The 56,805-nt window shown below is 54.0% G+C and carries 64 protein-coding genes, 1 pseudogene, 1 riboswitch and 1 other annotated feature (2 of these 67 running past the window's edge); of the genes and pseudogenes, 60 read left to right on the top strand and 5 right to left on the bottom strand.

The window, feature by feature from the left end; translation table 11 throughout:
- Positions 1 to 465: the 5' portion of a chromate transporter gene (locus V3851_RS01105; protein ID WP_331844646.1), read on the bottom strand. The gene continues 141 nt to the left of window position 1, outside the view; only the first 465 of its 606 coding nucleotides appear in the window; it begins with the start codon at positions 463 to 465; its stop codon lies beyond the left edge, outside the window.
- A gap of 157 nt (positions 466 to 622) precedes the next feature.
- Here V3851_RS01105 and deoD point away from each other — a divergent pair, with 157 nt between their 5' ends.
- The 6 genes from deoD (at position 623) to V3851_RS01075 (ending at position 6,319) form a co-directional block, all read left to right on the top strand.
- Positions 623 to 1,330 (top strand): purine-nucleoside phosphorylase, encoded by a 708-nt coding sequence (gene deoD / locus V3851_RS01100; protein ID WP_331844645.1) that lies wholly within the window; start codon positions 623 to 625, stop codon positions 1,328 to 1,330.
- Between the two features lie 190 nt (positions 1,331 to 1,520).
- Entirely contained in the window at positions 1,521 to 2,168 is a 648-nt protein-coding gene (locus tag V3851_RS01095) for a stage V sporulation protein AA (RefSeq protein ID WP_331844644.1), read from the top strand.
- Positions 2,165 to 2,590 (top strand): stage V sporulation protein AB, encoded by a 426-nt coding sequence (locus V3851_RS01090; protein WP_331844643.1) that lies wholly within the window; start codon positions 2,165 to 2,167, stop codon positions 2,588 to 2,590. The genes V3851_RS01095 and V3851_RS01090 overlap by 4 nt, the downstream gene beginning before the upstream one ends.
- Before the next feature lie 27 nt (positions 2,591 to 2,617).
- Positions 2,618 to 4,267, top strand: a complete 1,650-nt coding sequence (locus tag V3851_RS01085) for a spore germination protein (RefSeq protein WP_414859240.1) — start codon at positions 2,618 to 2,620, stop codon at positions 4,265 to 4,267.
- Positions 4,268 to 4,370: 103 nt separating this feature from the next.
- Positions 4,371 to 5,702 carry a diaminopimelate decarboxylase gene (lysA, locus tag V3851_RS01080; protein WP_331844642.1) on the top strand — a complete coding sequence of 444 codons (1,332 nt, stop codon included), beginning with the start codon at positions 4,371 to 4,373 and terminating at the stop codon, positions 5,700 to 5,702.
- 182 nt (positions 5,703 to 5,884) lie between these two features.
- Positions 5,885 to 6,319 carry a peptidylprolyl isomerase gene (locus V3851_RS01075; RefSeq protein ID WP_331844641.1) on the top strand — a complete coding sequence of 145 codons (435 nt, stop codon included), beginning with the start codon at positions 5,885 to 5,887 and terminating at the stop codon, positions 6,317 to 6,319.
- A gap of 310 nt (positions 6,320 to 6,629) precedes the next feature.
- On the opposite strand, the gene tlp is transcribed toward V3851_RS01075, so the two are convergent.
- Positions 6,630 to 6,854 carry a small acid-soluble spore protein Tlp gene (tlp, locus tag V3851_RS01070; protein ID WP_331844640.1) on the bottom strand — a complete coding sequence of 75 codons (225 nt, stop codon included), beginning with the start codon at positions 6,852 to 6,854 and terminating at the stop codon, positions 6,630 to 6,632.
- 180 nt (positions 6,855 to 7,034) lie between these two features.
- Positions 7,035 to 7,212: riboswitch (FMN riboswitch) on the top strand.
- A gap of 277 nt (positions 7,213 to 7,489) precedes the next feature.
- Here tlp and ribD point away from each other — a divergent pair.
- From ribD to V3851_RS00985, 17 genes and pseudogenes are all read left to right on the top strand, one after another.
- Positions 7,490 to 8,623 carry a bifunctional diaminohydroxyphosphoribosylaminopyrimidine deaminase/5-amino-6-(5-phosphoribosylamino)uracil reductase RibD gene (gene ribD / locus V3851_RS01065; protein ID WP_331844639.1) on the top strand — a complete coding sequence of 378 codons (1,134 nt, stop codon included), beginning with the start codon at positions 7,490 to 7,492 and terminating at the stop codon, positions 8,621 to 8,623.
- Positions 8,624 to 8,639: 16 nt separating this feature from the next.
- Positions 8,640 to 9,326: a riboflavin synthase gene (ribE, locus tag V3851_RS01060; protein ID WP_331844638.1), complete on the top strand. Its 687-nt coding sequence runs from the start codon at positions 8,640 to 8,642 to the stop codon at positions 9,324 to 9,326.
- Between the two features lie 45 nt (positions 9,327 to 9,371).
- On the top strand, positions 9,372 to 10,610 hold the full coding sequence (locus tag V3851_RS01055) for a bifunctional 3,4-dihydroxy-2-butanone-4-phosphate synthase/GTP cyclohydrolase II (RefSeq protein WP_331844637.1): 1,239 nt from the start codon (positions 9,372 to 9,374) through the stop codon (positions 10,608 to 10,610).
- Positions 10,611 to 10,646: 36 nt separating this feature from the next.
- Complete coding sequence (gene ribH / locus V3851_RS01050; protein ID WP_331844636.1) at positions 10,647 to 11,114, top strand: 6,7-dimethyl-8-ribityllumazine synthase; 468 nt, start codon at positions 10,647 to 10,649, stop codon at positions 11,112 to 11,114.
- 55 nt (positions 11,115 to 11,169) lie between these two features.
- Entirely contained in the window at positions 11,170 to 11,994 is an 825-nt protein-coding gene (locus V3851_RS01045) for a segregation and condensation protein A (protein WP_331845234.1), read from the top strand.
- On the top strand, positions 11,963 to 12,580 hold the full coding sequence (gene scpB, locus V3851_RS01040) for an SMC-Scp complex subunit ScpB (RefSeq protein ID WP_331844635.1): 618 nt from the start codon (positions 11,963 to 11,965) through the stop codon (positions 12,578 to 12,580). Before V3851_RS01045 ends, scpB begins: the two co-directional genes overlap by 32 nt.
- A gap of 198 nt (positions 12,581 to 12,778) precedes the next feature.
- Positions 12,779 to 13,471, top strand: coding sequence for a DUF2953 domain-containing protein (locus V3851_RS01035; RefSeq protein WP_331844634.1), 693 nt, complete (start codon positions 12,779 to 12,781; stop codon positions 13,469 to 13,471).
- 141 nt (positions 13,472 to 13,612) lie between these two features.
- Positions 13,613 to 14,110, top strand: a complete 498-nt coding sequence (gene ytfJ, locus V3851_RS01030; RefSeq protein WP_331844633.1) for a GerW family sporulation protein — start codon at positions 13,613 to 13,615, stop codon at positions 14,108 to 14,110.
- A gap of 149 nt (positions 14,111 to 14,259) precedes the next feature.
- Entirely contained in the window at positions 14,260 to 15,447 is a 1,188-nt protein-coding gene (locus tag V3851_RS01025) for a D-alanyl-D-alanine carboxypeptidase family protein (protein ID WP_331844632.1), read from the top strand.
- A gap of 32 nt (positions 15,448 to 15,479) precedes the next feature.
- On the top strand, positions 15,480 to 16,112 hold the full coding sequence (locus V3851_RS01020; protein ID WP_331844631.1) for a nucleoside recognition domain-containing protein: 633 nt from the start codon (positions 15,480 to 15,482) through the stop codon (positions 16,110 to 16,112).
- Positions 16,113 to 16,137: 25 nt separating this feature from the next.
- The gene (locus tag V3851_RS01015; protein ID WP_414859253.1) at positions 16,138 to 16,653 is read left to right on the top strand and encodes a spore maturation protein; all 516 of its coding nucleotides are present in this window, start codon (positions 16,138 to 16,140) and stop codon (positions 16,651 to 16,653) included.
- Positions 16,654 to 16,772: 119 nt separating this feature from the next.
- Positions 16,773 to 17,492: pseudogene (locus V3851_RS01010) on the top strand (pseudouridine synthase); the annotation flags it as partial.
- A 394-nt stretch (positions 17,493 to 17,886) separates the two neighbouring features.
- Positions 17,887 to 18,414, top strand: a complete 528-nt coding sequence (locus V3851_RS01005) for a peroxiredoxin family protein (RefSeq protein ID WP_331844629.1) — start codon at positions 17,887 to 17,889, stop codon at positions 18,412 to 18,414.
- Positions 18,415 to 18,436: 22 nt separating this feature from the next.
- Positions 18,437 to 20,107: a cytochrome c biogenesis protein ResB gene (gene resB / locus V3851_RS01000; RefSeq protein WP_331844628.1), complete on the top strand. Its 1,671-nt coding sequence runs from the start codon at positions 18,437 to 18,439 to the stop codon at positions 20,105 to 20,107.
- The gene (gene ccsA, locus V3851_RS00995) at positions 20,104 to 21,366 is read left to right on the top strand and encodes a cytochrome c biogenesis protein CcsA (protein ID WP_331844627.1); all 1,263 of its coding nucleotides are present in this window, start codon (positions 20,104 to 20,106) and stop codon (positions 21,364 to 21,366) included. The genes resB and ccsA overlap by 4 nt, the downstream gene beginning before the upstream one ends.
- Positions 21,367 to 21,433: 67 nt before the next feature.
- Entirely contained in the window at positions 21,434 to 22,150 is a 717-nt protein-coding gene (locus tag V3851_RS00990) for a response regulator transcription factor (RefSeq protein WP_331844626.1), read from the top strand.
- A gap of 1 nt (position 22,151) precedes the next feature.
- Positions 22,152 to 23,630 carry an ATP-binding protein gene (locus V3851_RS00985; protein WP_331844625.1) on the top strand — a complete coding sequence of 493 codons (1,479 nt, stop codon included), beginning with the start codon at positions 22,152 to 22,154 and terminating at the stop codon, positions 23,628 to 23,630.
- Between the two features lie 79 nt (positions 23,631 to 23,709).
- On the opposite strand, the gene serA is transcribed toward V3851_RS00985, so the two are convergent.
- Entirely contained in the window at positions 23,710 to 25,296 is a 1,587-nt protein-coding gene (gene serA, locus V3851_RS00980; RefSeq protein WP_331844624.1) for a phosphoglycerate dehydrogenase, read from the bottom strand.
- A gap of 230 nt (positions 25,297 to 25,526) precedes the next feature.
- Positions 25,527 to 25,763, bottom strand: a binding site (T-box leader).
- Between the two features lie 162 nt (positions 25,764 to 25,925).
- Complete coding sequence (locus V3851_RS00975) at positions 25,926 to 26,849, bottom strand: hypothetical protein (RefSeq protein ID WP_331844623.1); 924 nt, start codon at positions 26,847 to 26,849, stop codon at positions 25,926 to 25,928.
- Positions 26,850 to 26,963: 114 nt separating this feature from the next.
- On the opposite strand from V3851_RS00975, the gene V3851_RS00970 reads away from it, so the two are divergent.
- The 3 genes from V3851_RS00970 to serS all read left to right on the top strand — a co-directional run bounded on the left by V3851_RS00970 (position 26,964) and on the right by serS (position 29,513).
- On the top strand, positions 26,964 to 27,557 hold the full coding sequence (locus tag V3851_RS00970; protein WP_331844622.1) for a CPBP family intramembrane glutamic endopeptidase: 594 nt from the start codon (positions 26,964 to 26,966) through the stop codon (positions 27,555 to 27,557).
- Positions 27,554 to 27,952 (top strand): hypothetical protein, encoded by a 399-nt coding sequence (locus V3851_RS00965; RefSeq protein ID WP_331844621.1) that lies wholly within the window; start codon positions 27,554 to 27,556, stop codon positions 27,950 to 27,952. The genes V3851_RS00970 and V3851_RS00965 overlap by 4 nt, the downstream gene beginning before the upstream one ends.
- Positions 27,953 to 28,223: 271 nt before the next feature.
- Complete coding sequence (gene serS / locus V3851_RS00960) at positions 28,224 to 29,513, top strand: serine--tRNA ligase (protein WP_331844620.1); 1,290 nt, start codon at positions 28,224 to 28,226, stop codon at positions 29,511 to 29,513.
- Positions 29,514 to 29,566: 53 nt separating this feature from the next.
- Here the strand turns inward: serS and V3851_RS00955 are convergent, their stop codons facing one another.
- Entirely contained in the window at positions 29,567 to 30,484 is a 918-nt protein-coding gene (locus V3851_RS00955) for a polysaccharide deacetylase family protein (RefSeq protein ID WP_331844619.1), read from the bottom strand.
- Positions 30,485 to 30,581: 97 nt separating this feature from the next.
- Between V3851_RS00955 and V3851_RS00950 the strand changes: the two genes are divergently transcribed.
- The 34 genes from V3851_RS00950 to aroH form a co-directional block, all read left to right on the top strand.
- On the top strand, positions 30,582 to 30,950 hold the full coding sequence (locus tag V3851_RS00950; protein ID WP_331844618.1) for a hypothetical protein: 369 nt from the start codon (positions 30,582 to 30,584) through the stop codon (positions 30,948 to 30,950).
- 187 nt (positions 30,951 to 31,137) lie between these two features.
- Positions 31,138 to 31,758, top strand: a complete 621-nt coding sequence (locus V3851_RS00945; RefSeq protein WP_331844617.1) for a genetic competence negative regulator — start codon at positions 31,138 to 31,140, stop codon at positions 31,756 to 31,758.
- 73 nt (positions 31,759 to 31,831) lie between these two features.
- Positions 31,832 to 32,524: a glutamic-type intramembrane protease PrsW gene (prsW, locus tag V3851_RS00940; RefSeq protein ID WP_331844616.1), complete on the top strand. Its 693-nt coding sequence runs from the start codon at positions 31,832 to 31,834 to the stop codon at positions 32,522 to 32,524.
- A gap of 70 nt (positions 32,525 to 32,594) precedes the next feature.
- Entirely contained in the window at positions 32,595 to 32,753 is a 159-nt protein-coding gene (locus tag V3851_RS00935; protein ID WP_331844615.1) for a hypothetical protein, read from the top strand.
- Between the two features lie 90 nt (positions 32,754 to 32,843).
- A complete protein-coding gene (ypeB, locus tag V3851_RS00930; RefSeq protein ID WP_331844614.1) occupies positions 32,844 to 34,208 on the top strand; it encodes a germination protein YpeB in 1,365 nt (454 codons plus the stop codon).
- A 149-nt stretch (positions 34,209 to 34,357) separates the two neighbouring features.
- Positions 34,358 to 35,011, top strand: a complete 654-nt coding sequence (locus V3851_RS00925; RefSeq protein ID WP_331844613.1) for a flagellar brake protein — start codon at positions 34,358 to 34,360, stop codon at positions 35,009 to 35,011.
- Positions 35,012 to 35,120: 109 nt separating this feature from the next.
- Positions 35,121 to 35,330, top strand: a complete 210-nt coding sequence (locus tag V3851_RS00920; protein WP_331844612.1) for a hypothetical protein — start codon at positions 35,121 to 35,123, stop codon at positions 35,328 to 35,330.
- Positions 35,331 to 35,447: 117 nt separating this feature from the next.
- A complete protein-coding gene (gene cmk / locus V3851_RS00915) occupies positions 35,448 to 36,155 on the top strand; it encodes a (d)CMP kinase (protein ID WP_331844611.1) in 708 nt (235 codons plus the stop codon).
- Entirely contained in the window at positions 36,152 to 36,733 is a 582-nt protein-coding gene (locus tag V3851_RS00910) for a lysophospholipid acyltransferase family protein (protein ID WP_331844610.1), read from the top strand. Before cmk ends, V3851_RS00910 begins: the two co-directional genes overlap by 4 nt.
- 120 nt (positions 36,734 to 36,853) lie before the next feature.
- Positions 36,854 to 38,089: a 30S ribosomal protein S1 gene (gene rpsA, locus V3851_RS00905; protein ID WP_331844609.1), complete on the top strand. Its 1,236-nt coding sequence runs from the start codon at positions 36,854 to 36,856 to the stop codon at positions 38,087 to 38,089.
- 211 nt (positions 38,090 to 38,300) lie between these two features.
- Positions 38,301 to 39,623, top strand: coding sequence for a ribosome biogenesis GTPase Der (gene der, locus V3851_RS00900; protein WP_331844608.1), 1,323 nt, complete (start codon positions 38,301 to 38,303; stop codon positions 39,621 to 39,623).
- A 15-nt stretch (positions 39,624 to 39,638) separates the two neighbouring features.
- Complete coding sequence (plsY, locus tag V3851_RS00895) at positions 39,639 to 40,250, top strand: glycerol-3-phosphate 1-O-acyltransferase PlsY (protein WP_331844607.1); 612 nt, start codon at positions 39,639 to 39,641, stop codon at positions 40,248 to 40,250.
- Positions 40,243 to 41,283 (top strand): NAD(P)H-dependent glycerol-3-phosphate dehydrogenase, encoded by a 1,041-nt coding sequence (locus tag V3851_RS00890; protein ID WP_331844606.1) that lies wholly within the window; start codon positions 40,243 to 40,245, stop codon positions 41,281 to 41,283. Before plsY ends, V3851_RS00890 begins: the two co-directional genes overlap by 8 nt.
- 105 nt (positions 41,284 to 41,388) lie before the next feature.
- The gene (locus V3851_RS00885; RefSeq protein WP_331844605.1) at positions 41,389 to 41,661 is read left to right on the top strand and encodes a stage VI sporulation protein F; all 273 of its coding nucleotides are present in this window, start codon (positions 41,389 to 41,391) and stop codon (positions 41,659 to 41,661) included.
- Between the two features lie 176 nt (positions 41,662 to 41,837).
- Positions 41,838 to 42,017: a DUF2768 family protein gene (locus V3851_RS00880; protein WP_331844604.1), complete on the top strand. Its 180-nt coding sequence runs from the start codon at positions 41,838 to 41,840 to the stop codon at positions 42,015 to 42,017.
- A 33-nt stretch (positions 42,018 to 42,050) separates the two neighbouring features.
- A complete protein-coding gene (locus tag V3851_RS00875; protein ID WP_331844603.1) occupies positions 42,051 to 42,692 on the top strand; it encodes a nucleotidyltransferase family protein in 642 nt (213 codons plus the stop codon).
- An 18-nt stretch (positions 42,693 to 42,710) separates the two neighbouring features.
- Positions 42,711 to 43,061, top strand: coding sequence for a 2Fe-2S iron-sulfur cluster-binding protein (locus V3851_RS00870; RefSeq protein ID WP_331844602.1), 351 nt, complete (start codon positions 42,711 to 42,713; stop codon positions 43,059 to 43,061).
- Positions 43,062 to 43,095: 34 nt separating this feature from the next.
- On the top strand, positions 43,096 to 43,863 hold the full coding sequence (locus V3851_RS00865) for a hypothetical protein (RefSeq protein ID WP_331844601.1): 768 nt from the start codon (positions 43,096 to 43,098) through the stop codon (positions 43,861 to 43,863).
- A 511-nt stretch (positions 43,864 to 44,374) separates the two neighbouring features.
- Positions 44,375 to 45,853, top strand: a complete 1,479-nt coding sequence (spoIVA, locus tag V3851_RS00860; RefSeq protein WP_331845233.1) for a stage IV sporulation protein A — start codon at positions 44,375 to 44,377, stop codon at positions 45,851 to 45,853.
- A gap of 247 nt (positions 45,854 to 46,100) precedes the next feature.
- Positions 46,101 to 46,373 (top strand): HU family DNA-binding protein, encoded by a 273-nt coding sequence (locus tag V3851_RS00855; protein ID WP_331844600.1) that lies wholly within the window; start codon positions 46,101 to 46,103, stop codon positions 46,371 to 46,373.
- Positions 46,374 to 46,490: 117 nt separating this feature from the next.
- Positions 46,491 to 46,751, top strand: a complete 261-nt coding sequence (gene mtrB / locus V3851_RS00850) for a trp RNA-binding attenuation protein MtrB (RefSeq protein WP_331844599.1) — start codon at positions 46,491 to 46,493, stop codon at positions 46,749 to 46,751.
- Positions 46,752 to 46,866: 115 nt separating this feature from the next.
- Complete coding sequence (locus tag V3851_RS00845; RefSeq protein WP_331844598.1) at positions 46,867 to 47,412, top strand: hypothetical protein; 546 nt, start codon at positions 46,867 to 46,869, stop codon at positions 47,410 to 47,412.
- Between the two features lie 108 nt (positions 47,413 to 47,520).
- On the top strand, positions 47,521 to 48,390 hold the full coding sequence (locus V3851_RS00840) for a heptaprenyl diphosphate synthase component 1 (RefSeq protein ID WP_331844597.1): 870 nt from the start codon (positions 47,521 to 47,523) through the stop codon (positions 48,388 to 48,390).
- A 15-nt stretch (positions 48,391 to 48,405) separates the two neighbouring features.
- Positions 48,406 to 49,131 carry a demethylmenaquinone methyltransferase gene (locus V3851_RS00835; RefSeq protein WP_331844596.1) on the top strand — a complete coding sequence of 242 codons (726 nt, stop codon included), beginning with the start codon at positions 48,406 to 48,408 and terminating at the stop codon, positions 49,129 to 49,131.
- Positions 49,124 to 49,996, top strand: coding sequence for a UbiA-like polyprenyltransferase (locus tag V3851_RS00830; RefSeq protein ID WP_331844595.1), 873 nt, complete (start codon positions 49,124 to 49,126; stop codon positions 49,994 to 49,996). Before V3851_RS00835 ends, V3851_RS00830 begins: the two co-directional genes overlap by 8 nt.
- Positions 49,996 to 50,619, top strand: a complete 624-nt coding sequence (locus V3851_RS00825; RefSeq protein ID WP_331844594.1) for a UbiX family flavin prenyltransferase — start codon at positions 49,996 to 49,998, stop codon at positions 50,617 to 50,619. Before V3851_RS00830 ends, V3851_RS00825 begins: the two co-directional genes overlap by 1 nt.
- Positions 50,600 to 51,466 carry a menaquinone biosynthetic enzyme MqnA/MqnD family protein gene (locus V3851_RS00820; RefSeq protein ID WP_331844593.1) on the top strand — a complete coding sequence of 289 codons (867 nt, stop codon included), beginning with the start codon at positions 50,600 to 50,602 and terminating at the stop codon, positions 51,464 to 51,466. Before V3851_RS00825 ends, V3851_RS00820 begins: the two co-directional genes overlap by 20 nt.
- Positions 51,463 to 52,437, top strand: a complete 975-nt coding sequence (locus tag V3851_RS00815; protein ID WP_331844592.1) for a polyprenyl synthetase family protein — start codon at positions 51,463 to 51,465, stop codon at positions 52,435 to 52,437. Before V3851_RS00820 ends, V3851_RS00815 begins: the two co-directional genes overlap by 4 nt.
- Positions 52,438 to 52,555: 118 nt before the next feature.
- Positions 52,556 to 52,999, top strand: coding sequence for a nucleoside-diphosphate kinase (ndk, locus tag V3851_RS00810; protein WP_331844591.1), 444 nt, complete (start codon positions 52,556 to 52,558; stop codon positions 52,997 to 52,999).
- Positions 52,990 to 53,826 carry a CheR family methyltransferase gene (locus V3851_RS00805; protein WP_331844590.1) on the top strand — a complete coding sequence of 279 codons (837 nt, stop codon included), beginning with the start codon at positions 52,990 to 52,992 and terminating at the stop codon, positions 53,824 to 53,826. Before ndk ends, V3851_RS00805 begins: the two co-directional genes overlap by 10 nt.
- A 68-nt stretch (positions 53,827 to 53,894) precedes the next feature.
- Complete coding sequence (locus tag V3851_RS00800; RefSeq protein WP_331844589.1) at positions 53,895 to 54,068, top strand: hypothetical protein; 174 nt, start codon at positions 53,895 to 53,897, stop codon at positions 54,066 to 54,068.
- Between the two features lie 232 nt (positions 54,069 to 54,300).
- A complete protein-coding gene (aroC, locus tag V3851_RS00795; RefSeq protein WP_331844588.1) occupies positions 54,301 to 55,470 on the top strand; it encodes a chorismate synthase in 1,170 nt (389 codons plus the stop codon).
- On the top strand, positions 55,470 to 56,573 hold the full coding sequence (aroB, locus tag V3851_RS00790; protein WP_331844587.1) for a 3-dehydroquinate synthase: 1,104 nt from the start codon (positions 55,470 to 55,472) through the stop codon (positions 56,571 to 56,573). The genes aroC and aroB overlap by 1 nt, the downstream gene beginning before the upstream one ends.
- Positions 56,566 to 56,805, top strand: partial view of a chorismate mutase gene (gene aroH, locus V3851_RS00785; RefSeq protein ID WP_331844586.1) — the 5' portion only. The gene runs 138 nt beyond the window's last position; the window shows 240 of its 378 coding nt (coding positions 1-240); it begins with the start codon at positions 56,566 to 56,568; its stop codon lies beyond the right edge, outside the window. The genes aroB and aroH overlap by 8 nt, the downstream gene beginning before the upstream one ends.

Genomic DNA, 56,805 nt, shown 5'->3' with positions numbered 1-56,805 from the left:
GAAGGCCAGCAGCATGAACAGGATGCTTGCGACGATGCCAAGCCCTTTGACTCCTTTTTTCGCGAATTCATAGGCCATGACGCCGAGCATGACGGCGATGACGGGCGATACGCCGGCGATCATGCCCATGACGAAGCGCGATCCGGCCAAAACAGACACGGCGGACAGCAGCAGGATCATGGCCAGGGTGCTCGGCAAAATATGCATGAGTACAGCGAACATCGCACCCCATGCCCCTTTGCGCCGATATCCGAGGTAAGCGGCCATTTTGGTGGCGATGGGCCCGGGCAAGGCGTTGGCCAGTGCGAGAATTTCCGCGAATTCTTCATCGCTCAGCCATTTATAGCGGATAACGGCGTCATGACGGATCAGCGGAATCACCGACGGACCGCCGCCGTAGCCGAGTACGCCCGTTCTTGCCATCGATGCGCCCAATTCTATGTAGTCCTTTTGCAGCGGTTTCATGCGGCCCCTCCTTTTTCAATACTGTCATTATTCAACAAGAGAGATAAGCTTATGTCAACGGCCGGTTATCCCCGGTTCTATACGATTGATGAGTAAATCCTATATAATAAAGGGGCATGCTATTCTAAAAAAATTGAATGTAAGGAGATTTTTGATCATGAGTGTACATATCGCCGCCAAACCCGGCGACATCGCCGAAAGCATCCTTTTGCCGGGCGATCCGCTGCGGGCCAAATTTATCGCCGAAACTTATTTGGAAGACGTCGTTTGTTATAACGAGGTCCGGGGCATGCTCGGATTTACGGGAACTTACCGGGGGAAAAGAATTTCCGTGCAGGGCAGCGGGATGGGAATCCCGTCCATTTCGATTTACGTGAATGAGCTGATCTCGGAATACGGCGTCAAAAATCTGGTCCGCGTCGGCACCTGCGGCGGTATGCAGGAGCACGTCCATGTGCGCGACGTCATTTTGGCCCAGGCGGCTTGCACCGATTCGTCCATGAACCGCCATGTGTTCAGCGGATTCGATTATGCCCCGATCGCCAGCTTCCCGCTGCTCAAGGCAGCTTACGACCGCGCCGTCGAAAAGGGCCTGAAGCCGCATGTCGGCAATATTTTCAGTTCGGACATGTTCTATCGTGACGACACGTCCGTTACCCAATTGCTGATGAAATACGGCGTGCTCGGGGTGGAAATGGAGACGACCGCGCTTTATACGCTGGCGGCCAAATACGGTGTGAATGCGCTGACCATTCTTACGGTGAGCGATCATCTGCTGACGGGCGAGGAGACGACCGCCGAAGAACGGCAAACCACTTTTAATCAGATGATGGAAGTGGCGCTGGATACGGTCGTTACCCTATAACTAAATCGGTAAATCGGCAATTCGAATCGATTGCGGTTCGTCTTCCAAAGGCCGGACAAAGGGGGCTGAATTTCCCTTTCGTCCGGCCTTTTTTGTATTGTCAACCAGCTTGATCGGATTGTTTCGGGGGAGTAAAGACAAGTCTGCCTTGGCATACTATGGGCAATACGGCAGTAAAGGGGTGTCATTGATGGATAAGGGTGCAGGCCCTCCGGTTTATGTGCGCTTGCGCAAGCAAGCGAGACTCCCGCTGGGAGCCCCCGTCCGGCTCGGGGATATCGCCCGGGTGCTGGGCGACCCGGAGATGGAGCCCGAGCTTCTGGAGCTGGTTATGGATCGGCCGGAATACAGCGACGGCAATCGGATTGTCATCGATATGCTGCAGGTGATCGCCTGCATTCAGCGGCGGTTTCCGGGGCAGCGGGTAGAGACGCTGGGAGAGCCGCATGTGCTCGTCGAAATGGTTTCCGAAGAGAAAAAACCTTCGATTATCCTGTTTATAATCGCCTGGCTTTTGCTGTTTTTCGGCGCGGCCTTGACGATCATGAATTTTCATGCCGATGTCAGCATGCCGGAGGTCCAGATCCGTATCGTCGAAATGCTCACCGGCAAGCGGGATGAGCATCCTTATTTGTTTCAAGCGGCTTATTCCGTAGGGATCGGACTCGGGATGATCGTCTTTTTTAATCATTTGTTCAAGAAAAAATGGAATGAGGAACCCACCCCGCTGGAAGTTGAAATGTACCTGTACCAGGAAAACATGAATCAGTATGTCGTGGCCGAGGAATACGAGAAATTGGCGCACTCCAAAACCAACCCCAAGGAGAACGATCCTTGAGCCCCGCTCTGTATGTGCTGTTATCCGTATTCCTGGGTCTGGCGGGGGGCGTTGCGGTCGGCGGCGGAGTGATCGCACTCTATATCGTGCTAGATATGATTCCGCGATTGGCTCAGGTAACAAGATCCTACGATAAAGTCCACTGGTATGAGGGGGCGATGATCAGCGGCTCTTTTCTCGGGACGGTGGCGGATTTCTGGAACTGGAATATTCCGGGCCCCTGGATCGGGACCGGATTCGTCGGTCTGCTCAACGGGGTGTTCGTCGGCATGCTGGCGGCGGCGCTCACGGAAATATTGAATGTGCTGCCGATTTTGGCCAAGAGATTGCATATGCAACAGCTTCTGTTCGGGCTTCTCCTTGCCATGGTGTTCGGGAAGGTTGCCGGCTCGTTCTTTGATTGGTTTGTGTACAGACATTAATAAATACCGAGGGAGGTTCCCAAAGAGATGATGAGTCATGACCAGGGCGGAACAGGAACGGAGGACCATTCGGGAGAGGCTCCGGATTTTATGCCGGCCGCAGGCGAGTTTTCCTGGGAGGATCAGGAGCAGCAGGCGGAAGCGCGGCGCCGTAAAGTAGAAACGGAACGGTCCGATTCGGTCAAGGAATCGATCCGGTATTGGCAGAAGAATGACAATATCAGTACCAGTCTCGATACGACCAAAAGCACGCTGGAGGAAGTGGTCGGACTCGGGCAGGGCTTTGACGTCGTATTTCGGGAAATGACCTTTGGCGGGAAGCGAACCGGGTTGTTCTTTATCAACGGGTTTGCCAAAGACACGATTTTGCAGGAAATTCTCAAGCGATTGACTTATCTGACACCGGACGATTTGACGGACGGAGCGTTGGAATCTTTTTTTGCATTGTACATCCCCCATATCCAGGTGGAAAAAACGGAACATCTCAGCTCCGTAGTGAATAATGTATTAATTGGCATGAGCGCGTTCTTTATCGAGGGCGAGCAGACGGCCATCCTCATGGATACCCGCAACTATCCGGTCCGCAGCCCGGAGGAGCCTTCGCTGGAGCGGGTCGTTCGGGGAGCGCGGGACGGTTTCACTGAAACGCTGCTCACTAATGTGACCCTCGTCCGCCGCCGTTTGCGCGATCCGGGTGTGAAATTCGAGTCGATGAAAGTAGGACGGCGCTCCCAGACCGATGTGTGCATCGCCTATATCGACGATATCGCGGATAAAGTACTAGTCGACGCCGTACGCGAAAAGATCAAGGGCGTGGAGCTGGACGGAATTCCGCTGGCCGATAAACAGCTTGAGGAGGCCATTATCAAGGGGAATTGGAATCCTTACCCGCTTGTCCGGTATTCCGAACGGCCCGATACGGTAGCCTCCCATCTCATGGAGGGGCGAGTCGTCCTTTTCGTCGATACTTCGCCCAGCGTGATGATTTTGCCGACCACTTTCTTCGATCTATGCCAGCATGCGGAAGAAAACCGGCAGACTCCGTTCATGGGAACCTATTTGCGGTGGATTCGTTTTCTCGGCATTTTCGCTTCCCTGTTTCTGCTCCCGCTCTGGATGCTGCTAGTAGTCCATCCGGAGTTGAAACCGGCGGCACTTGATTTTATCGGCCCGGAAAAAAATGCGAAAATCCCGATTATCGCCCAGTTTCTGTTCATCGAATTCGGCGTCGATTTGATGCGCATGGCGGCGGTACACACCCCGACTCCACTCGCATCTGCGATGGGTTTGATCGCGGCGATTCTGGTCGGCGATATCGCGGTAAAGACCGGGCTGTTCGTCAATGAAGTCGTGCTGTATATGGCGGTTGCCGCGATCGGGATGTTTGCGACTCCGAGCTATGAGCTCGGTTTGGCGAACCGAGTGGCCAGATTGGTCATGCTGGTCCTGGTGGCGATTTTCGGCGTCCCGGGGCTGGTCGGGGGAATTACGGCGTTCATCATTTTTCTCTGCCTGCAGCGTTCGTATAACTCCTCATACATGTGGCCGTTTATACCGTTTAATGCAAAGGCGATGGCCGGGATATTGTTCCGCGTACCGGTGATGACCTCCAAGCAGAGACCGTCCTTTAACAAGACGAGAGACAATACGCGAATGCCGCAGGGCGAGCGCAATTAAGCATGTCCTGTAAAAAACACAAATGTTATTCTGAAAAATCCATTTTTCAGTTCTCTGGTTGTTTGATATACTGGTGAAAAATTGAAAGTGGAGGACTGTATAGATGTATTTACACGGTACCAGCAAAATCAATCCTAAAGGACATCTTGAGATCGGCGGATGCGACACGATCGAATTGAAACAAACTTACGGAACCCCGCTGTATATCATGGATGAAGCACTTATCCGGCAAAGATGCCGTGAATATATGGAAGCGTTTCGGGCGTCGGGATTGCCTTTTCAGGTGGCCTACGCCAGCAAGGCGTTCTGCGTAATGGCGATGTGCCGACTGGCCGAAGAAGAGGGCCTTTCTCTCGACGTCGTTTCGGAAGGGGAATTGTATACGGCTCTTGAAGCAGGCTTTCCTGCACAGCGAATCCATTTTCACGGGAACAACAAGACACCTGAAGAATTGGAGATGGCGATCGAAGCCAATATCGGCTGTTTCGTCGTTGACAATTTCGTCGAATTGGCCATGCTGCAAGCTCTGGCCGCCGAGAAAGGCGCGACGGTCAACATCCTGCTGCGCGTGACTCCGGGCGTGGAAGCCCATACGCATGAATATATTTCCACGGGCCAGACGGATTCGAAATTCGGCTTCGATATCGGCAACGGTTCAGCCTTCGAGGCGGTGGAGCAAGCGTCCCAAAGCTTGAACCTGCGTCTGCTCGGCCTGCATTCCCATATCGGCTCGCAAATCTTCGAGGTCGAAGGCTTCCAGATGGCGGTGGAGCGGGTTGCGGCCTTCTCCCTGCAGGTGAAGGAGAAGCTGAATGTGATCTTCAAGGTGATCAATCTGGGCGGCGGCTTCGGCATCCGCTATACGGCGGAGGATGCGCCGCTGCAGGTTTCGGAGTACGTGAAGGCGATTACGGACGCGGTGAAATCATCCTTCGCCGGCGCCTATCCGCAGCTTCCGGAAATTTGGGTCGAACCGGGCCGCAGCATTGTCGGGGACGCCGGCACCACGCTGTACACGGTCGGCACGAGCAAGAATATTCCCGGCGTGCGCAAATACGTTGCCGTCGACGGCGGGATGACGGACAATCCGCGTCCGGCCCTGTACGAATCCAAATATGAAGGCATGCTGGCGAACCGCGCGCTGGACGCGGCCGAAGAAACGGTATCGATCGCGGGCAAATGCTGCGAGAGCGGCGATATGCTGATCTGGGATCTGGAACTGCCGAAGGTGAACTCCGGCGACCTGCTTGCCGTGTCCTGCACGGGAGCATACAACTATGCCATGGCCAGCAATTACAACCGGATTCGCCGTCCGGCGGTCGTGTTTGTCCAAAACGGGCAAAGCGACCTCGTGGTGAAGCGCGAGACGCTTCAGGACATTACGGCATGCGACGTCATTCCGGAGCGGATCGCGAAGCAGCCGTCTTATAAATAAGGCAATAAGGCTGTACGTTAAAGCGGCGATTGGCGGCATCTTTTGGAACGAAGGTTAAACCTTGGTCCCGAAGATGCCGCCTTTTTGAACTGATTATTTTGCTACCGAAGGCATTTCATAGTAAACTGGAATAGGTTTGTCTCGAAGCAATAAGGATGATATCGAAGAAGGAAGTGACCTATATGAAAAAAGGGAAAATCGTATTGGAAAAAGGCGGAGTAGTGGAGATTCAATTCCTGCCCGAAGAAGCGCCGGGAACGGTAGCCAACTTTGAGAAATTGGCCAACTCCGGCTTTTATAACGGGCTGACATTCCACCGCGTCATTCCGGGCTTTGTCGCCCAAGGCGGCTGCCCGATCGGCAACGGAACCGGCGGGCCGGGGTACACGATCAAATGCGAAACGGATACCAATGTTACCAAGCATGAGCGCGGCGTATTGTCCATGGCGCATGCGGGCAAGGATACGGGCGGCAGCCAGTTCTTCATCGTATACGAGCCGCAGCCGCATTTGAACGGCGTTCATACCGTTTTCGGCAAAGTGACTTCCGGCATGGAATTAGTCGATCAAATCCGCCCCGGCGACAAAATGCAAGAAGTGAGCGTTTGGGACGAATAGGACGCAAGAACGGATAAGGCAAAGCATTGAATTAACTGGAGAACATCCATTTATTTTTGCGGAAAGGGACTCTTGTGTCAAAATAGATGGAAAACTTGCAGTTATTTGGAACGGAATTGACTCGAAATAACAATAACCCCCGAATTAGCTGCAGTTTTTCCAGTTAATCTGCGCTATGCGGCTTTCGAAGCCGAAATAACTGTAGAGTTTACATTTATTTCTAATTCACGAGCCGTTAGAGCACAAAAAGGCCGGTCAGATGGACGTTTCGTTCATGCTGCCCGGCCTTGTTTGTGCTCTATGAATGAGCTTACGATTCGCGGTTGGCCGCCTCGTCCTTGACTTCCTCACGGAAGCCCCGGATCGCGTCCAGGCGCTTTTCGTTCTTTTGCTCGATTTGATGCTTCTCTTCTCCGCTGATTTCATCGGCATGTTCACTCAAATAATCTTCGCCTTCCCGGAAATTGCGGATCGTATTTTGAATGCTGCTTTGAAGTTTTTCCACATTATCGGAGCGGTCGTCTGGTTTTGCCACGAATGTATACCTCCTGAGCCGTATATGATTTTGGGTGTTTGAATCGCTTCCGAAGTTAGTTTCGCACAGGGGCTGCATTTTTATTCCGGGGAAGGCCGTGGGGAATGTCCTTGATTTTTGTAGGGGTTAGTGATAACATTCGGGGTGCAAGCAACAAACATGCAACAATGAATTCAATATGCATTCCTTCGGGGTTGGGTGAAATTCCCTACCGACGGTGATGGCTCGCTTGGGTGATCCGAATACGGAAACCGGGCAAGCACGAGTCCGTGACCCGTTTGCAGCAGACATGGCTGCATGCGGCTGAGCCGGTGAGATTCCGGGACCGACAGTATAGTCTGGATGGGAGAAGGAGACGCGGGACACGCACGTGTACAAACTACGGGTGTGTTTTGACAACAAAACGGATGCCTCAACTATGTTACTCTTTTCACATGCTATGACTGTGGACGGCTATGATGTAGAGAGAATATTTGAGGATGACTGACTGCATGAGTGATCGTGTTTTCGCATGACATTACTCAGGTAGTCCCGGTTTTGCTTATTCGCGTATATATCTCTCAGATACCCTGCCGGAATGCTCCGGCGGGTTTTTTTGCGTTAGGATGAATGTCACCGTTTTGGGAGGGAGTAAATTGCACGCGATCGACGACGAATACTATATGGATCTGGCTCTGCAAATGGCGGAGCGCGCTCAGGGACAAACCGGGATCAACCCGGTGGTCGGAGCGGTGGTGGTAAGGGACGGGGCGGTCGTCGGCCTGGGGACGCATTTGAAAAGGGGTACGCCGCATGCGGAAGTACACGCGCTCAATATGGCCGGGCCGCTCGCGGAAGGAAGCACGGTGTACGTGACGCTTGAGCCGTGCAGCCATTACGGGCTGACCCCGCCCTGCGCAGAGCGGTTGATCCGGGAGAAGGTGGCCAGGGTTGTCATCGCCTGCGAGGATCCCAATCCGCAAGTCGCCGGGCGGGGAACCGCCATGCTAAGAGACCGGGGCATCGAGGTCGAAGTCGGCGTTCTGCGGGACCGGGCCGTTAAACTGAACAAAATGTTCATCAAGTTAATTACGACAGGTCTTCCATACATCACAGTCAAAACCGCCAGCACGCTGGACGGCAAAATCGCTTCCCGAACCGGAGACAGCAAGTGGATCTCGAACGAAGCGTCGCGGAGTATTGTCCACACGATGCGTCATCGCCATCAGGGCATCATGGTCGGCGTCGGCACGGTCATTGCGGACGATCCGCAATTGACGACAAGGCTTCCGGTTCCCGGACTATCGCCGGTGCGGATCGTCGTCGATTCGACGCTCAAGATCCCCGAGACGAGCAAAGTGCTGACCGACGGACTTGCTCCGACGCTGCTGTTTACGACGGAGGCGGCGGATAAGACTAAGGCGGAAGTTATAAGCGGCCGCGGAATTGAAGTGATTCCCTGCGGACCGGGCCCGAAGGTCGACTTAAGGCTTGCTTTAAAAGAACTCGGGCGGCGCGAAATCGCCTCCGTGCTGGTGGAAGGCGGCGGGCGGTTGAACGGGTCTCTGCTAGAGGAACAACTGGTTGACGAGCTCGTCATGTTCGTCGCTCCGAAGCTGATCGGCGGGCCGGAAGCTCCGGGAAGCTTTGTATTCGAGGGATACGAGAAAATGCGGGACGCCGTTTCTTTATCGGAGCTGGAAGTGAGCCAAATCGGCGACAACATCTGTATCAAGGGGAAGCCGGTTTGGGCCGAAAGCTTAGGTATGGATGAAAGTACCTCGGAATAATGGGGGGTGAAGCTTAATGTTTACAGGACTTATCGAGGAGATCGGCACGATGAAGTCGATCAGCCGCAAAGGAGAAGCGATGGTGCTCGGCATTTCGGCCGGTGTGGTTACGGAAGGTTTACAGCTGGGGGACAGCATTGCCATCAACGGCGTCTGTCTTACGGCCACCTCCTTTGACAGAACTTCGTTCCACGTCGACGTCATGCCGCAAACCTACCGGCATTCGAATTTGAAGGATTTGAAGCCGGGCAGCAAGGTGAATCTGGAGCGGGCCATGGCGGCCGGCGGCCGGTTCGGCGGGCATATCGTACAAGGGCATGTGGACGGAACCGGAACAATTGTAAGCACGTCCCGGGATCAAAACGCCGTCGTCTTTGAGATAGCTCCCGCCAACCCGGGGTTGTTCAAATATATTATTCCCCAAGGTTCGATTACCGTGGACGGGATCAGCCTGACCGTGGTGCAAGCGGGGGAGGGGCGGTTTTCCGTGTCGATCATCCCCCATACGCTGGCGGAAACGGTGCTCGCCTATAAACGGCAGGGCGATACGGTAAATATCGAATGCGATATTTTGGGCAAGTATGTGGAGCATTTGCTGAAATACGGAAAAGCCGGAGGCGGCCAGGAGCATGATCAAGCGGCGCCGGGGAACAAACCGGGCGGCATCGATATGGAGTTCCTGTCGAAGCACGGTTTTGCGTAAAAGGAAATAACGGATTGATATGTTGATGTAAAAGGGGGAAATACGATGAGCGATATTCAACTGGACCGCGTGGAGGAAGCGATTTATGAACTGATGCGCGGCAAGGTCATTATTGTGGTCGATGATGAGGACCGCGAGAACGAAGGAGACTTCGTCGCCCTGGCCGAAAAGGCCACGCCGGAGGTCATCAATTTCATGATTACCCAGGGGCGCGGACTCGTGTGTCTTCCGATCACGCAGGAGCGGGCCGAGGAGCTGGAGCTGCAGCCGATGGTGGCGCAAAATACCGATAACCACGGAACGGCGTTCACCGTCTCTATCGATCATCGGGATACGACGACCGGTATATCAGCCTACGAGCGCTCTTTGACCGTTCGCGGGCTGCTCGATCCGGAGGCCAAGCCCGCCGATTTCCGCCGTCCCGGCCACATGTTCCCGCTGATCGCCAAGAAGGGCGGCGTTTTGCGGAGAGCGGGCCATACAGAAGCCGCCGTGGATCTGGCGCGGATGTGCGGGGCCTACCCGGCCGGCGTCATCTGTGAGGTGATCAAGGAAGACGGAACGATGGCGCGGCTTCCCGATCTGGTTGAGATCGCCGAACAATTCGATCTCAAGCTGATCAGCATCAAGGACCTGATCCATTACCGCAACGAGAAGGAAAAGCTCGTCAACCGGGAGGTGGAGGTCCGGATGCCGACCGATTACGGCGTATTCCGGGCCGTAGCTTATACTAACGATGTGGATACGAAGGAGCATGTCGCCCTCGTCAAAGGCGAAATCTCCGGAGATGAGCCGGTGTTGGTGCGGGTGCATTCGGAATGCCTCACCGGGGATGTGTTTCATTCGCACCGCTGCGATTGCGGTCCGCAATTTGAAGCGGCTTTGCGGCAGATTGAGCAGGAAGGCCGGGGCGTGCTGCTGTATATGCGCCAGGAAGGACGCGGCATCGGCCTCGTCAACAAATTGAAGGCGTATAAGCTTCAGGAGCAGGGCTTCGATACGGTCGACGCGAACCTCCAGCTCGGCTTCCCCCCGGATCTCAGGGATTACGGGATCGGCGCCCAGATTTTAAAGGACCTTGGCGTCCGCAAAATCCGGCTTTTGACCAACAATCCCCGCAAGATTAAAGGCTTGGAAGGCTACGGCCTGGAAGTTGTCGAACGCGTACCGCTGCAAATGAAGGAAAACGAGGACAATACGAAATATTTGCACACCAAGCAGGCCAAGCTCGGCCATCTGCTGAAATTCGACGACCTGGAGCAGAACGAGTCGGCCGAGGTTTAATAAAAAATCAATCGGAACACGAAAGGAAGAAATCAGATGATGAATGTATTTGAAGGAAATTTGGTCTCAAACGGGTTAAAATACGCGATTGTCGTAGGCCGGTTCAATGAATTTATTACGAGCAAGCTGCTTGGCGGCGCGCTGGACGCTTTGAAGCGCCACGGCGTCAAGGACGAAGAGATCAGCGTCGCTTGGGTGCCGGGAGCGTTCGAAATCCCCTTCGCCGCCCAGAGGCTGGCCGAGAGCGGGAACTATGACGCGGTCATTACGCTTGGCACCGTGATCCGCGGCTCCACCTCGCATTACGATTACGTTTGCAATGAAGTGGCCAAAGGGGTAGCGGCCATCGGGCTGAAAACCGGCGTTCCGACGATTTTTGGCGTTGTAACGACCGAGAATATCGAGCAGGCGATCGAGCGCTCTGGAACCAAAGCCGGCAATAAAGGATACGACGCCGCGATGTCGGCGATTGAAATGGCGAACTTGACGAATCAGCTAAAATAGTGCTTATTTAATGTAGTACCCTTTTTTGCGGGTACTGCATTTTCTTTATAAAGCTATGTATGCTACGGGTGGAGGATATTCATTGACGACAGTATTATATAAGCTGGAAACTTTCGAAGGACCGCTGGACCTTCTGCTGCATTTGATCGACAAGGCGGAGATCGACATTAACCAAATTTCGATCAGTGAAATTACGGACCAGTATCTCGAATATTTGCACAATATGCAGGAGCTGGAACTCGAAGTAACCAGCGAGTTTCTCGTTATGGCGGCCACGCTGCTGTCGATCAAGAGCAAGCAGTTGCTTCCCAAGCCGCCCGCCATCGAATTTGACGATGATTTCGATTATATGCTGGAGGAGGAAGTGGATCCGCGCGAGGAACTCATCCGCCAGTTGATCGAATACCGCAAATATAAAGGCGTCGCCGAGCATCTTCATGAACGCGAATGGGAGCGGAGTTTGATTTTTTCCAAGGAGCCCGACGATTTGACGCCGTATTTGCCGCAGATTGAGGAGAATCCGGTCAAGGGGCTGCATGCCGCCGATCTCATTGCGGTGTTTCAGAAGGCGATCCGCAAAGCGGTTAAACGGAATACCGTGGCCCGCATTCACCGGGATGAAATATCGGTCAAGGACCGGATCCGGGAAATCGTCGGCGCGCTGGAGAGCGTGGGCAAGGGGGGCAGGATGCTTTTTTCCAAGCTGCTGCATCATGAGATGGACAGGCAGGAAATCGTCGCCACCTTTCTGGCGGTGCTGGAATTGATGAAAATGAAACAAATCGTATGTTATCAGAACAAATTGTTCGATGATATTGTTATGGAGTGGAGAGGGGAAGTCAAGGCAGATGAATTATCAGGACTTGAAATCGATTATTGAGGGACTCTTATTTCTGGCGGGAGAAGAGGGAATCAGCCCGAGGCAGCTGGCGGAGGTAACCGAACAGCGTCAGGAGCTGATTGCCGACGCGCTGGAGGATATGAGGGAATCCTTCGAGAGGGCGGGCCGGGGGCTGCAAATCGTGCAAATTGCCGGCAACTATCAGCTTGCGACGCTGCCGCAGCATGCGCCCTATTTCGAGAAACTGGCTTATTCGCCTTCCCGTTCCACTTTGTCGCAAGCCGCGCTTGAGACGCTGTCGATCATTGCGTACCGGCAGCCGATCACCCGGGTTGAAGTGGAGGAAATCCGCGGGGTTAAAGCGGAGCGGGCGATTCATACGCTGGTCAACAAGGATCTGATTGAAGAGGTCGGCCGGGCGGAGGCGATCGGTCGTCCGATTTTGTACGGAACGACCAAGGCGTTCCTGGACTATTTCGGACTTGCCAGTCTGAAGGATCTGCCGGATCTCGCAGAATTCGAAAACGCGGAGAATCTCGAAGAGGAAACGAATCTGCTGTTTCAGAAGCTGGAAGAGCAGCAACTCACTTTTGACGATGTGGAAAAAGCGGGGCCGGAGGAATAACGTGCAAATTGCAACATACTGCAACATTAGCAGACTTTCGAAAGCGCGAGCAGCGGATAAACCCCGTTGCCGCGCTTTTTTTGCCGTATATCCGATTCTGATTCTTACGGCTAAACTGATCTGATTTGGAATTTTTTATGGGAAACCATGCCATACTAATCAAAAGCTTGTTATCTGAATGGTATGGAGGGCACTCCCGTGTGGATTTGGCTCGGAGGAAGCATCCTGATCCTGTTGCTGCTGCTAGTTCTTTTGTCGATCCTTTTTTCCAAAATCACGTTTCATCTGAAGGCCAAGAAGGAGAACAAGGATGAGACGATTCTGCTTGACGTTACGCTATTATTCGGTCTGATAACTTTTCATTACCGGATTCCCGCGATCGGGCTGCGCAATTTGCAGGAGGGACTTTGGGTCGAGAAAGAAAGCAGCGACAATCTTATCGAAAAACATACGTCCGCTGGTGAACAGGAAATCAATAAGGAGATTTTGGACCGTTGGGCGGAAGAATTCCGCGAACTGGTTCAAGCCACGGCCGGGCTGAAAGCCTGGCTGAAACGGACGCTGCGCCGGGTCGATTTTCGCAGCTTGGAATGGTCGACAAATGTGGCGCTGGACGATGCGGCGCATACCGCGACGCTGGCCGGAGCGCTCTGGGCGGTCAAAACCACTTTGGTGGGCTGGCTCTCCTACCATATCTCCCTGCTGCAAAGACCGAAACTGTTTGTTGTTCCCGTCTTCGGAAGCCCGCCGTCATTTGCCACGGAGCTGACCTGCGTTGCGGAAATGCGCCTGGTACATGCCTTATATGCGGGACTGGTTCTGGTCACCCGGGTGTTAAGAATAAAAGGCGGAGTAAGAAAGTGGCTGGATATCGTATTTAAGAAGCAGTAAAAGCGGTGCATGAAAACGATTAAGATCAGGGAACTCGCCGACTTTAATAATATTTCGCCATACATACTCCTCGCCAAAATGCGCACAATACAGAAAGTACAGATAATTTTTTGAACCAAGCGTACAAAGGAGGAATTATACATGGTCGAACATCCGATTCAGGGATTAATGAAGACGGCGATGGAGAACATCAAGGACATGGTCGATGTCAATACGATCGTGGGCGAGCCGGTCGAAACGCCGGACGGCTCCGTGATCCTTCCGATCAGCCGCGTCGGGTTCGGTTTTGCCGCTGGAGGCAGCGACTTCAATATCGATGAGAAACACGAGAAAAACGGCGCTTCCGGCGAAGACGGCAAAGCAAGACCGTTCGGCGGCGGGAGCGGGGGCGGCGTTTCCATTAACCCGATCGCTTTCCTGGTCGTTGGTAAGCAGGGAGTCCATATCGTGCCGCTCGACAATCAAACCCATCTGATGGAAAAGATCATCGACGCGGTTCCGATCGTCGTCGACAAGATCCAATCCATGATCCCTGCCGGCAGCGGTGTTCAGGTTCAAGCCGCGACCGGGACCGCAAGCCAGTTGAATCAACCGGCAACGGGCGTTACCCCGCCGCCGACCGTCAATCCTTTCGCGTAACGAGCAGCCGTTCCCTTTCCGGGATCCCGGGAGGGGTCTTTTTTTGAATCGGAAGGGATTAAGCATGCGGGACGGAACTTGGACATACACCCGCCGTCCGCCGCATAGTATATACTAGATCGCCTTAGCGAGAGTCGGAGGAATAAAGAATGAGAATTTCACTCAAGATGCAGGCTGCCGGATTGCTGGCGATCTGCCTGCTGTTGTCTTTTCCATTGGGAGCCCTTGGGGAAGAAAAGGCAAAGGAGGCTCCGAAGGAGCCGGAAACCCATGCTCAAGCGGCCGCGCTGATCGACGTTACCTCGGGCAGAATTTTGTACAGTTCCCATGGAGACGAGGAACTGCCCATCGCCAGCCTGACGAAAATTATGACCGCGATCGTGGCCATCGAACACGGGAAAACCGATCAAATCGTCAAGGTCGGCAACAACGCCTACAGGAAAGAAGGCTCTTCCATCTATCTTCATCTCGGGGAGGAAATGAGCCTGGAAAATATGCTCTACGGACTGATGCTGAGGTCCGGCAACGATGCGGCGACGGCGATTGCTGAGCATGTAGGCGGTTCGGAGCAAGGTTTCGTTCACCTCATGAACGAGAAGGCGAAGCTGATCGGCCTGTCGCATACCCAATTTCAGAACCCCCATGGGCTGGATGCCAAAGGACATTATTCGTCCGCCAACGATTTGGCCAAGCTAACCGCTTATGCGCTTCATAATCCGCTGTTCAAGGAAATCGTGCGAACTCCGACGCGAAAAGCGCCGAATCCTTACGATCCTTGGGATTACCGCTGGGATAACAAAAATAAAATGCTGCGCTTTTACGAAGGGGCAGACGGCGTGAAGACGGGTTATACGAAAATAGCCCGGCGCTGCCTCGTCAGCTCGGCCACCCGAAACGGCCAGCAGCTCGTCGCCGTCACGATCAATGACGGCGATGATTGGAACGACCACCGCAAGCTGCTCGATTACGGATTCGCGAATTTTCCGCTGAAGTCCCTGATCGAAGCCGGCCAGCCGGTTCAGAACGGTCTTGCCGCCGGAACCGCCTTCAGCTATCCGCTTTCGGAAACGGAAGCGGATCGGGTGGAGATCCGGCTGGTGGTGAAAAACGGCGGAGCGGCAGCCTTCGGATACCGCGGGAGTATCCGGATATTGCTTGCGGGCAGAGAGATCGGCAAAGTGCCTGTATATGAACAGGACAGCGACCGGCCAAGCCCCGCTAAGCAAACCCTGGGGAATGCGGCCTCATCGCTTTCAGGGACGCAAACATTCCGCAGGCCGGGAACCTGGCCGGGATCGCTGGCATATGTGTTTAGGGCGCTTCTGTTTGCCGGCTGACAAGAGAACAAGTTGAAGGAGGGCCATGGGAGATGGTCAATAAAATTTGGCTGGCCATGATCATCATCGGATTTGGCTTCGCCGCGTTCAAGGGGGATATTAATGTCGTAACGCAAGCCGCCTTTGAAGGGGCGCAAACGGGAGTCACGGTTTGTCTCGGCCTGATCAGCGTTCTGGTATTTTGGCTGGGAATTATGAAGCTGGCGGAGGAAGCCGGCCTGGTAAAGGCGATTTCGAAGCTGCTCGGCCCGATCGTCGCATACTTGTTTCCCGATGTACCCAAGAATCATCCAGCCATGGGCTTTATATTATCCAATATGAGCGCCAATTTGCTCGGACTCGGCAATGCGGCGACACCGATGGGCATCCGCGCGATGCAGCAACTGCAAGAACTGAACCCCGACAAAGAGACCGCTTCGCCGGCAATGTGCACGCTGCTGGCCCTAAACACCGCTAGCATCACGCTGATTCCTACTACGCTGATCGCGATCCGGCTGAATTTCCACTCGGCCAATCCGGCGGAAATCGTCGGCTCGACGCTGCTAGCCACAGCCATCGCCACCGCGGCCGCGATTGTGGCGGACCGCTGGTATCGAAGACGCAATGTCCGGACAAAGCCACCGATCCTGCCTCCTGCCGCGTCCAGTTTACCGCTGAAGAGGTGATCCGTCCTTGTTGAATCTCGTAAATATGCTGTCGGCATGGGCCGTGCCAATTATGATCGCATTTATTCCTTTATATGCTTATTTCAAAAAGGTCCCCGTCTACGAATCGTTTGTCGAGGGAGCGAAGGACGGCTTTTCCACCGCGATTGGCATCATTCCGAACCTGGTCGGCATGATGGTGGCAATCAGCATATTCCGCGCTTCGGGAGCGCTGGAATTTTTCGTCGGCTTGATCGCGCCGTTTATGGAAAGATTGCATGTTCCGTCCGAGGTGCTCCCGCTCGGGTTTCTCCGCCCGCTCACCGGGACCGGCTCGCTCGCCTTCACGACCGACCTAATCAAGACATATGGTCCCGATTCCATGATCGGGCGCATCGCTTCGACGATTCAGGGAAGCACGGATACGACCCTTTACGTACTTACGGTTTATTTCGGGGCGGTCGGGGTCAAAAACGGCAGATACGCTTTAAAGGTAGGGCTGTTCTCTGATCTCGTCGGTTTTATAGCAGCTATTACCGTATGTTTGCTCCTGTTCGGATAAACCGTCTTCCTTTGCCGTTTGATACATAAACGACTATTCTGCCGATTTTTCGTTCGCACAGATCCTCCTTGTGATTTTGTTCCCCTATGGGTATCATGAGTATGAGGTGACCTAGAGACATGGAAAGATTGCAAAAAATATTGGCGGGGGCCGGAGTTGCATCGCGCCGCAAGTGTGAGGAATTGATCTTAAGCGGGAAAGTGCAGGTCAACGGGGAAACCGTGACTACGCTCGGAACGAAGGCCGATCCGGCTGTGGACGTGATTACCGTGAACAGTAAAGCGATCGGCGCGGAGAAGAAAGTCTACATTGTGTTCAACAAGCCGAAAGGCGTGATCACGAGTGCTTCCGACCCGCAGGGCCGCAAAATCGTCACCGATTATCTGAAGGGGATTACCGAGCGGCTGTATCCGGTGGGCCGCCTGGATTACGATACCGAAGGCTTGCTGCTGCTGACCAATGACGGGGAATTCGCCCATCTATTGACCCATCCGAAACATCATGTGCCGAAAACCTATCTGGCCACCGTGAAGGGAGTTCCGCACGGAACCGAATTGGACAAGTTAAAGAACGGAATCATGCTGGAAGACGGAATGACCGCACCAGCCGAGGCGGAGTACCACGATGTCGATCCGGAGGGCAAGCAGTCGACGATTTCCATCACCATTTATGAAGGCCGAAACCGCCAGGTGCGCCGGATGTTCGATGCGATCTCGCACCCTGTCGTCAAGCTGAAACGGATTTCCTTCGGTGATCTTTACTTGGGGAATCTGAAAAGGGGAATTTACCGGCATTTGACCAAGGAAGAGGTGGAGGGCCTAATTAAACAGGCCAACAACGCCGGTAAACCGGGAAGAACGACCAAACCGTCCAAGCCAGCAAATTCAGCCCAACCGGCTCAGCTTGCGAAACCTGCCAGAACGGCTAAACCGGCTAAACAAGCCAAGCCGGTAAGAAGGGCAGATTCGACCGGAAGTGCGGCTAAACCGAAGAAATCATCAAAACGTTAAAAAAGAAATAATGCCAACGATTTAAAGCCGCCTAACAAACCAGGCGGCTTTTGCCATTCGCGGCAGCAAATTGCAGAAAAATGAAATTATTATATAATGATAAGGACACATAATATTCAAATTTTTCCCCGCTGTAATTGTGGCAATTTTCGTTATAATGTTCATAGGATGTTCACGTTTTGTCCATTGAATATGACAATAGTCATAGAGGGGAGAGGGGATCATGGGGAAGGCGAGACGCCCTGTGCAGATCATCATTTTGTTTATTATCGTCATCCTCGGCGGTTACGCAGTCAGTGCGGCCGTGTCCGGCGGGGGAAGCGGGAAGCCGGCCGTGGGCGATAAACCTCCAGCGATCAAGCTGCTCGGCCTCGACGGTTCGGTACATACTCTGGAAGAATATAAAGGAAAAGCTGTAGTCATCAATTTCTGGGCCACTTGGTGCACTTACTGCGTCAGCGAAATGCCGGCGCTTCAAGCACAGTGGCAAAAGTGGCGCGATCAGGGAGTCGTGGTGCTCGGAATCAATACGGGCGAAGACGAGATGACGGTGCGCAATTTTACGGAACAGCTAGGCGTCGATTTTCCGGTTCTGTACGATTCCGACAACGAAGCGGTGCAGAGTTACGGTGTAGTGCCGATGCCGACGACGTTTTTCGTCGATCCGAAAGGCAAAATCGCCTCCATTCATGAAGGTGAGCTGAATTTGGCGACGCTGAATGACCAAATCAGGCAGTTGCTAAGTCCTTGATGAAGACGGGGGGACTTCTATTTTGATTACGAATACGAAATGCGAATGCGGCCACCAAAACCGTGTCGGAACGGTTCTTTGCGAGGCCTGCGGCAAACCGCTCGGCGAGCACGCGAATTCCACCGAGCTGCTGGAAATGCGGTACGACGGCGCAGCCCGGCGGTCGCAGCGGGCGAACCCGAATTTCATCGACAAAATCTGGAACTTCTTTTCCTCGGTCAAGGTTGCCATCTACTTGATTATCATCACCTTGATCGGTGCAAGTCTGGGGACGATTTTCGAACAGGAAAGCAATTTTATCAATTTCGATCCGTCAACCTTCTACAAAGAAAAGTACGGAACGATCGGGGCTATTTATTACAAGCTCGGGCTCTCCCATACGTATGAATCCTGGTGGTTCGTCCTGTTGCTCGTGATGATCGGAGCTTCGCTCGTCATTTGCAGTCTGGACCGGGTGCTTCCGCTTTACAAAGCGCTTTCAAAGCAAAAGGTTCGCAAGCATCTGCAGTTTCTGACCCGGCAAAAGGTAGTGTACCAGGGCCCGGTGGAAGGAGATGGAGCAAGTTGGACGGAGCGGGCCGTCAAGCCGCTAAAGAAAAAGGGGTACCGCGTCCATACGGATGGAGACGCGCTGCTGGCGGAGAAGCAGCGGTTCAGCCGCTGGGGACCCTACGTCATTCATATCGGACTGATCATATTTTTGCTGGCGGTGCTGTTTCGCGGCTTGCCGGGGCTCAATATCGACGAGCACTATTGGTTTCCGGAAGGGGAAATCACGAAAATCCCCGACAGCAATCTTTATTTGAAGAACGAAAAGTTCACCGTCGAATATTACTCCGAGGAAGAAATGTCCGCAGAATTCCGGGAGACCGGCAAAATCGTACCCAAACTGTTCGAGACCAAAGCGGTGCTTTACGAATGTACGGCGGATTGCGACGACCCTTCCAAAGAGCCGGTGCTGCAGGAGGTTGAACGCCATGATATCCGGGTCAACGACCCGCTGAATTATAAGGGCTTCAAGGCATACCAGTTCGATTTTGATCTGACCCCGAAGCTGCGCTCAGTTACGCCCGCGCTGGTAAATGTGAAGACGGGAGAGCAATACGGGAAGTTCCGGCTCGATATGACGAACCCGCAGCAGCAGTTTACGCTGGGACCTTATACGCTTGAACTGAAGAACAAATTCATGGACTTTTCGCTGAATGAGCAGGGCCAGCCGGTATCCAAATCCAAGGATCCGAACGCTCCGGCGTTTTTGTTCCTGATTAAAGGCCCGGATCTGCCGGCGGAAGGCAGCCAATATATATATTTTCCGAAACAGGTCGATAAGGAGCGCTTCCAGCAGGATGCGATCAACGACAAGCTGGGCGGCGTACAGAACACGCTGTCGCTCGATGTCCTGGCGATGGAGGATGTGGATTTTATTGCGTCCTCCAGCTACCTGAATATACGTGTGGACCGGGTTATGCCTTTCATATGGCTGGGGCTAGGCATCGTTATGCTGGGATTGATTATGGGCTTTTACTGGCATCACCGGCGGATTTGGCTGCGAATCGACGACGGAATATTGACCCTTGGCGGACATACGGCCAAGAACTGGTTCGGCTTGCGCCGGGAGGTCGCTTCATTTCTGAAAACGATGGGTATCGAAGTCGACGAGAAGCAATTGGATAACGGGGGGAACCGGTCATGAATTTCTTGGAGATCAGTAGGCAGGCTTTTGTAATCGCGTTCTATTTTTATTGTTTGTCCTTTATTTTCTACGTGGTCGCCGTAACGGGGAAAACCTGGAGAAACCGCGATCCCAAACGGCATGAACGCAAGTGGGGAACGATCTCTTTTGCGACCTCCTCGCTCGGGCTCCTTTCGCATCTGGTTTATTGCGGAACGCGCTGGGCTTACAGCGGACATATTCCGGTAAGCAACATGTACGAATTCATGAGCTTTTTGTCCATGATGATTATGGTTGCTTTTACCGTCGTGTTTCTTATTTACCGCAAAATACTGCTCGGTGTGTTCGCGCTTCCGATCGCCATTATTATTATGGCGTATGCTGCGGTATTTCCGCAGGAGGTTCAGCCGCTCATTCCTTCCTTGAGATCGATTTGGCTATATATCCATGTGACTTTAGCGGCGACGGGGGAATCCTTCTTCGCGGTGGGCTTCGCGGCCGGTCTTATGTACCTGCTGCGGAGCATCGACTTCGGAGCCAATGACAAACAGGCCCGGCGGCAAAAATGGTGGGTTGAATTTACGCTTTTTTCTATTATTATAGTAGTGGGCTTTATTGTATCGGTTTTCACATTCCGGGCTGCCGGATATGAAGCCGTATTTGTTCAAAATGCGACAAATATTGACACAAAACTGGAGCAAGATAGTACAATAGAACAAGAAGTGTACAATTTACCGCCGATCGTGGCTCCCCATGACAGCAAGGCCGTCGAAGTTCAGCCATTTCTCGGCATGGACCGGCCTTGGTTTGAAGCCCCGGTTTGGATGAAGGGCGCGCATGCGGGACGCCAGCTCAATACGGTGCTGTGGTCCGTGCTGTTCGGCGCGGTAATTTACTTATTGCTTCGGCTGATCCTCCGCCGGCCGCTCGGCGCACTGCTGGCTCCGGCATTAAGGAGCATCGATCCGGACGATCTGGACGAGATCAGCTACCGGGCGATCGCCATCGGGTTTCCGATCTTTACACTGGGAGCGCTCGTCTTCGCGATGATTTGGGCGCAGCAGGCATGGGGACGGTTCTGGGGCTGGGATCCCAAGGAAGTATGGGCTCTCATTACCTGGCTGTATTACAGCGCCTATTTGCACCTGCGATTGTCGCGCGGTTTTCAGGGGCGCAAGGCTTCCTGGCTTGCGGTACTCGGATTCGTGGTCGTCATGTTTACCCTCGTGGGCGTCAACCTGATCATTGCGGGGTTGCATTCCTATGCGGGTACCGACTAATGATATAATGTAAACAATTGATGAACAAAATCAGGCTCAGCGTAAGATGATGAAGGGGTTGTTGTCGATGTCAGATCAAGAAAACCGCATTTTGGTAGTTGACGATGAAGAGCGCATTCGCCGTCTGCTCAAAATGTACCTGGAAAAGGAAGGATACGAAATTGACGAAGCCGAGGACGGGGAAACCGCGCTGAAAAAAGCGACCTCAAACGATTACGGCTTAATTTTGCTCGATTTGATGCTGCCGGGGATCGACGGAATCGAAGTATGCAATCGCCTGAGACAGGTCAAGGCGACGCCGGTGCTGATGCTGACGGCGAAAGGGGAAGAAATCAACCGCGTACAGGGCTTCGAAGTCGGCGCCGACGATTACGTCGTCAAGCCGTTTAGCCCGCGCGAGGTCATATACCGGGTCAAGGCGATTATGCGCCGCGCTTCGGCCACGGCATATTTGACCAAAGAAAGCGGGACGAGCAACAATATCGTGTTCCCGCATCTCGTTATCGAACACGATGCCCACCGGGTTACGGCGAGCGGACACGAAGTCAGCCTGACGCCGAAGGAATATGAACTGCTGCACTATTTGGCGGTGTCCCCGGACAAGGTGTTCTCCCGTGAAGAACTGCTGAAGGATGTATGGAATTATGAATTTTTCGGCGATTTGCGTACGGTGGATACCCATGTCAAGCGGCTCCGCGAGAAGCTGAACAAGGTGTCGCCGGAATCCGCGGCCATGATCACGACAGTATGGGGCGTGGGCTATAAGCTGGAGGTAGCGAAATAAAGTGAACTTCTTAAGAACGCTGGTCGGAAAGCTGTGGATCACGATTATTTGTCTGGTTGCGTTTGTACTACTTTCCGTGGGCTTGTTCTTTCTTCCCTATATCGATATGAATTTCGCGAACGCCGGAGCGATCAAAAGATTGTTCGTCATCGTCTCCATGATCGGTTTCTCGCTCACGACGTTTTTCGCTTTATTTTTATTTACCAAAATTACTCAGCCGATGCAGCGGCTGATCCAGGCGGCCGATTCCATTCGGAAAGGGAAATACGATACCCGGCTGTCCTTACGGACAAGCGACGAAATCGGCGTTCTGTCCAATACGTTCAATCATATGGCGGAGGAGCTGGAGCGGACGATCCGCAGCTTGAAGCATGAGAAGGAGCATTTGTCGAGTGTACTCCGCAGCATGAACGACGCCGTGATTACGCTCGACGTGAGCGGCTATGTCATCCTGACCAATCCGCCGGGGGAGCGCGTGCTGAAGTTATGGGGCGATCTGCCGGATGAGGAAGGTATGGAGGAAGCGGGGGAGACGGCGATATTCCTGGAATCCGGGAAGAACGCTCAAGGATCCCTGCAGAAGGTTCCGCGGCCTCTCGAGCAAATATTCCGCCGGGTGCTGGATCAAGAGACGGACCAAAGCACGAATATCCATGTGAAAAAGAGCGTTTGGTCCGTGCATATGGCGCCCCTCGCTTCGGACGGGGGAATCCGCGGGGCGGTGGCGGTGCTGCGTGATGTGACCGAAGAGGTCCGGCTCGAAAAAATGCGCCGCGACTTCGTCGCCAACGTATCGCACGAAATCCGGACGCCGCTGTCGATGATGCAAGGGTACAGTGAGGCCCTGCTCGACGGCATGGCTTCCTCTCCTGAGGAGAGCGCGGAGCTGGTGCAGGTCATCCACGACGAATCGCTGCGGATGGGGCGGCTGGTTCGCGATTTGCTCGATCTCGCCCGGATGGAGGCCGGTCACACCGATATGCCGATGCGCAGGGTGGATTTCCGGGAACTGGCCGAGCGGGTGTACCGTAAATTCCAGGTGCGGGCCAAGGATAACAATCTCGCGCTGAAGCTCGAGCTTCAGGGTGACCCGCTCGTGCTGCATGCGGCCAACGAGGATCGGCTGGAGCAGGTGCTGACCAATCTGCTCGACAATGCGTTCCGGCATACGCCGGAAGGCGGGAGGATCGTCATCGGCGCGAATCCGGAAGAAGACCGCTCGGAAGGCGCCTTACTGCATGTCACGATCAAGGACAGCGGAGTAGGAATTCCCGCCGATGACTTGCCGTTTGTGTTTGACCGCTTTTATAAAGCCGATAAGGCCCGTGTCCGCGGCGAGAGCGGGGGGACGGGCCTGGGGCTCGCGATCGTCAAAAACATCGTGGATTCCCACGGCGGCACGATTTACGCCGACAGCGAGATCGGCAAAGGAACGGTATTTCATCTGCTGCTCCCTGTCGAAAGCACGCAAGAATCGTAAAAAGACAAAAACACCCTTTAAAAAAAGGGTGTTTTTTGTTGAACCCGGAAGATAAATCTTGTTCAACGTGAAACAAATTTTAAAATGCGATTTGCTGCGCTTTGTTGATTTCCGCCAGCTTCGTCAAATCGTCCAATACTTCCTTCGGTGCTTCTTTATCGACCGTAAGCACCATAATGGCTTCTCCGCCGACAATTTTCCGTCCGACCTGCATCGACGCGATATTGACGTCGTTCTTGCCGAGCAGCGTTCCGACGCTGCCGATGATCCCCGGTTTGTCGTTATGCGAGATGAAGATAAGATGGCCTTCCGGCGCGATGTCGACCGGGAATTTATCGATTTGCACCACCCGTGCGCCATATCCGTTCAGCAGCGTGCCGGCGATCCGGCGTTCCGCGCCGTCCTGGGTTTTGAGCGTCACGCTGATCAGATTCGTGAAGCCTTTGGTTGCCGAAGCCTGGGACACGACGACATTGACGTCTCGCGCTTTGGCGAGATGCACCGAGTTGACGATGTTGACGTCGCCGCCGAAGTGGCGGGACAGCACGCCTTTGATGATATAACGGGTCAGCGGCTGGGTATCGACCTCGGCGAGATCACCGGCGTAATCGACATGAATTTCCTGAACGGCTTCATTGTTAAGCTGCGCCGCGAATTGGCCGATTTTTTCGCCGAGCTCGAAATAAGGCTGCAGCTTGTTCATGACGCTTGGAGCTACCGGCGGCATGTTGACCGCGTTTTTGAACGGTTCGTTGCGCAAAATGTGCAGCACCTGTTCCGATACGTCGATCGCGACGTTCTCCTGGGCTTCCACGGTGGATGCCCCCAGATGCGGAGTCACGATGATTTTCGGATTATGCAAGAAAGGATGATCTGCTTCCGGCGGCTCTTTTTCGAACACGTCGAAGGCGGCCCCGGCCACGATTCCCTGATCGATCGCTTCGACAAGCGCCATCTCGTCGATGACCCCTCCGCGCGCGCAGTTGATGATGCGCATTCCCTTTTTCATTACTTCGAATTGCGGACGCGAAATCATATTTTTCGTTTCCGGCGTCAGCGGCGTGTGAACCGTAATGAAATCGGCGTTGCGGACGATGTCGTCGACGCTGGCGAGCTTGACGCCGAGCTTGTCGGCGCGTTCTTCCGTCAGGAACGGGTCGTAGCCGAGAATATCCATCCCGAACGCCTTCGCCCGCTTGGCGACTTCGCTGCCGATCCGACCCATGCCGAGTACGCCGAGCGTTTTGTTGCGCAGTTCGACGCCGAGGAATTTGCGGTCCCAGGTTCCCTGAATCGTCTTGGCATACGCTTGCGGAATGTGGCGGGCGAGGGCCATCATCATCGCGAAGGCATGCTCACAAGTCGTGATCGTGTTGCCGTCCGGCGCGTTGATGACGACGATCCCGCGTTTGGTAGCGGCATCGAGGTTGATATTGTCGACCCCGACGCCGGCGCGGCCGATGACTTTGAGATTTTTGCCGGCCGCCATGATTTTCTCGGTGACTTTCGTCTGGCTGCGAACAAGCAGGCCGTCGTACTCGCCGATGATCGCTACGAGTTCATCTTCGCTGAGTCCCGTCTTTTTGTCCACGGCGACGTCGGCCGCGTCCATGAGCTGCTGAATCCCCATGTCGCTGATCGGATCCGAAACTAACACATTAAACATTGATTTCCATCCTCCTAATAATTTTGGTATATAAGATTGCTTCTTCGGTCAACCTGGCGCTCTTCCCAGCGTTCCTGGCCGCCTTGAAAGCATTCGTACACTTAATCACTTTCCTCCATTACCGTTACACTGCACCAAAGGGCGGGCGTGCGGGAGGATAGCCATTGACGGATGGACCCGGGATAGTCCCGGACAATAAAAAAACTCCCGATCCGCATACTATTGCCATAGTAAGGGACGAGAGTTGTTCGTGGTACCACCCTAATTCGCCGCGTCTTCGCAGAACGCAGCCTCAGTGTCAAATTGACGGAATGATAACGGAATTCCTCCGACTGCGCCTACTTGACTGTACAACAGGTTCGACGCAGTGGCTCAGGAGCGCTAAAGTTGTCGTTCCGCTGCCGGTTTGCAGCACCACCGGCTCTCTGGGAGCTTCCGGACGACTTTTTTTCCTTCACAGACTTTACGAAAATCAATTTTTTCATAATGTATCATGACGCGTCAGAGGTGTCAATACATTTTCATTCGTATCGCTACGCCAAGCCTTACGGCCTTGAATCCCGCCGGTATTTTGGTTATGATTTTAATAATGTCGAATGAGGTCCGATCCGGACGAAAGCTGGCTGCCGTCAATAGTCCTCCCCGAAGAAAGGCAGCAGGGGAAGGAGCTCCGAGGCATAGTACGTCGATCTCCATTTGATGAATTCTTTACTTTGGACGGCTTCAGTTTCTGTGAGAATTTTCACAATGGAAGCCACAGAATTAAGCTTAAGCGCCGATGCTTTGCCGCTGTTGATCATCTGATCGATTTTGGCCGTCATATCTTGGGGCAAATAGGATACATAAAGCTTGCCGTTCAACATAATATCGGTCACCGCTTTGTTCTTTTGCGAGAGAGTGAAAGCTTGCCATTGTGCAACGGTGGTGTCGTTCCGGAAAGAATAACTGTCCGGGATGCTCTTGTCCGACTTGGCGTTCCATTTCATGATCGAGGCGTAAAATTTGCTCTGTGCCTTCAGGCCGTAATCGATGGCGTTTACCGTAAACTCGTCCTGGGAAAGCTTCGAGACAAGCTTGGGTCCGGTTTCTCCTCCGATAAAGGACAGGTTGCGGCCGATGCCTTCTTCAAACAGTTTCAGGCTTTTGAGGATATCGCTTTGCGCCTGCTCCAGCAGGGGAGAAGCGTCCGATACCGAATAGGAGGCGATCAGCTCGTATTGGGCTTTGGCGGAAGCCTGCGCATCCTTCAGGGCTTTGGCGGCCGACAAACTGTTGTCGCTGCGCTTCAGCCAATCATTTAGCTCGAGAAACTCTTCTTTAAACTGCTGATAGGGTTCGAATGCCACATAATAAAATGTGACCAGATCCTGCTGACTGTAGGAAGCGTCGGTTTCCATTTGCAGCACGGAGGCTTTGAAGTTCAAATACTTGGCTTCCGTCCGGGTGATCCCCATGTTCAGCCCGAGAAAGAATGTCCCGAAGGCCACGACTAAGGTGAAAAGAAACCCTAGAGAGAACCAGATTTCGAATCGAGATGATTTTTTTCTTTTCATGGGATGGCGCTCCTTGCACATTATGTATTTGGTCCGAGAGTGATCCGGCGAAAAGGCGTGCCCAGCCTTGGTACAATTTTCATATAACTTTATAGGACAGGGTTTGACAAAATTATGAAAAAATTCAAAATCCGCAATGTGAAGATTCAGAAAGTGGACCCCGCTCAGCTGGACGATCGCATGCTGCTGATCAATCTTTACTTAACTCAAGGACTTGTATTATTTATCGGTTTAATCATCTTGTTTTTTCAGAAGAGAAACCCACTTTCTGTATTAAAGTTTCCGGAAAGCCCGGAATTTCTCTATTGGGGCGCCGGACTGGCCGGAATTATGCTGCTGATCGATTTGCTGCTGTCCAAATTCGTTCTGGAAGAAGCGCTGGACGACGGCGGCATCAACGAGCTGCTGTTTCGGTCAAGGCCGCTGTGGCATATCGTGCTGATATCGCTACTGGTTGCCATTTGCGAGGAACTGCTGTTCCGCGGAGCGATCCAGCACGGGATCGGCCCTTACTGGACCAGCATTCTGTTCGCGGTGATTCATGTCAGGTACTTAAAGCACTGGCTCCCGACGGGCTGGGTATTCGCTAGCAGCTACGGCCTCGGCTTCATTTATGTTCAAACGGGAACGCTATGGGCGCCGATCCTATGCCATTTTCTCATCGACCTCATCTCAGGATTAGCCATCAAGTATCGGAGGGAAACATGAACGACAGATTGAGCAGAACGGAGCGTTACAACGGAAGACGGGGCAGAAACAACAGAAAACGTAGAATTGCGAAAAGGGAACGGCGAAGCGGCAAAGCCGCCGAGCCATATCGGGAAGCCGGCGGGCTCGACGACATTGGGGAGCGGATTGAACCGGAGCTTCAATTCGCTTCCGTGACGGAGGTCCATCCGTTTGCGGAAGAGGCCCGGACGGAGGCTAAAGCCGAGCTGGACGTAAACAAACTGCCGACACGCAAAGAGATGTTCCCCTCCCAACGCGTAAAATGGACCCGCTGGTTCTTCAACTCGTTGCTGTACGTCTTTGTCGCCATCATGATCCTTTTGCTCTGGTGGGGCATCAGCGATTCGCCGTGGGGGCAAAATCACGGTCTTTGACAACGTGTTGCACTATTTTAAGTTATTGGATATAATGTGAAAAATCAAAAATACGAGAAATTGCCGATGAAGAGAATCCAACTCGGAGGCGTATTCGCCAAGAGAAGCATGACCGCTTCTCTAAGTTTATCGGACCGCCCGTTATCGCGGAAGCCAAGTGATTGCGGCCATGATGCCGCAATAAGTTGGGTGGCACCGCGAGTAAGAGCGCTCCTCGTCCCAAAGATGAGGGCGCTCTTTGTGTTTTTATCAACTTAGAGGAGCGGTGGATATGCTGGATATATGGTGGATTCGCGAACATGCGGACGCCGTGCAAGAGGCGGCGGATGCCAAGAAACTGAACTTGTCGGTGGATGAACTATTACGCCGGGACGATCGCCGGCGTGAGCTGCTGCGGGAAACGGAGGAGCTGCGCCGACGGCGAAATGAAGGCTCGCAAGAAATTGCCGAGGCCGCCCGGAAGGGGGCCATGGCTTCGGGGGAGACGGCGGAGATGAAGGCTTCATTGGGAAGGATCGGCGAGCAACTGGCGCTATTGACGGAGAAGCTTGAGGAAGCGGAACGGGAATACAGGGAATTGATGCTGCTCGTTCCCAACGTGCCTTCCCCGGATACGCCCCCGGGCTTAACGGATGCCGACAATGTGGAGATTCGCCGGGAAGGGGAGCCTCCGGCCTGGGATTTTGCGCCAAGGGATCATGTCGAGCTCGGTGATCTCCACGGGATGATCGATATCCCGCGCGGCGTCAAAGCCGGTGGAAGCCGAAGTTATTATCTCAAAGGTCCCGGCCTCATGCTGCACCGGGCCGTTCAACAACTGGCGCTCGATCTGTTGCTTGAGGCCGGGTTTACGCCGCTGGAGGTCCCTTTGCTTGTCAGGGAAGAGCAGATGACAAACGCCGGTTTTTTTCCGACAGGAAAGGATCAAACGTACGGAATTCAGGGGGAGGACCTATGGCTGACGGGCACGTCGGAAATTCCGCTGATCGCTTATTACGGAAATGAAATCGTGGATGTGGCAAAGCCGATCAAACTGGCGGCCGCATCGACCTGCTTCCGCAGCGAGGTCGGATCGGCCGGGAGAGACGTGCGCGGCTTATACCGGGTGCATCAATTCTCCAAGGTTGAGATGGTAGTCATTTGCGAACCCGACCCGGCGGAATCGGAGACCTTGCATGAGGAAATTACCGGGCACGCGGAGAAGCTGCTGAAGCTGCTGGAACTGCCGTACAGAGTGATGGCGGTCTGTGCGGGCGATATGTCGCAGAAGACTTACAAGCAGTATGACATCGAGACTTGGATGCCGAGCCGCGACGGCTACGGAGAGACGCATTCGTCGTCGAACCTGCACAGCTTTCAGGCGCGCAGAGCGAATATCCGCTGCCGGGACGGCGAAGGGAAGCTCCAGTTCTGCCATACACTGAACAATACGGCGGCGGCTTCGCCAAGAATCCTGATTCCGCTGCTGGAGAACCACCAGAGAGAGGACGGCTCGATTCATATACCGGCGGCACTGCGTCCGTATATGGGCGGGCTGGAACGGCTGATACCTCAGGCATAAACAAATAAACGGGAGGAAATCCGGCGATTTCCTCCCGTTTTGCGTGAGCCGGGTTATTTCCCGCTGCCGCCCGCGGCGGCTTCGCCGGCCCCTTCATCTTTCGGAACTTCCCCGATCGTAGCCGGGTCGACAAAGCCGTAACCTTTGGCTTCGAGCTTGGTCAGCAGCTCGTCGAGCGCCTCGACGGTCCAGGGCAGTTCATGCATCAGGATATTGCTTCCGGCATGGAGTTGATCCATCACATTCTGGATAACGGCATCCGGTTTGTTTTTGTTCTTCGAATCCCAATCGAGCGAGCCGTTGGACCAGGTCATGTAGATCATGCCGTTCTCTTCGACGATTTGATGCAGCGCGTCATTGCCGGAACCGAAGGGCGGCCGGAAAAAACGCGGGCGTTCCCCGATGGTTTGCTCGACGATTATCTGGACGTCCTCTACCTGTTTGCGGGCGTTCTCGGGCGTTTCTTTTTTCAAATCGATATGATCCCAGCTATGATTGCCGATGATTTGGCCGCGGTCGTGGATAAGCGTCAGCAGCTCGGGATGGGCTTTGACTCTGTAGCCGTTCACGAAGAAGATGGCCTTCGCGTGATGTTTGTCCAGCGTGTCGATCAGTCCGTCGATCATTTCCTCTTCTTTGGGGCCGTCGTCGAAGGTCAGAAGCACCACTTTTTTCTCGGTGCCTTCTTCATTCGGCGCGACATTGTACGCCTTGTTGATATGGTAAAGGCTGGCCGGCGGTTCGGGCGGCGTCTGTTCCTCCGCCGGAGCTTCGTCCGAAGCCGGGTTTCCCGCTTCGCCGGGAGGAACCGCATCGGTTCCGCCGGATTCGGGTTCCGGGGCGGTGTTTGCCGCCGAAGGGAGGGAGATTTCCACGGCGGGCGGTGACGAATCCGGAGCGGCGGCCTTCTGGCCGCACGAACTAAGCAACAGGCAAACGGCTGCAAACAGCAGCACTTTCTTGCTGATCAAATGTAACACCTTCGCTTTCCTGTATTTATGCCGCATGAGATTGGAGTAAAGCGCGAACACTACAACTGATTTTAACATATCCAAGGAGGTTGTTTAGGTGAAATCTTCCTCATTTTTATGCGGCGTTCTGCTTGGGGCAACCGCTGTCGTACTGGCCTCCCGCAGAAACAAGGGTTGGATGAACATGATCGGCCAGGCGGGATCGGTCCTGAAGTCGGCGACCATGAAAAACGGACAAAACGGACAGAACGGGCAGAACCACGTCCGGCAGTCGGCGGGTTCGGGTACTAGCGGAGCCGCAGCAACGGCCCAGGTGTATCCCAGTTCGGTATCTTCGTCCCATGCGGGTAATTCGCAGGAATACAATCTAAACCAGATCAAGGACTTCATCAAGAGCAGTCCGGACGTGCGGCGCGAGGTCGAGGCGATCCTGAAGGAGACTCATACCGTCATTCCGGGATTGTAATTGGTTATGCCGTTTTGAATCATTTTCGGTTTCCCGTTCGGGGACAGAAAATGATTCTTTTTTGACGATTTTATTTCGTGCATTTCATGCCGAGAAATGATAACATACATACAAAGAACCATTTCCATCACATATTCGAGCAGGTTTCATAATCTGTTATAACACGGTATGGAGAGGAGGATCCTGTATGAGGATTGAGAGACTTGGCCAGGATAAAATACGGATTTTCCTCACGTTTGACGATCTAAGCGAACGCGGTATTCAAAAAGAGGATATGTGGCAGGAAATCCCGAAAGTCCATGACCTGTTCACCGAGATGATGGATCAGGCTTATAACGAAGTGGGCTTCGACGCCACAGGACCTTTGGCGGTGGAAGTGTTTGCTCTTCCGGCACAGGGAATGGTCGTCATCGTAACTAGAGGCAAATACGATCACCATCCTTTCGGGGGCGGATCGTCTTATGAGGATGAATTGCCCGATGAAGTATACGAGATGGAAGTAACGCTGGAGAGCAGCGATACGATTCTCTATTCTTTCGATGATTTTGAAGTATTGATCGAAGCGGCTCACGTTTTGCGGCAAATGATTGATGAAGCCGGCAGACTGTATAAATATAATGGGAAATGGGTTCTTAGGCTCGAACCGGATGAACTGGACGAAGTGAAAATTCCGGCGCTCATCGCGGTTTTGGCCGAATTCGGCGAGGCGACATCGGTAACGCCGGCCATGTTGGACGAATACGGAGATGTCATCATGGCGGAACGCGCAATCGCGGTCATCTGCAGCCATTTTAAACGTCAGGATTAAAGCAAGCATGAAGCATATCGCACAAAGCACCATAGGAGATAAGGGACGGTCACACGGTAAGGGGGGATAACCGTTGCTCTTTTTCTCGATTGCCACGGCAGCGGTTGCTCCCGGTATCGCTCTCTTGACCTATTTTTACTTGAAGGACAAGTATGATACCGAGCCGCTCCATATAGTTATCAAAGTTTTCTTGCTCGGTTTTTTGATCGTTCTGCCCGTCATGATTATACAGCGGGGGCTCACACTTTGGCTCGGGGACGGGCCGTGGGTTTCCGCTTTTGCGATTTCCGCCGGTGTGGAAGAGGCGCTCAAATGGTTTGTTTTGTTCCATATGATCTATAATCACACGGAGTTTGACGAACCTTATGACGGCATTCTTTATGCCGCCGCGATTTCTCTGGGCTTCGCCACCGTCGAGAACGTGATCTTCGCTTTGGCGAGCCACGCATCGATCGGCACCATGATCGTCCGCGCCTTGCTTCCGGTATCGGGACATGCGATGTTCGGCGTCATGATGGGTTATTACCTTGGCCGGGCCAAGTTTTCCACCGGCAAGGGAAGCCGCCGGAAATTCCTGGCTTTTTCCCTGTTGCTGCCTCTGTTTTGGCATGGAGTTTACGATTGGATTCTGGAGAATGTAACGCAATATTGGATCTGGTTCATCGTTCCGCTGATGGCGTTTCTGTGGTATGGCGGAATCGGCAAAATGTACCGGGCCAACAAGCGCTCCCCCTTCCGTTTGACGGAGGCTAGGGGACAAGATTAACCTGATGCGAGAAAGGGCATCCTGATTCTAGAAACGGCATTTGGCCGAGATCTGGAAGGGGTGCCTTTTTTTGGAGCGCATAAAAGTGAAAATTATTTGCAAAAACTGCGGGGAACGCTTCATTCTTCGCGGCCGGAAAGAGAAGGGACGGATCGATACGGGATTTAAGCAATGTATTTGCGACAACCGAAACCAGTTCGATATCGAAGAGGAAATCGGCCACGGGTGACTTTATAAACGTCCTCCATTAGATGCATAAACCTCCAATCATCATGTCAAACTATGCCTTAGACATATGAAGAAGGGAGTGCGTCTACCGATGTACAAACGATTGAGTGCCATTTTATTTCCGGTTGCCACGATCCTGTTGATCGGTGCCGTGGTTTGGGGTTACCAAGAAAACCAGGAGAAAAACGCGATATTGATCAAGGCGGAGAACCAGTACCAAAGAGCTTTCCATGATTTATCCTATCATGTGGACAAGCTGCACAGCGAGCTGGGCAATACGCTTGCCGTCCATTCCGCTTCAACCGATTCGCATCGCAAAGGCCTTGTCAACGTCTGGCGGATTACGAGCGAAGCCCAGAACGAAATCAACCAGCTTCCGCTAACCCTCCTGCCTTTCAACAAAACGGAGGAGCTGCTGTCGCGAATATCCAAATTTTCATATCAGACGGCGGTGCGCGATCTGACCAAGGATCCGCTGTCGGACGGGGAAATGAAAAACCTGAAAGAGCTGTACAAAAGCTCGGGTCAGATTTCAAAAGACCTTCAAGCCGTGCAGAACAAAGTTATCGCCAACCGCCTTCGCTGGATGGATGTGGAGACGGCGCTGGCAAGCAACCGGGAGCCGAAGGACAACACGATTATCGACGGATTCAAAACCGTGGACAAAAAAGTCGGCGAATATCCGGAGCTTGATTGGGGGCCGTCCGTATCGAGCATGTACAACAAGCGTTCGGTCAAGAAGCTGAGCGGTACGCCGGTGACCGTGGATAAAATAAAAGCGGACGCCGCCAAGTTTACCGGGGACGGCAACCATGCCGGCATTAAAGTGATCGAAAACGGCAAGGGAACAGAATGGGCCTCTTTTACGGCTCAAATTCCGGGCAAGCAAGGGGATTACAAGACGCTGGATTTCACCCGCAACGGTGGACATCTGATCGCTTATGCCGATAACCGGACCATCGGTCCGAAACGGGTCGGTGGGAATGAAGCGAGAGCGCAAGCTGAACAGTTTCTGCGTGACAAAGGATTCCCGGACCTCACTCCGGTGTCGTACGATGAATTCGACAATATCGGAACCTTTACCTTTGTCGGCAAGCAAGGAGATACGCTGATTTACCCGGAAAAAGTAACGGTCCGTGTCGGTTTGGACAGCGGCCAGGTTACCGGGATGCAAGCCAGCGATTACGTGTATGAACGCGAAAACCGCAAAACGCCGGAAAAACCGAAGCTTTCGCTGGAGCAGGCGCGCAAGAAGTTGAACGGAGATTACAAGGAGAAATATCACCGGCTTGCGCAAATCGAAAACGATATGTCGGAGAAAGTAACGACCTACGAATTCGGCGGCTCGATCAACGGGTCGAATTATAAAATCTTTATCAACGCGCAAACCGGCGCGGAAGAGATGATCGAGGAGATCCGCAACGCGAAAAAGGCGAATCAAGCCACGCGTTCGTAATAAGTGGAGGAAGGCTTGCCTGAAAAAGGAAAGCCTTCTTCTTTTTTCGCGGCAAAACGCCAAAATTGCAAGTCAAACGGCACCGCCTCATGATATAATCGAGAAGTGATACAGCCAGAAGATTTCATTTAGAGGTGGGTGGAAAAGCGTTGTTGCCAAAAATTAACGATCTGGTCTTCATCCAAGTCGCCTCTGCGGATAAAAAGGAAACGGAGAAAGAGTGCAAATCCCGGATTGCGGATGACGAGGAAGACTTCTATCTGATCGAAATCCCGATCGAGGTGGGGAGCGGACGGATGAAGCGGCTTTTTGTCGGGGACGAGCTGTCCGTTTACTTTCTGACCGATAACGGGGTCAAAAATTATTTCAATACATACGTTCTGGGTTATGCCGACGATGTCGTCCAGCTGGTGCGAATCCGCAAACCGGACCCGGAGGCGATTACCAAGATTCAGCGGCGCAATTTTTTGCGTGTGGTCGCCGAGCTGGAACTCGCCGTTAAGCTGAAGGACGGCACCCGCTTCGTGGCATATACGGACGATGTGGGCGGCGGCGGCGTGTCGTTTCTATGCGACGGTAAATTCAAATTGACCGAAGGCGACCAGTTGTATTGCTGGCTGCTGATCCCGTACAAGAACGGCTCCATCGAGCACGCCCCGTTTGAAGCGGAAGTGGTCCGCACCAAATCGCTGGAAAACGGCCGAACCCTGGTTATGCTTAAATTCGCCAGCATTTCCGATATGGAACGTCAGAAAATTATCCGCTATTGCTTCGAGCGACAGTTCGATTTCCGCAACCGCTGACCGGGACTTGTTTTTTGACAATCAAAGAGTTGCCTTCGCGCCGCTTTGGATATGCTATTAGTACTAAATAATAGATATTCAAAGCTCGATACGACGGGAGGAAGTCCAGATGACGGAAAACGACGATGCCCAAGCCTTTACGGCCCTGTTCCTGAAATTCTCGGAACGGGCGGAGCGCTGGCTCAAGAAGGCGGCGATCGTACTGTTTGTCCTGTTATGCCTGTTTCAAGCGGCCTTAAGGGTGCCGGCCGTCCGCCATTTGCTGGCTTCCGCCGATAAGCTGGAAGGCAGTCCGGTTCATCGGACGGACGGGCGCTAGAAATGTTTCCCAAAGGCCGAAGGCTTTTGCATCCATTTGCTTTGTGTGGTATAATTTTCACGTCGCAGGCAATGCCTGCTTTTTTCTTGAGGACTTGTTTTGAGGAGGAATGCCCTTTTGGCAAGCGGAGCGTCATCATCTTATGGCAAGATCAACATCGCGATCGACGGGCCTGCCGGGGCAGGCAAAAGCACCATAGCCCGCAAAGTCGCCGGTATGCTGACTTATGTATATGTCGACACCGGCGCCATGTACCGCGCGGCGACCTGGTATTTTGGCCAGCTTGGGATCGAGCCGGAAGATGAGGAGAAAGTGCTTCAAAGACTCCCCGATCTGGTTATTGAATTAATACCTGAAGCGGACGGACAGCGGGTCTTTGTCAACGGACAAGAGGCAACGGAGGAGATTCGTTCTCTGGCGGTCAACGCCAAAGTATCCCGATATGCGCAAATCGAGGGGCTGCGCAGCAGGCTTGTCTCCCTTCAGCGGCAAATGGCTTTGCGCAAAGGCGTCGTGATGGATGGACGCGATATCGGTACTACGGTTCTTCCCGATGCCGAGGTCAAGATTTTTATGACGGCGAGCGTCGAAGAACGGGCGCGGCGACGGTACAGGGAAATGAAGGAGCAGGACCAGATCACACTGGAGCAGCTGATCCGGGACATGAATGAACGGGACCGGCTGGACCGGGAACGTGAAATTTCGCCGCTCCGTCAGGCGGAGGACGCGCATCTCTTGGACACCACGAACATGACCTTGGACGAGGTCGCCGAGACCATTGTTTCCATGTGCCTAAACTTTGTGAGAGAGAGAGAACTGGGATGATTTACGTTTTTTGCCGAGGCGTGCTTCGCCTCATCTACAAATTGGCTTTCCGTTTGGAGGCGAAGGGGCTGGAGCATATCCCCGCCGAGGGCGGCGTGCTGCTCTGTTCCAATCACATCAGCCTGTTGGACCCGCCTACGATCGGCATTAAGCTGAAGCGGAAGGTTCACTTTATGGCGAAGAAGGAACTGTTCGATATTTTCGGGTTCGGTTGGCTGATTACACAGCTAGGCGCTTTTCCCGTGAAACGGGGCGGCGTCAGCAAGGAGTCGATCAAAACTTCGCTGAATTTGCTTCGCGGAGGCCATGTCATGGGGATATTCCCGGAAGGTCACCGGGTCAAAGGGGATGAAGGCGCGATCGGCAAGAGGGGTGCGGCGACGTTCGCGCTTCGCAGCGACGCGGCTGTTATTCCGGTCGCCATTATCGGCAATTATAAGCTTTTTCGCAAAATGAAGGTGGTTTACGGCGAGCCCATTGATTTGTCCGCATTTAAGGAAGACAAGGGCGGCGATGCGGCCGAGCAGGCCACCGAGCTGATCATGTCCCGAATCGCCGAGCTCAAAAAGCGGGGATAATCGTTCCCGTCCGTGCATGAAGGCAGGGGACATTTGGAAAGCTAGAAAAGAATATGTTTTGAACTTCGCTACCAGCGGGTTTAAATAAATGGGTTTTTCTGAATTGAGGAGGGTATTCACATGTCGGAAGAAACAAAGAATGGGCTGGAAGCCGCCGAGACGGCAAGCCAAGAAGCAATGGAACAAATCGTATCCTTGAAAAAAGGGGACACCGTCAAAGGAACGATCGTCAAAATCGAAGATAACCAAGCTTATGTAAGCATTGGATATAAATACGACGGCGTTATTCCTATTCGCGAATTGTCCTCGGTCCACCTGGACAACGCGGCAGAGGCCGTTCAAGTTGGCCAAGAAGTGGAAACGAAAGTTGTCAGCATCGACGACGAGAAGGAGCGCCTTGTTCTTTCGAAACGCGCGATTGACAGCGAGAACGCTTGGGACGAATTGCAAAAACGTTTCGACAGCCAAGAAACGTTCGAAGTGACGGTTGCCGACGTGGTTAAAGGCGGTATCGTGGCGGACGTAGGCGTTCGCGGCTTCATTCCGGCTTCCATGGTCGAGCGTCATTTCGTGGAAGACTTCAGCGATTACAAGGGCCGTACCCTGCGCGTGAAGGTGAAGGAACTCGACCGCGAGAACAACAAGGTCATCCTGTCCCAAAAGGATGTGCTTGACGAAGAGTTCGAAGCCAATAAGCTGAAGGTCATGGGCGAACTCAAGGAAGGCGAAGTGATCGAAGGAACGGTTCAACGCCTGACCCAATTCGGCGCGTTTGTCGATGTAGGCGGAGTCGACGGCCTGGTTCACGTATCCGAAATTGCATGGAGCCATGTCGATAAGCCTGCCGACGTACTTTCCGAAGGCGACAAAGTGAAAGTTAAAGTACTGAAAGTCGATCCGGAAAAAGGCAAAATCAGCCTCAGCATCAAAGCGGCTACCCCGGGTCCTTGGGAAACGGCTGCCGATCAATTCCATACCGGCGATATCGTGAGCGGCGAAGTGAAACGCCTCGTCAATTTCGGCGCATTCGTGGAAATTGCTCCGGGCGTTGAAGGACTTGTTCATATCTCTCAAATCTCGCACAAACATATCGGTACCCCGCAGGAAGTATTGAAGGAAGGCCAAACCGTTCAAGTGAAAGTGCTGGATGTCAATCCGGGCGAGAAACGGGTAAGCCTGAGCATCAAGGAAACCGAGGAAGCACCTGCTCCGGCTCCGCGCAGCGAGAAGCCATCCAAAGGCAGCAGCGTAAGAAAAGAGGATTTGGGCGACAACCCGAATGTCTCGCTGAGCAACCAAGGCCTCAGCATTACGCTGGGCGAACGCTTCGGCGACAAGCTGAGCAAATTGAAATAAGCGGGATAAAGCAAGCAATGGATCGGCGGACCCTTGAAGCGGGTTCGCCGATTTTGCTTAAATAAGGAGATTTACAACCGATTCGGGATCCTCAAAGCTAACGAATACGAGTTAGCCAATGTATCGTTTTTTTGCTATGATGATCTAGGTATCTGACGAAAATGGAAATGGGAATATTGATAATATAATTCCAAATTAAGGAGGAATGCGCATGGCAAGACCTGTTGTGGCCATCGTCGGCAGGCCGAACGTAGGGAAATCGACGATATTCAACCGCATAATCGGCGACCGACTGGCTATTGTGGAAGACAAGCCGGGCATTACCAGGGACCGGATTTACGGTTCGGCGGAATGGAACGGCAAACCCTTCAGCATCATCGATACGGGAGGGATCGAGCTGGACGACGAAGAGCCGATTCTCAAGTCGATCCGCATGCAGGCGGAGCTTGCGATCGAGGAAGCGGACGTCATCGTGTTCATGTGCGATGCCAAAGCCGGGGTTACCGGCTCCGACGAAGAGGTGGCCGGCATGCTGTTCCGGTCGGGCAAACCGATTATCGTCGCGGTCAACAAAGTGGACAATATCGGGCGTATGGACAATATTTACGAATTCTACAACCTCGGCTTCGGCGACCCGATCGCCGTATCCGGCAGTCACGGCACGGGGATCGGCGACCTGCTCGACGCGATCACTGATAATTTGCCGGAACCCCAAGACGACGAATACGATGACGACGTTATCCGCGTCGCCTTGATCGGGCGGCCGAATGTCGGGAAGTCCTCGCTTGTAAACGCAATTCTCGGCGAAGAACGGGTTATTGTAAGCGATATTGCCGGAACGACGCGGGACGCGATCGATACGCCGTTTGAGAAGGACGGGCAGAAATACGTCCTGATCGATACTGCCGGGATGCGCAAGCGGGGCAAAGTATACGAAACGACCGAAAAGTACAGCGTGATGCGGGCGATGAAGGCGATTGAACGCGCCGATGTCGTGCTTGTCCTGATCAACGGCGAGGAAGGCATCATCGAGCAAGACAAGCATATCGCCGGATATGCTTACGAGGCCGGCAAAGCTTCTATCTTCGTCGTTAACAAATGGGATGTCGTCGAGAAGGACGACAAAACGATGCATCAATTCGAACAAAAAATCCGCGACCACTTCCTGTTCATGACGTATGCGCCGATCGTATTTCTTTCGGCCAAAACAAAGCAGCGTTTGCACAAGCTGCTGCCCGTCGTGCAGCATGTGGCCGACCAGCATACGAAGCGGGTGCAGACTCATCTGCTGAATGATGTGGTATCCGATGCGATCGCGATCAACCCTCCGCCGACGGACAAGGGACGCAGACTTCGCATCAATTATGTCACGCAAGTCGCCGTGAAGCCTCCGACGATCGTCGTGTTTGTCAACGATCCGGAGCTCATGCATTTTTCCTATGAACGGTATCTGGAGAACAAGATCAGAGCCGCTTTCGATTTTGAGGGAACGCCGATCCGTTTGTTTACGCGGCGTAAGTCTGATGAAGGTTAGGGGAGTAGGAAACCAGTGATTTTACCCGTCATTGCAGTAATCGCATGCTATTTACTCGGCTCGGTCAGCTTCAGCGTGGTACTGGCCAAAATTTTGAAGGGCATCGATATCCGCCAGCACGGCAGCGGCAACGCGGGCGCGACCAATACGCTGCGCGTGCTGGGCAAAGGCCCGGCGATTCTGGTACTGGCGCTTGACGTGCTCAAGGGCATCGCCGCCGTTTGGATCGGCATCTGGCTCGGAGGCGGCTCGGAATGGGTAGCCGCGCTTTGCGGCATCGCCGCCATTATCGGCCATAACTGGCCGCTTTACTTCCGCTTCCGCGGCGGCAAAGGCATCGCCACGACTATCGGGGTCATGGCGACCCTGATCTTTTTCCCGGCGCTCTATGCCGGTATCATCGCCATCCTATCGATTGTTTTTACAAGATACGTTTCGCTCGGCTCATTGATTTTCGTGTTGTTGACGCCGGTTTTTCTTGCGGTGACAGGCGAATTCGGCCCGTATTTTTGGGCGAGTCTGGTCATTTGCGTATTCGCCTTTTGGAGACACCGCACCAACATCGTGAAGCTCGCCCAGGGGAAAGAAAACAAACTGGGCTCCAAAGGAGGAAAACGCGTTGTCTGAGAAAGCTGCAGTGCTGGTGGCGGGAAGTTGGGGAACGGCGCTCGCCAGCGTGCTTGCCGACAAAGGCCTGGACGTGGCTATCTGGACCCGTAATGAAGCGCAAAGAGATGAAATCAATACGCTGCACCGCAATGAGCGATTCTTGCCCGGAGTGGAGCTGGGGCCGAACCTGCGCGCAACCACCGATATGGGCGAGGCTGTAGAAGGAGCGAAAGCGGTGGTTATCGTGGCTCCCTCGTCGGCGGTACGCGAGGTGGCGAAGAGTCTTAAAGCTTATTATCGGAAAGATATGCTCGTTGTGCACGCGACCAAGGGCTTTGAAATCGAAAGCATGAAACGGGTATCCACCGTGATCGCGGAGGAGCTCGGCTGCGAGGAAGGACGCATCGTCGTGTTGTCCGGCCCGAGCCATGCGGAGGAAGTCGTCAAGCGATATCCGACCACCGTGGTCGTCGCTTCGCTCGAAGACGATCAAGCCGCGGCCGCGCAGGATCTGTTCATGAATCCCTATTTCCGCGTTTATACGAACCGGGACTTGGTCGGCGTGGAACTGGCCGGTGCGCTGAAGAACATCATCGCCCTCGGGGCGGGCATGTCCGACGGCTTGGGCTACGGCGATAACGCCAAGGCGGCGCTGCTGACCCGCGGACTCGCGGAAATTACCCGCATCGGCGTGGAAATGGGCGCCAATCCGCTGACATTCGCCGGTCTGGCCGGCATCGGCGACCTGGTCGTAACCGCGACCAGCCGCCACAGCCGCAACTGGCGAGCCGGATTCATGCTCGGCGAGGGTAAACCGCTCCAGGAGGTACTCGGCTCGATGGGCATGGTCGTCGAAGGCATCCGCACGACGAAAGCGGCTCACGCCATCTCCGAGAAATTCCAGGTGCAGATGCCGATCGCGGCCCAGCTTTATCATGTGCTGTTTGAGGGGCTCGACCCGCGTACCGCCGTCGAGGCGCTGATGGGGCGCGACCGCAAAACCGAAATGGAGGCCATGTCGCTCGAAACCTGGGAGACGTGGCACACTTAAAGCAGTGTACGATATATAGGTGCTCGGCGGAATCCGCAACGGCCCAGGACCTTTTCCCGTTCCTGTTCATAAAATGATGAAGAGGACAACGGAGGAGGCGAGAGTATGGGCAAGGTTTCCAAAGATGCTTTGAGTGCCATTAACAAAAAAACCGGAAAAAACATTACCGAAGGCGCGGTCAAAAAACTGGCCAGCACGGTAAAGCCCTCGACGATGCAGAATGAGGCGGAGCTGAGAAAGCTGATTAAGCAGGTTTCCGCCATGGCCAAAGTGCCCGTCACGGAGAGCACGGTTAATGAAATTATCGGAGCCGTCAAGAAGAGCGGCATGAACCCGTCCAATATGGAAGCGTTGATGAAAATGATGATAAAGAAGTAACGAATAGCAAAAAAGTCTTTCGGCCCGGGTTTGCGAACGAGGATTTGGTTCAATCGCCCGCCGCCGGAGGCTTTTTTTTGTTTGCCGCGATTTTTTGGCTTGCGTGGCCTGATCGATAGGGAGATGCTATAATATTCATCATATGAATGCCGGAATAAGATGGGAGTGTAACGTTCATGGACGCAATGACCAAAATGTGGTTATCCTTGGCGGCGATTCTTGTCATGGGCTTGTCCGTCTTTTTGATTACATTCGCCCGAACGAAAACCAAAGGCGTTATTCGCGGGTTGTTGTCGGTGATCGCATTTGTGATCATGCTGGCCGGCTTTCTGACGGGCCTCGTATCGATCACCTGAAGAACTCCGGTCAAGAAAGAAGAGGATGGAATTATGAGTACGAACGATGGTGGTTTTGACGAATGGAATTCCGGGATCGGGCAGGCGCTTCGCGAACTGGCGATGCGGTTAAGTGATACCGACGGGAGCTGGCTGCTTGGCGGAAGCAGCGGACTGTGGCTGCAAGGCGTCAAGCTGGCCGCGCCGCCCAGGGACATCGATGTATACGCCGATCTTCCGCATGCCGGGGCATTGCACGGCTTGCTCAGTGATCAGGCGCTGGACGAGCCGCGCCTTGACGAAAGTGGGCTTTACATATCGATGTTGAGCCATTACCGGCTGCATGATTACACGACCGAGCTGGTCGGCGGTTTCCGGGTAAATACGGAAGGAGCGCGGTACAAGACGGAAGTGTCCGAGGTGCTTGCGCCGGCCGCCGAATCTGTTCGGCTCGGCGACGCGACGGTGCGGGTCATGCCGCTCGCGCATGAATTTGTGTTTAATGTGCTGCGAGATCGTCCGGACCGTTACCTGGCGATCGCGGAAGTCATGCGCCGCCAGCCTGAACGGCATCTGCCCCTGCTGGCCACGCTGCTGGAAAGGAACCTGTGGACGGCCGAGCTGGTTGCCAAGATGGCGGAAATGCTGGACCGACCGCTGCTGTCATTGAGCTGGGGGGCACTGGAAAGCAATTGAACATGAAAGGAACGGGCGATGGAGCAGCAAATCACATTTTTACCGCAGAATAAAACTGTCAAGGTGAGGCCGGGCACCAGTGTTCTTCATGCCGCTCGCGAAGCCCGGGTTCATATCGCCACCCGTTGCGGCGGAAATGCCGGCTGCCTGATGTGCAAAGTTACGGTAGAACCGGGACTGGAGGCGGAGTTGACGCCTCCGACCGCGGCGGAACGCCGCAAGCTCGGGCCCTTGCTTGAGCGGGGGATCCGCCTCGCCTGCCAGGCGAGGATCACCGGCCCGGCGGCGGTCAGGCTGCCGGAAGATCCGCTGAAGGCCGCGATCCGCAAACAGTTGGAAGCGCAACAACAAAATGATGACCTCTGGTAGACCTTCGGAAAAACGCTGTAAAGGATGAAGCGATTTGAAATGGCATGCTCAAGAGAAACGGTATAAATCGCCGCTGCGCGCAATGCGTACCGCCGGGATGCTGGCCGTTCTGGCCGGACTGCTGGCCGGGTGCCTTTATCCCGGCGGCGAGCAGGGGCAGGACAGGAAAGTGTCTTACCTGGAGAGCGTCGAAAGAATTCAAAACGCGGTGGACCGGTTCCAAGCCGATCGCACGATATTGCCGATCATCACCGCGGGACAAGAGACGCCGCGTTATGAAAAATTCGTCATCGATCTGAATTTGTTGCAACAGCAAGGTTTTCTCGATGAAATTCCAGCGACCGCCTTTGAAAAAGGCGGCAGTGCCTACTTTTTGCTGCTCAATGAGGAGGTCGATCCGACCGTCAAGGTCATGGACCTGGAAACCGTCCAGAAGGTCAACGACGTACAGCGCCTGGTCGATCAATTCGCAAGGGCTCACGACGGCAAGCTGCCGGCCTTAGGGGAACAGGAGACTTATCCGGGATTGTACACGGTTGATTTGGAACTGGCGGGGGCCGGGAAGTATGGCTTGAACAGCGTCTACTCCGGTCAGCCTTTGAATTTTATTGTTGATCAAGCCGGCCGGGTGTATGCCGATTATGCCCCCGATATCATGCTGGCCGTGGAAAAGTCCGGAGAAACGCCGCAGGATGGCGAAGATCTGCGGGAAGTACTGACGGCGGCATCTTACTTTGCACCCGTAAAATCGCTTCCTTATCACTGGGTTGACGGAAGTCCGGTGCCGCAGCCCGAATCGTGAAAGTTGGTTGTGCTTTACGGGCTGGATTCATGCAAATAGCGTCCCTTTGGGGCGCTATTTCTTTATATTAAGGTGTTTGCATAACAAATAGTGCCCTATAACCCTAAAAGGCTGTTATTCACGGGGTTCGCACGAAGGCGAGTCTAGCATTATCCACGAATTGATTTTAAGAATTTCGGAATATTCGAATCGCTAGAATCATACTCATTCAATATGGCGGAAATTGGGCCGCTTTGTTCGCGACGAAGCGCCGGATGCAAAAAAAATGGGCTCGGACGGTGCATTCCGTCATAAAACGGCATCTGGTACATATGATGTTACTAGTCCAAATGCATGTACGAGTTGCGCCGCTTCGTTTTGTTCTCTCCACGGGTTTGCGGCGGCGGACACGGGTAAGGGGAGCTGCCGCTCCTGTCAAAGCTTTTAATTTCTTAATGTTGGTGAATAACGAAGCGGATGCTCTCAAGGCATTTTTCCTTCGGCGAATTTTGAGGAGGGGATATCATTGGTATTGGAGAAAGTGGACATTTTTAAGGACATTGCCGAACGAACCGGAGGGGACATTTATCTGGGTGTCGTCGGGGCGGTTCGTACGGGCAAGTCAACATTTATCAAGCGGTTCATGGAAACGGTGGTGCTCCCGAACATCGCCAGCGAGGCGGATCGGGTCCGGGCGGTGGATGAGCTTCCTCAGAGCGCCGCGGGGAAAACGATCATGACGACCGAGCCGAAATTTGTCCCGAACAATGCGGTACAAATTAAGGTGGCCGAAGGGCTTGAGGTCAACGTAAGGCTTGTGGATTGCGTGGGCTATGCGGTCGAAGGGGCGAAAGGATACGAGGATGAAAACGGTCCCCGGATGATCTCGACCCCTTGGTTCGAAGAGCCGATTCCGTTCCAGGAAGCTGCGGAGATCGGCACGCGAAAGGTGATTCAGGAGCATTCCACCTTAGGCGTCGTCGTAACGACGGACGGTACGATCGCCGATATTCCGCGTTATTCCTATGTGGAATCGGAAGAGCGTGTGGTGGCCGAGTTGAAGGAAGTCGGCAAACCGTTCGTGCTCGTCATCAACTCGACGCGGCCGAACAGCGAGGAAACCCAACAATTGCGCGGCGAGCTCGCCGCGAAATACGATATTCCGGTCATCAGCCTCAGCGCGGCCACGATGTCCGAGGATGACGTCATGGGCGTACTACGGGAAGTGCTGTACGAATTCCCGGTTCACGAAGTCAACGTCAATCTTCCGAGCTGGGTCATGGTGCTGAACGAGAATCACTGGCTGCGCAGCAATTATGAAAATTCCGTCCGCGACACCGTAAAGGATATCCGCCGGCTCCGCGATGTAGACCGGGTCGTTACCAATTTCATGGAATACGACTTTATCGATCGCGCCGGGCTGAGCGGCCTAAATATGGGTCAGGGCGTAGCGGAAATCGATCTCTACGCTCCCGACGATTTGTACGACCGCATCCTGATGGAAGTGGTCGGCGTGGAAATCCGCGGCAAAGACCATCTGCTCCAGCTCATGCAGGATTTCACCCATGCCAAGCGTGAATACGACCGGTTTGCGGAAGCGCTTGAAATGGTCAAAACGACGGGTTACGGCATCGCCGCGCCTTCGCTCGCCGAAATGGCGCTCGACGAGCCGGAATTGATCCGCCAGGGCTCCCGGTTCGGAGTCAGACTGAAAGCGACGGCGCCGTCGATTCATATGATCCGCGTCGACGTCGAGTCCGAGTTCGCCCCGATTATCGGAACGGAGAAGCAGAGCGAGGAGCTCGTCCGCTACTTGATGCAGGATTTCGAGAACGATCCGATCAAGATTTGGGAGTCCGATATATTCGGGCGCTCGCTGCACTCGATCGTCCGGGAAGGCATTCAAGGCAAAATCGCGATGATGCCGGACAACGCCCGCTACAAATTGCAGGAAACGCTGGGCAGAATTATCAACGAAGGCTCCGGCGGGTTAATCGCCATCATCCTCTAAAGCTATGAATTGAATACCGGGACCCCTAACGGGGGTTCCGGTATTTTTGCGTTGAAGATTAAAAAACTTGAAAATATCGATGGGCTGTATTACTATGTATTTGTTCCGCGCCCCCGAGATGATTGTCAAAACGGCGATTTTACAAGGGATTTGCACGTAATATGCGCGGTACAACGTATATTCTACGGCAAAACGGAAACACAGAATAACAGAATGGTATAATACCTTGGTAGGGAGGTGAACCCTGATGAACAAATCCGACCTGATTTCTCAAGTGGCGGAAAGCGCGGAATTGTCCAAGAAAGACGCGACCAAAGCGGTCGACGCCGTATTCGAAGCGATTTCCGGAGCTTTGCAAAGCGGAGATAAAGTGCAATTGGTAGGCTTCGGCAATTTTGAAGTCCGCGAGCGCTCCGCGCGCAAAGGCCGCAACCCGCAAACCGGAGAAGAAATCGAAATCCCTGCGAGCAAAATTCCCGCATTCAAACCAGGCAAAGCGCTCAAAGACGGAATTAAATAAAGATTTCTACATATCTTCCGTGTTAAAAAGTCCGTGGGCAATTTTGTTCACGGCCTTTTCTTTTAGATCATCGGTCATTAGGTTTCTAAATATTTTACGGGGAGGGAGCAGCCTACCATGGATCAGCAGCATACCGGAAACCCAAGCGGAATTGAGCAAGCCGACAACAATGGAGATTATTTTGTCGTAAAGGCGAAAGAACAGGGCGTTACGGTCATCGGGCTTACCCGGGGCAAAGATACGCGCTTTCACCATACGGAAAAGCTGGACAAGGGCGAGGTGCTGATTGCGCAATTTACCGATCATACCTCTGCCGTTAAAGTAAGAGGCAAAGCTGTCGTTTATACGAAGCACGGGGTTATCGATACGGAAGAGTGATTTACGAATTTGCAGGCATAGCCTGCTTTTTTCTTTTGTACAATGGGATATAGACCTTATAGGTTGACCGAAAATAACAAATATTCGGCTAATGACCTATTGAAGGGGGATTCCCGTGAAAGTCAAACCGATACTTCAAGTCTTGCTTCTGACGCTCGGCACCGCTCTGCTGCTGGCGTACCTGACCCGGCCGGGCGGGCCGTTACTTGGGAATAGCAGCCCGGTTTCGGCCGCGATCTTTGATGCGGAGCGGGAACAGCCGGTCGAACTGACGGACGACAACCTGGTCGATGGGCTGAAGACGCTGGAACTGCCCGCCCCCATCGCCAAGGTGGGACTGGACGGGCGGATATTATCCGTCGATCTCAGAGTAACGGAAGAGAGGTTCGATAAAAGCGAGTTATACGGCGGTATGGCCGAGCTGATCTCGTTCTCTTTCAAGCGGACGAGTAATATCGACCGGCTCCTGCTGCGGCTGATCGCCGAAGACCGGTGGCTCGGGACAAAATACCTGCTGCTTGCCGCCGATGTCCGGCGCGGAGACTGGCCCGATTCGGCGCTGGGAGCGCTGCGGAATGCCGGAGACGGCGAGCTTCCCCGCGAACTTAAGGAATGGCTCCGTATGACGGAGACACATCTTTGGAAGAGTAAAGTCAATTAGTTTCGTTTCGTGCGCTCCCCGGAAACATATGCTATAATAGACAAGATTGTGACATCTTTAACGTTTTGGCGGTGGAAGATGTCAGTATTAGCGGTACGGAGGCAAAGGATGAAACCTGATCGCATAACACAATTGGCCCAAAAATATGTCGAATACGACATGATCTCAACATACACGGAGCTTCCGGAATTGCCGGTTCCCCGTGTTCGTTTGCTTTATACGTTTCTAAAGAACCAGGAAAAGGCCAAAGCCCGCGCCGGAGAGACATGCGCCCTGGCCGCTTTTCTCGTTCAGCTTGGCCTGGACACCCATGACCGGATCGATGTCGGGGACAGCGCCAAAGACGAGCGCGCGATGCGTTCCCGTCAATTAAAGGTTCTGGCCGGCGATTATTTCAGCGGCGTATTTTACGATTTGCTCGCCCAAGAGGAACAAATCGATACGGTTTCGGCCATGAGTACGGCGATCTGCGAAGTGAACCGGCTCAAGGTGCGGCTGTATACCGGCCTGAAAAAAATGCTGCTCCCCGCAGAGGAGTATCTGAAGGAATGCGTCCAGTTGAAAATGACGTTGTTCCTTTCTTTTTCCCGTCATTTGGACAAGTCCGTGCAGAACATTTGGAGCCTGCTGCTGGCTGAGCTTAGCCGCTGCGAAGTCATGCTGGACGAGATGAAATACAGTGCCGAATCCCCGCCGGACCGCAAAGGATACGCTTTTTTGCGGATATGGGAGACAGGGACGAACGAAGACAGGGAAATCATTGCCGGCAACAAAATCGGGGAGCGGGAATGGAATTCCCTGCTGTCCAAATACAACATTCGAGAACAGCTCGCGGCGATGCTCCGCCAATCGGCGGAACGGGTCCAGCATCTGGTTCAGGAGTGCCACGGAGACAAGATCCGGGACGAACTGTCCGGCATCCTCGAGCCGATCACGGCCATTCTCTCCGGGCATCGCCGGGCTTGGCAGGAAGGGTAAGGTGAAAGAAATCATATGAGCGCTACCTCCTCCAAACCGAAGGAACAGTTCGTGCATTCCGTATTCGAGAGCATTGCCCCCAAATACGATATCATGAACGATATTTTGAGCTTCCGCCGCCATAAGGCCTGGCGCAAGTTTACGATGAAGAAGATGAACATGTCGCCGGGCGATACGGCGATCGATCTTTGCTGCGGCACATGTGACTGGAGTATCAGCATGGCGGAAGCCAGCGGAGGAACGATCACGGGCCTCGATTTCAGCGAAAATATGCTGAAGATCGGCCGCGGCAAAATTGCCGCACGCGGCCTGGAAAATTCGATCACCCTGGTTCAAGGGAACGCGATGGAGCTGCCTTTCGAGGACAATACGTTTCAATACGCGACGATCGGGTTCGGGCTGAGAAACGTTCCCGACCTGCGCCGGGTGCTCGGCGAAATGAAGCGGGTCGTTAAACCCGGCGGCATGGTCGTCTGTCTTGAACTGTCCAAACCGACCTGGCAGCCGTTTAAAGGCCTTTATTATTTTTATTTCAAACATCTGCTTCCGATGCTGGGCAAATTGATCGCCAAGCGCTATGAACAGTACAAATGGCTGCCGGATTCGCTCGTGTCGTTCCCGGGCCGTGACGAGCTTGCGGATATTTTCCGGGAAACCGGACTTGCCAAAGTCGAAGCGTATCCTTTAACCGGCGGTATCGCCGCTCTGCATATCGGAACGAAGGAGACGCCACATGTTTAAGAAAATCGCAATTTTTCTACAGATGATCAAATTTGAGCATACCGTATTCGCCCTGCCGTTCGCCTTTATGGGCTCGCTGCTCGGCTCGGTGGCGGTCAATCACCACCTGCCGTCCTGGGCGCAGATCGGCTGGGTGCTGCTGGCGATGTTCGGCGCCCGGAGCGCGGCGATGGGGCTTAACCGCCTGATCGACCGGGTCAGCGACGCCAAGAACCCGCGCACGGCAAACCGCGCGATTCCCGCAGGCCTGCTGAAAATCGGCGAGGTAACGGCCTTCGTGATCGTTTCGTTCGCGCTCTTGTTCTGGGCGGCGGCCGAACTGAATTCGCTGGCGATGAAGCTGCTGCCGATCGCGGTAGTTATGCTTGTGCTGTATTCCTACACGAAGCGCTTCACCTGGCTCTGCCACATCGTGCTCGGACTCACCATCGCGCTGGCGCCGCTCGGCGGCTGGGTGGCGGTGGCCGGAAAGGTTGACGCGACCGCCCTGGTGCTGTACTTCACAATCATGTTTTGGGTCGCGGGCTTCGATATCATTTATTCCTGCCAGGACGTGGAGTTCGATACGAAGGAAGGCCTCAACTCGATTCCCGTCCGGTTTGGCGTGGCGAATTCGCTGAAGATCGCCAAGGCTTTTCACATCATCACGGCGATCGGTTATATCGCGCTCTTGTTCATGACGGATTTGGGCTGGTTCTATATCGCCGGAATGCTGATCGCTTACCTGATTCTGTTCTACGAGCACCATATCGTGTCCCCAAGCGATCTTAGCCGGCTGCAGACCGCTTTCTTTACGATGAACGGCGTGCTCAGCATCGTCGTCTTTTCTTTTACGCTGATCGATCTGGTGGTGCGTCATTCCTGATGAACGATTACAAGGGAAAGACGATGGTGGTTGGAATTACCGGGGCGAGCGGGTCCATATATGGCGTTAAGCTTGCGGAATGCCTGCTGAGCCTCGGCATGAACGTACATCTGGTCATATCCAATGCCGGCTGGCGCGTGATCAAAGAGGAGCTGGGCTGGGATGTCGGCGACCGTGAAGGCGTTCTCCGCAAGCATTTCGGCGGTTTTTTCGGCGATTATACCTATCATCCGATCGGGGATATCGGCGCCTCGATCGCCAGCGGCTCTTTTTTGGCGGAAGCCATGATCATTATGCCCTGCTCGATGGGCACGCTCGCTTCGATCGCGAACGGCACGTCGGACAACCTGATGACGCGGGCGGCGGACGTCATGCTGAAGGAGGCAAGGCCGCTCGTGCTGGTTCCGCGCGAGACGCCGCTCCATGCGATTCACTTGGAAAATATGCTGAAGCTGGCAAGGCTTGGGGTACGGATGATTCCGGCCATGCCCGCGTTTTATTTCGGACCGAAAAGCATCGATGATTTGGTTGCTTTTCTGGTGGGTAAAGTACTTGACAACCTGAGAATCGAACACGCTCTCTTTACTAGATGGGGGGATCACAGTGAACAACCGGGAGAATGACGACATCCTCATCGGAAAAATTAAATACACCAACGTTTGGCCGGTTTTTCATTATTTCGAAACCGAGAAATTGTCCAAGCCGGCGACGCTTGTGACGGAGGTTCCGTCCAAGCTGAACCGCAGGATGCTGGAAGGGACTTTGGATCTTTCGCCCGTATCTTCCTTTGCATTCGGTTACGGGTCTGACCGTTTCGTGCTGCTGCCGGAATTGTCCGTCAGCTCCGACGGGCCGGTGAACTCGATTCTACTGTTTTCGCGCAAGCCGCCGGAGGAGATCAGAAACGGGGTCATCGCACTGACGAATACGTCGGCGACATCGGTCAATCTGCTCAAGATCATCATGGAAAAAGCCTATGGTGGCAAACCGGTCTACTGGGACAGCGAACCGGTGCTCGATGCCATGATGGAGCAAAGCGATGCGGCCCTGCTTATCGGCGACCATGCCATCGAAGCCTCCTGGCGGGACCATGGTTATATCGTCACCGATTTGGGGGAAGTCTGGAAAAAGTGGACCGGGTGCAGCATGACCTTCGCCGTTTGGGCGGTACAGAAGACGTTTGCCGAGGCCAATCGAGATTTTCTTCGCGAGTTGACTGAGGCTTTCCAAGCCAGCAAGAACCGCAGCTTGAACGATTTGGCGCCGCTTGTGGCGCAGGCCTGCCGTGAAATCGGCGGGACGCCGGACTACTGGCAGCATTATTTCAGCAACTTGTGTTATGATTTTAATGAGCAGCGGCAGAAAGGATTGGCCTTATATTTTTCCTATGCGCATGAAATGGTGCTGCTGCCGAACGAGGCCATCATCAATATTTGGAGTGACAATAAGCTGACACGGGTGAAAGAATGAAATTAATGGATATTTTCGGCGCGCTAAAAAGGGATATGGATTTTATTGAACGGCAGTTGTACCGGAGCATCGAGGGCGATGATGAACTGCTGAGCGAAACGTCCCTGCATCTTTTGAAAGCGGGGGGGAAAAGGCTGCGGCCCGTCTTTGTGCTGCTCGGCGGGAAATTCGGCGATTATGACCTGGAAAAGCTGCAGCATGTGGCCGTCCCGCTTGAACTGATCCATTCGGCCTCGCTCGTTCACGACGATGTGATCGACGATGCGGGGACGCGCAGGGGCAAGCCGACGGTGAAAGCGAAATGGGACAACAAGATCGCCATGTACACCGGCGATTATATTTATGCCAAGGCGCTGATGCTCGCGACCCAATTGCCGATTCCGCAACTGCACCGGATTTTGGCCAAAGCGATGGTGCAAATGTCGGTCGGAGAGATGGAGCAGATCCGCGATTTCTTCAATACCGATCAATCGGTGCGCAATTATTTGCTGCGCATCCGGCGCAAGACGGCGCTGCTCATCGCGATCAGCTGCCAGCTAGGGGCGCTGGCCGCGGGAGCGCCGGCCAAGACCCATTCCCTGCTGTACCGCTACGGATACAATGTCGGGATGGCGTTCCAAATCCGCGACGATCTGCTGGACCTGTGCGGTACGGAGCAGGCGATCGGCAAGCCGCCGGGCAGTGATATGCGTCAAGGCAACATTACCTTGCCGGTCATTTACGCGCTGCAGGAACCCGGGCTCAAGGAGCCGCTGCTCCGGGAAATCGCGGCGATCCGGGAAGAAGGGTCGGGGGCCGACGCTTCCCGGGCGATCAGGATGATAGTGTCGAGCCCCGGAATCGAGCGGGCGGAGCGGCTGGCCGACCGGTTCATCGGCAAGGCGCTGGATGCGCTGGAGGGGCTGCCGGAGAGCAAATCGCGGACCCACCTGAAAGAGATTGCGCTTTTTGTGAATAAACGCTCCTATTGAAGCTTATCATCGGGAGGTTTTTTTGGTAGAATACGCATAAAACAGCCTTAAAGTGCGGTTTACCGATGCAGGGCTCCGCACCATCTGTTAAAAGCTAGCGCAAAATCGGAGGAGAACGATGGAACGTACATTTTTGATGGTTAAACCTGACGGCGTACAGCGCGGTTTGATCGGCAGAATTATCGGCCGCTTTGAGGATAAGGGCTTCAAACTCGTGGCGGGCAAGCTAGTGCAGGTTAGCGAAGAGCAAGCCAAGAGGCATTATGCGGAACATGAGGGCAAACCTTTTTTTGACAGTCTGATCGGATTTCTTACCTCAGGCCCGGTGTTTGCCATGGTTTGGGAAGGGGACGACGTCATCGCGCTGTCCCGGATGGTCATCGGGAAGACGAAGGTAACGGAAGCCGCCCCCGGCACGATCCGCGGCGATTTCGCGGCGCACACGCCGTTTAATCTCATTCACGGTTCCGACAGTCCCGAGAGCGCGGAGCGCGAAATCGCCAACTTCTTTGCACCGCATGAGCTGGTAAGCTATGCGAAGAGTATCGCCCCATGGATCTGATCCGTACGGGCGCAGCGGCGGCGCCGAACGGGGGAACGGCGCCGGGAGCGGCCGATTCCGATTATACCGGTTTCATCCAAAGCATCAAGAAAAGCACCGGGATCGATCTGGCCCAATATAAGGAAGCCCAGATGAAGCGGCGGCTTACGACGCTCCGCAACAAGAACGGGTATTCTTCCTTTGATGCTTTTTACCATGCGATGATGCAGGACAAGAAGCTTTTCTATGAATTCCTGGACAAGATGACGATTAACGTGTCCGAATTCTGGCGCAATCCGAACCGTTGGGAAGTACTGAGGGACTCGGTGCTGCCGGGGATTGCGGCCGGGAAACCTCGGCTCAGAATCTGGAGCGCGGCTTGCTCTACCGGCGAAGAGCCGTATACGCTGTCCATGATTCTAGCCGATAAGGGACTGCTGAATAATACATACTTGCTCGCGACCGACATCGACGAAGGAGCCCTGTCCAAAGCGGCGGAAGCCCTGTATCTTGAACGATCGCTGAAAGACGTGCCGCCGGATGTGGCCAAGCGGTATTTCAAGCAGGAGGGTGCGATGTTCCGCTTCGACGCGAGCCTGAAAAAAGCGGTGACCTTCAAAAAGCAGAATTTGCTGCTCGATACGTTTGAAGACAATTTCGACCTGATCGTCTGCCGCAATGTGATGATCTATTTTACCGAAGAGGCCAAGCACGCCTTGTACCACAAATTTGCCGGTGCGCTGCGCCCGGGCGGAATTCTATTTGTCGGAAGCACCGAGCAGATCTTTTCTCCGTCCCAATACGGCTTGGAGCCGGCCGAGACTTTCTTTTACCGCAAAAAGACGTAACCCGCGAAGGTATATTCCCGCTTCCGTTTCCCAATAATGACAATCAACAGGCTTAGGGAGGCAGGCATATGGACAAAAGAAAGGTGATCGAGGCTTATCGCCGCGGGTTCCTCACATTGCAGGAGTGCGCGCAGATTCTTGGTGTGGAAAAGACGCAGATCATAGACATTCTGGACCACGCTGCGACCGAAATGCAGAGGAGTCAGCACGAAGACCACCGGCATGCTACCGGCAATCTGTGAGCCCGATTTTTTATATACAAATGGATGACGTAATTAGATAGTCACCCAATAGTGAGGAATGCACTTGAACCGAAGAGAATAACCCGTTCCCTAGGCGCTACCTGGGCGGGTTATTTTCGTTTATTCAGAGGAATCTTGAATCATCGCGTGACAGAACGTATACTCAAATATTATAATGAGCGGAGAGGATTTTAGCTCTTTACAGTTTAGCAGTTTAAAGGGGGAACGCACCATGAGTTTACGATACCTAACCGCAGGGGAGACGCACGGTCCCCAGCTTACCGCGATTATCGAAGGTTTGCCGAGCAATCTGCAGCTCGATTTTGAGGCGCTTAATTTTGAACTGGCCCGCCGTCAGAAAGGATACGGCAGAGGCCGGCGGATGCAGATCGAGAAGGACACGGCGCAAATTGTCGGCGGCGTACGTCACGGTTACACGACCGGCGCTCCGGTGGCGCTCGTCGTCGCCAACAATGACTGGACGCACTGGCGCAACATTATGAATATCGAACCTATAGAAGGAACGGATGAAGAGAAGCGCCGCGTGCACCGGCCGCGTCCCGGCCATGCCGATTTGAACGGCGGTTTGAAATACAACTTGAAGGATCTGCGCAATGTGCTGGAGCGCTCCAGCGCCCGCGAGACCGCGATCCGGGTGGCGGTCGGAGCGGTCGCCAAGCAGTTCCTGGCTAAATTCGGCATCAACATCGCCGGCCAGGTGATCCGGATCGGCGAGATCGAAGCTCCTCCGCACAATTTGTCGCTGGAGGAACTGGCCAAGGTGACGGAAGCTTCATCCGTGCGCGTGGCCGATCCCGAGACCGAGAAAAAGATGGAGGCCTATATCGACCGGATTAAAGAGGAAGGCGACTCCATCGGCGGAATTGTGGAATGTATCGTGGAAGGCGTGCCGGTCGGGCTCGGCAGCCATGTCCAATACGACCGCAAGCTGGACGGACGCATCGCCCAAGCCGTCATGTCGATCAACGCGTTCAAGGGCGTGGAGATCGGGATCGGCTTTGAAGCCGGCAAGCTGCCGGGCTCCAAGGTTCATGACGAGATCCTGTACAGCGAAGAGCGCGGATACTACCGGGCCAGCAATCGCTTGGGCGGATTCGAGGGCGGGATGACCAACGGTATGCCTATCGTGGTACGCGGCGTCATGAAGCCGATTCCTACGCTGTACAAACCGCTGCAAAGCGTGGATATCGACACCAAGGAGCCGTTCTCTGCCCAGGTTGAGCGTTCCGATGCCTGCGCCGTCCCGGCGGCCAGCGTGGTGCTGGAGCATGTCGTCGCCTGGGAAGTGGCCAAAGCGTTCCTGGAGAAATTCGGGGGCGATTCGATGGAGGAGATCGAACGCAATTTCGAGAGCTACAAAGCTCAACTGGAGGCCTACTGATGCGGACGCTTCAAGTGGATTTGGGGGAACGATCCTATCCCATCTATATCGGCGGCGGGCTGCTGAGCCAGGCGGGAGATTATTTTGCGCGCCACGGCCTCAGTGCCAAGAGCCCGGTGCTTATCGTCACGGACGATAATGTGGCGCCGCTTCATCTGAAACAGGTGGAGGAATCGCTTCGTCAGGCCGGCTACAGTACGGTCGTCAAGATTGTTCCGGCCGGAGAGAAGTCGAAATCGCTGGACGTCTTTGAAGATGTCATGACGGCGGCAATCGAAGGTGGGCTGGACCGTAAATCGGCGGTCGTGGCCCTCGGCGGCGGGGTCGTCGGCGATTTGGCCGGGTTCGTGGCGGCGTCCTACATGCGCGGCGTCCCGTTCGTGCAGATGCCCACGACGATTTTGGCCCACGACAGCAGCGTCGGCGGCAAGGTCGCGGTCAACCACCGGCTGGCGAAAAATATGATCGGCGCTTTTTATCAGCCGGAAATGGTGCTGTATGATGTGGATACCTTACAGACGCTTCCCGAACGCGAAGTGCGCGCGGGGCTTGCCGAAGTCGTCAAGCACGGGCTGATCTGGGATGAAGCATTCACATCCTGGTGCCGAGAGCACACCGCCGAGCTGCTTGCCCTGGATCCGGAAGCACTGGGATATGCCCTGACGAAGGGCTGCGAGATCAAGGCTCATGTCGTTTCCCGCGATGAACGGGAGAACGGCCTGCGGGCGATCCTGAATCTGGGCCATACGATCGGGCATGCGATCGAAGCGATTGCGGGCTACGGCGAGTACTTGCACGGCGAAGCGATTTCGATCGGCATGGCCGCGGCGGCGCTGATTTCCGTAAACCGCGGCGCGGACCGGTCCTTGTACGAAGAAACGACCTCGATTTTACGGGGCTTCGGTTTGCCGACGATCATGCCGGAGCAGTTGGATGAAGACAAGATCATCGGCGCGATGATGCACGACAAGAAGTTTAAGGAGCAACAGCTCGTATTTATATTGCCTAAGTCGATAGGGAAAGTGGAGATTGTATCGGATGTGAAGGTGGAGGAAGTCCGCCGGGTCATCAGGGAACTGAAAGAGGAGGGACAGCATGTATAACCGGGGGATTCGCGGGGCTACGACGGTATCCCGCAACGAAGAAACGGAGATCCTGGAGGCAACCGCGTCGCTGCTGAAAGAAATCGTCGTCCGGAATGAGATTGTACCGGAGGATATCGGCAGCGTATGGATCACGGTTACGCCGGATCTCGACGCGACCTTTCCGGCGCGGGCGATCCGCGCGCTCAGCGGCTGGGATATGGTTCCGCTCATGTGTTCTACGGAAATTCCG

It is taken from the genome of Paenibacillus haidiansis, from assembly GCF_036553665.1.
GTDB lineage: Bacteria > Bacillota > Bacilli > Paenibacillales > Paenibacillaceae > Fontibacillus > Fontibacillus haidiansis.
The sequence above is the reverse complement of the archived record's forward strand: the minus strand, read 5'-3'. Positions and strand labels throughout refer to the sequence as shown.

Bases quoted from the DNA above. Each gene is read 5' to 3' on its own strand.
- mtrB (WP_331844599.1), top strand. From the start codon at position 46,491: ATGGATCAGCAGCATACCGGAAACCCAAGCGGAATTGAGCAAGCCGAC.
- ndk (WP_331844591.1), top strand. From the start codon at position 52,556: ATGGAACGTACATTTTTGATGGTTAAACCTGACGGCGTACAGCGCGGT.
- V3851_RS00965 (WP_331844621.1), top strand. From the start codon at position 27,554: ATGAACGACAGATTGAGCAGAACGGAGCGTTACAACGGAAGACGGGGC.
- V3851_RS00945 (WP_331844617.1), top strand. From the start codon at position 31,138: ATGAGGATTGAGAGACTTGGCCAGGATAAAATACGGATTTTCCTCACG.
- V3851_RS00800 (WP_331844589.1), top strand. From the start codon at position 53,895: ATGGACAAAAGAAAGGTGATCGAGGCTTATCGCCGCGGGTTCCTCACA.
- V3851_RS00920 (WP_331844612.1), top strand. From the start codon at position 35,121: ATGACGGAAAACGACGATGCCCAAGCCTTTACGGCCCTGTTCCTGAAA.
- serA (WP_331844624.1), bottom strand. From the start codon at position 25,296: ATGTTTAATGTGTTAGTTTCGGATCCGATCAGCGACATGGGGATTCAG.
- lysA (WP_331844642.1), top strand. From the start codon at position 4,371: ATGTATTTACACGGTACCAGCAAAATCAATCCTAAAGGACATCTTGAG.
- scpB (WP_331844635.1), top strand. From the start codon at position 11,963: ATGAATTATCAGGACTTGAAATCGATTATTGAGGGACTCTTATTTCTG.
- V3851_RS00825 (WP_331844594.1), top strand. From the start codon at position 49,996: ATGAACGATTACAAGGGAAAGACGATGGTGGTTGGAATTACCGGGGCG.
- V3851_RS01075 (WP_331844641.1), top strand. From the start codon at position 5,885: ATGAAAAAAGGGAAAATCGTATTGGAAAAAGGCGGAGTAGTGGAGATT.
- der (WP_331844608.1), top strand. From the start codon at position 38,301: ATGGCAAGACCTGTTGTGGCCATCGTCGGCAGGCCGAACGTAGGGAAA.
- V3851_RS01025 (WP_331844632.1), top strand. From the start codon at position 14,260: ATGAGAATTTCACTCAAGATGCAGGCTGCCGGATTGCTGGCGATCTGC.
- V3851_RS00830 (WP_331844595.1), top strand. From the start codon at position 49,124: ATGTTTAAGAAAATCGCAATTTTTCTACAGATGATCAAATTTGAGCAT.
- V3851_RS00875 (WP_331844603.1), top strand. From the start codon at position 42,051: ATGAGTACGAACGATGGTGGTTTTGACGAATGGAATTCCGGGATCGGG.
- V3851_RS01085 (WP_414859240.1), top strand. From the start codon at position 2,618: ATGATGAGTCATGACCAGGGCGGAACAGGAACGGAGGACCATTCGGGA.
- V3851_RS01095 (WP_331844644.1), top strand. From the start codon at position 1,521: ATGGATAAGGGTGCAGGCCCTCCGGTTTATGTGCGCTTGCGCAAGCAA.
- V3851_RS00885 (WP_331844605.1), top strand. From the start codon at position 41,389: ATGGGCAAGGTTTCCAAAGATGCTTTGAGTGCCATTAACAAAAAAACC.
- serS (WP_331844620.1), top strand. From the start codon at position 28,224: ATGCTGGATATATGGTGGATTCGCGAACATGCGGACGCCGTGCAAGAG.
- V3851_RS00840 (WP_331844597.1), top strand. From the start codon at position 47,521: ATGAAACCTGATCGCATAACACAATTGGCCCAAAAATATGTCGAATAC.
- rpsA (WP_331844609.1), top strand. From the start codon at position 36,854: ATGTCGGAAGAAACAAAGAATGGGCTGGAAGCCGCCGAGACGGCAAGC.
- ribE (WP_331844638.1), top strand. From the start codon at position 8,640: ATGTTTACAGGACTTATCGAGGAGATCGGCACGATGAAGTCGATCAGC.
- V3851_RS00910 (WP_331844610.1), top strand. From the start codon at position 36,152: ATGATTTACGTTTTTTGCCGAGGCGTGCTTCGCCTCATCTACAAATTG.
- V3851_RS00805 (WP_331844590.1), top strand. From the start codon at position 52,990: ATGGATCTGATCCGTACGGGCGCAGCGGCGGCGCCGAACGGGGGAACG.
- V3851_RS00880 (WP_331844604.1), top strand. From the start codon at position 41,838: ATGGACGCAATGACCAAAATGTGGTTATCCTTGGCGGCGATTCTTGTC.
- ccsA (WP_331844627.1), top strand. From the start codon at position 20,104: ATGAATTTCTTGGAGATCAGTAGGCAGGCTTTTGTAATCGCGTTCTAT.
- ribH (WP_331844636.1), top strand. From the start codon at position 10,647: ATGATGAATGTATTTGAAGGAAATTTGGTCTCAAACGGGTTAAAATAC.
- ytfJ (WP_331844633.1), top strand. From the start codon at position 13,613: ATGGTCGAACATCCGATTCAGGGATTAATGAAGACGGCGATGGAGAAC.
- V3851_RS01045 (WP_331845234.1), top strand. From the start codon at position 11,170: ATGTATGCTACGGGTGGAGGATATTCATTGACGACAGTATTATATAAG.
- deoD (WP_331844645.1), top strand. From the start codon at position 623: ATGAGTGTACATATCGCCGCCAAACCCGGCGACATCGCCGAAAGCATC.
- ypeB (WP_331844614.1), top strand. From the start codon at position 32,844: ATGTACAAACGATTGAGTGCCATTTTATTTCCGGTTGCCACGATCCTG.
- V3851_RS00870 (WP_331844602.1), top strand. From the start codon at position 42,711: ATGGAGCAGCAAATCACATTTTTACCGCAGAATAAAACTGTCAAGGTG.
- V3851_RS00990 (WP_331844626.1), top strand. From the start codon at position 21,434: ATGTCAGATCAAGAAAACCGCATTTTGGTAGTTGACGATGAAGAGCGC.
- V3851_RS01055 (WP_331844637.1), top strand. From the start codon at position 9,372: ATGAGCGATATTCAACTGGACCGCGTGGAGGAAGCGATTTATGAACTG.
- V3851_RS00835 (WP_331844596.1), top strand. From the start codon at position 48,406: ATGAGCGCTACCTCCTCCAAACCGAAGGAACAGTTCGTGCATTCCGTA.
- V3851_RS01020 (WP_331844631.1), top strand. From the start codon at position 15,480: ATGGTCAATAAAATTTGGCTGGCCATGATCATCATCGGATTTGGCTTC.
- V3851_RS01005 (WP_331844629.1), top strand. From the start codon at position 17,887: ATGGGGAAGGCGAGACGCCCTGTGCAGATCATCATTTTGTTTATTATC.
- V3851_RS00975 (WP_331844623.1), bottom strand. From the start codon at position 26,849: ATGAAAAGAAAAAAATCATCTCGATTCGAAATCTGGTTCTCTCTAGGG.
- V3851_RS01015 (WP_414859253.1), top strand. From the start codon at position 16,138: ATGCTGTCGGCATGGGCCGTGCCAATTATGATCGCATTTATTCCTTTA.
- V3851_RS00970 (WP_331844622.1), top strand. From the start codon at position 26,964: ATGAAAAAATTCAAAATCCGCAATGTGAAGATTCAGAAAGTGGACCCC.
- V3851_RS00855 (WP_331844600.1), top strand. From the start codon at position 46,101: ATGAACAAATCCGACCTGATTTCTCAAGTGGCGGAAAGCGCGGAATTG.
- aroC (WP_331844588.1), top strand. From the start codon at position 54,301: ATGAGTTTACGATACCTAACCGCAGGGGAGACGCACGGTCCCCAGCTT.
- aroB (WP_331844587.1), top strand. From the start codon at position 55,470: ATGCGGACGCTTCAAGTGGATTTGGGGGAACGATCCTATCCCATCTAT.
- V3851_RS00815 (WP_331844592.1), top strand. From the start codon at position 51,463: ATGAAATTAATGGATATTTTCGGCGCGCTAAAAAGGGATATGGATTTT.